This is a genomic window from Methylophaga thalassica, assembly GCF_030159795.1.
Taxonomy (GTDB): Bacteria; Pseudomonadota; Gammaproteobacteria; order Nitrosococcales; family Methylophagaceae; genus Methylophaga; species Methylophaga thalassica.
This window is the reverse complement of record NZ_BSND01000005.1, coordinates 57,672-115,342: the sequence shown is the minus strand read 5'-3', so window position 1 is coordinate 115,342 and position 57,671 is coordinate 57,672. Positions and strand designations below refer to the sequence as shown.

Genomic DNA, 57,671 nt, shown 5'->3' with positions numbered 1-57,671 from the left:
GGTGACTTATCGGGTGTGAGCCAAGCGGGGAAACCACATCCGAAAATCAGCGAACGTGTAGAAATAATGGGGCTGTCAGATTTCGGCTTCACTGGGTTTCCGGTCACTTGCTGGGATGTGTATGGAAAACAGGGGCATCCCCTCAGAGCAACCATTTCAGATATGGGACCACTGCTGTTATCCCGCTTGATGAATTTGAATGATACCCAGCAGGGCATTCTAAATCTGGTATTCCGGGTGGCAGATGATAACGGCTGGTTGGTGCTGGATTTAAAAGATCTGCGAGCCATGCTGCAGTTTATTGCTGAGAATGCGACTGAGTTCAGAACGCTGTACGGTAATATTTCTGCCGCCAGTGTCGGCGCCATTCAACGACGTTTATTAGGACTTGAAGAACAGGGCGCTGCCCAGTTATTTGGTGAGCCGATGTTAAACCTGGATGATCTGTTGCAAACAGATGAACAGGGGCGCGGTGTTATTAATTTGCTGGCGGCTGATAGTCTGATGCAGTCTCCTAATCTTTATAGTGCGTTTTTGTTATGGCTGTTATCGGAGTTATTTGAGCAATTACCGGAAGTGGGCGATCCGGAAAAGCCGAAGTTGGTACTGTTTTTTGATGAAGCCCATCTGTTATTTGATGATGCGCCCAAAGTTCTGCTGAATAAAATTGAGCAAGTGGTTCGACTGATTCGTTCAAAAGGCGTCGGTGTTTATTTCGTGACGCAAAACCCCACTGATATCCCGGATAGTGTGCTTGGACAATTAGGTAACCGGATTCAACACGCCTTGCGTGCCTACACGGTAAAAGATCAAAAAGCCTTAAAGGCAGCAGCAGAGACTTTCCGTGATAATCCGGCGTTTGATACCCGGGAAACACTGACCAGTTTAGGGGTAGGCGAAGCATTGGTGTCTACGCTTGATGAAAAAGGCCGACCGCAGATCGTGCAGCAGACACTGATTAAACCACCACAAAGTCAGATTGGACCTGTTACTGAACAGCAAAGGCAGACCTTGTTAAGGACTTCTTTGGTGGCTGGTGTTTATGACAAGACATTAGATAGAGAGTCGGCGTATGAAGTGCTGGCGGAACGTGCATTAAAAGCTCAGGAGGCTGAACAGAGTCAGCCAGCGGATGTGCCAAAAACAACGGCAAGAAGGCGTGAGACTGTCCTGGAAGCCTTTGCCAAAAGTACGATGCGTGCTATTGGCAGTCAATTAGGTCGGCGAATTGTCAGAGGTATTTTAGGATCCTTGTTAGGCAAAAAATAACAAATTGAGTCTGTTTTTAAATGCCGTAGAATAGTCATTGAGATATAAGGGGAAAAATGATGATTGATACCAAAAAAATTGAAGAAGTTGTACAAAGCATCAGCAAAGCATTACCACCAGGTTTAGTACAAATGCAGGAAGATGCTGAAAAGAATATCCGTGCAGCCCTCACCGCGACATTTACCAAACTGGATTTGGTCACGCGTGAAGAATTTGATGTGCAAGCTCAAGTGTTGTTACGTACCCGTGAAAAGTTGGAGGCACTGGAACATCGTGTCGCCGAGTTAGAAAACCCACCTAAATAAGAGAAAACAATATGTCTGAATTTACTAATGTCACGGTCACACGTGAAGCAAACGTTTATTTCGATGGTAATGTGACCAGCCGTAAAGTGACATTTGCTGATGGCAGCTACAAAACATTAGGCATTATGATGCCGGGTGAATTTACCTTTGGTACAGAAAAAGCAGAATTGATGGAAATTCTGGCCGGTAAATTGACTTATCGTCTGAAAGGCGATGCTCAGTGGATTGATGTAAGCGCTGGCGAATCATTCAATGTGCCAGCTAACTCATCATTTGATATCCAGATCTTAGAGTTAGTTGATTACTGCTGCAGCTATTTAGATTAATACGCTATCAGCGATAATAAAAAAGGCGCCTCAGGGCGCCTTTTTTATTTCAGACTACTTTAATTAGTCCCAGTCATACACCAGATTCATCTGGTAGGTGGTGTCTGTGCTTTCAGCATCTTGTGCTGGCTGACTGTTGTACTTGCTACGTAGGCTAGCACGTACTTTCCAGTCTTCTTTTTCCGTAATCGGCATTTCGCCACCAAAGTTAGTCACGATCAGGTAGTTTTTACCTGGGCTGCTAAATGAGGGGTAATAAGTGAAGTCGTGGAATAGACTCAGTTTGCTATTCATTTTGTATTTCACATCGTACCCTAGCACACCCGTTGGGTCTTTTTCATTGGTGCCGTCTGAGTAGCTCTCAAAACGATAACCGAGACCAGCAAAACCTTTGAATTTCAGATCATCTTCACGAATGAAAAAACGACCTAAACTCGCTGCGGCGATAGCACGTAAATCCAGCTCTTCAAAATCATCAATTTCAAAGTCGGCGGAGCCTCTGGCAAACCACATTTCGCTGATATCACGTTCCAATGAAAGTCCAGCCAGTTTCTGATTGGCTGTCTGCTCGCCATCCTCTTTCTGGAAGTTAACTTCCATGTAGATGTTCATACGCTCTTGATCAGTTTCACGGTTTAATTCACCCCGTCCATGTGCGCCAAAACGGTTGGTGTTACCTGAGGCACCGGTGATACCCATCGCGATGCTGCCGCTCCAGGGATCACGTAAACGATTACGTTCTTCTCTTAAAGCTGTGAGAGCAGTTTCATAGGAGGATTTCAGATCTTCGACTTCTTTTTCTTTGTCCGCTTTCAGTGTTTTTATTTCATCTTGGTATTCTTGCTGTACAGCAAGAATTTGTGGTTTGGTGGCATCGGTCGCCCAGACATTTTTTATATTTTTAGGATCGATATTCACGGAGCCAAAAGCGGTATCGCTCAGTTGCGACTGGCCATTACTATCAACACTGAGTTTACCTACGATACGATCACGACTTTCCAGTTCAACCAAAAACTTTTTGTCAGTAGTGATTTGATTCACCCGAGCATAATCAATGGTTACTTCGTTGGCGAAGGCGGTATCCATGATTAGCTGACCATTTGCGACTTGTTTGACATTCCCTTTCAGCAGACTGCCATCGTCCAGAACAACTTGGTCAGCGATGGCGATATTGGTGAAGGTGCTTGAAATTAATAAAAAAATAGTCCTCAAGCTAGGCTTGTGCATAAAAACTCCGGAGTTTTGTATTGGATGGGTTGTGCGCTACTAAATTAACATAAGCAACCGCTTTCGTAAAAATCTACGCTTTTTTCGTCCGTTATTTATCCGACAAGTTTCACGACAATATAAAAAAAGATAGGCTAATATTATTTTTCAAACACGCTCAACCAAGGATGGAATATGAGTATCGCTAAGGTCTATAGCCGTGCGGTGACAGGTATACATGCCCAGTCAGTCACCATAGAAGTGCATTTATCGAATGGTTTGCCCAGTTTGTCGATTGTGGGGATGCCTGAAACCGCAGTCAAAGAAAGTAAGGACAGGGTGCGTTCTGCTATTTTGAACTCACAGTTTAATTTTCCTCAGCAACGCATCACCATTAATTTAGCACCCGCTGATTTACCTAAAGAAGGCGGGCGATTTGATTTGCCTATTGCGTTAGGAATACTCGCGGCATCAGGGCAAATTCCCTTAAAAGCGATTGCTGACAAAGAGTTTATTGGTGAATTAGGTCTGGCCGGAGAGTGTCGTTCTGTACGTGGTGTTTTGCCAACAGCACTCGCCACTTCTGCTGCTAAACGTATTTTGATTTTACCCTCAGCCAATGCCAGTGAAGCGGCGCTAATTGAGCAATGTCAGTGTTTTGGTGCGGATAGTTTGCTGGCCGTATGCGCTCATTTGCATGGACAACAATTACTGAATCTGGCCGAAATACCGGATGATATATCAACTGAACCTGAGTATCCGGATTTGATTGATATTCGTGGGCAGTCACATGCGCGTCGTGCTTTAGAAATTGCAGCTGCCGGTTCACACAGTCTTCTTTTTTGTGGGCCACCAGGAACCGGTAAAACGATGCTGGCCAGCCGACTGCCCGGAATATTAACTTCCATGTCAGAAGCTGAAGCCATGGAAACAGCCGCAATACATTCTATCGCCTCGAATGGTTTTGATCCGGCTCAATGGCGTCAGCGGCCATTTCGGTCACCGCATCACACTGCATCAGCCGTGGCATTGGTGGGCGGTGGCAGTCAACCCAGACCGGGAGAAATATCGTTAGCGCATAATGGCGTACTTTTTTTAGATGAACTGCCCGAGTTTGACCGCCGCGTATTGGAAGTACTGCGCGAACCGATAGAATCTGGCAAAATCTCGGTTTCAAGAGCGGCACAGCAGGCGGAGTTTCCAGCGCGTTTCCAACTTGTCGCAGCGATGAACCCTTGCCCTTGCGGCTATCTTGGCGAGTCGCGTTGTCGATGTACAGAAGAGCAAGTTCGTCGCTATCGTGCTAAAGTCTCCGGCCCGTTACTGGACCGAATCGACATGCTGGTCGAGGTACCTGCAGTGGATAAACGTTTATTACGAAATCAAGCGGCTGATGCTACTGCAGAGCATTCTGAGCAGGTTCGCCATCGAGTAGAAAAGGCGCGCCACAGACAGCTCGACAGGCAGGGTAAAGCGAATAATTTGCTGGAACAAAAAGAGATAGAGGAAGTTTGTCTGTTGACTGAACAAGATTATCAACTGGTAGAAAAAGCGATTATTCGTCTGGGCTTATCAGCCCGTGCCTATCATCGCATTTTAAAAGTCGCCAGAACGATTGCTGACCTTGCTGGAAGTCGTCAAATACAAACTGAACATCTTAGCGAAGCCATCAGCTATCGCCGGCTTGATGTAGGTTATTAATGTCCATATGTTTCACGTTATCACTGAGTGGCAACACTCGGTTGCTCATGTTGTTTTTCAGAGGCGTTGATGCTGAATGATCTTAATCCGCAGCAGCAGGAAGCTGCGCGTCATATAGATGGACCTCTTCTCGTTTTAGCCGGTGCCGGTAGTGGTAAGACGCGAGTTATTACCCGAAAAATTGCTTATCTGATTGAGCAATGTGGCATTTCTGCAAAAAATATCGCTGCGGTGACTTTCACCAATAAAGCCGCACGTGAAATGAAAACCCGGGTTTCTGAACTCATGGCCAGTCGCCAAAATTCCGCGGCAGCACGTGGTTTGATGGTGTCGACATTTCATACCTTGGGATTAAATATTCTGCGCCGTGAATATAAATCGCTGGGCTATCGCAGTGGATTTTCTATTTTTGATGCGCAAGACAGTCTGGCGGTTTTACGTGATCTTATGGGGCGTGATTTTGCTGCCGATAGTGAACACGCTGAGCAAGTGCAGTGGCAAATTTCAGAGTGGAAAAACCAGCTGATTCTGCCTGAGAAAGCGATGCAAATTGCCGAAGCCGGTACCCAGATGGCTGCGGCGAAAGTGTACCCGCTTTATACCGCTGCTTTGCAGGCATACAACGCGGTTGATTTTGATGATCTGATCCTCAAACCTGTGGTGTTATTCCGTGAACATGATGATGTTTTAAAAAAGTGGCAGGCACGTATTCACTATCTGTTGGTGGATGAGTATCAGGACACCAATGGCTGTCAGTATGAGCTGGTTAAACAACTGGTCGGTATACGGGAAGCACTGACCGTGGTGGGGGATGATGACCAGTCGGTATATTCATGGCGTGGTGCAAGGCCAGAAAATCTGGCGCAGTTACAGACCGATTATCCGCGTTTGAAGTTGATTAAACTGGAACAGAATTATCGTTCCATGAGCCGTATTCTGCGTGTCGCGAATACCTTGATTCGTAATAATCCCCATGTGTTCGAGAAGCAATTATGGAGTGCGTTAGGTGAGGGCGATCCGATTCGGGTTATTGGTTGTCGTGATGATGATCATGAGTCGGAAAAAGTCGTCTCTGAGCTGCTTTATCACAAGCTGAAACATCAGGCGAATTTCAAGGATTACGCGATTCTTTATCGTAGTAATCATCAGTCCAGACCGATTGAACGTGTATTGCGTGAACATAATGTGCCTTATTTTCTAACGGGCGGGACGTCGTTTTTCTCACGGATTGAAGTCAAAGACATCATGGCCTATCTGCGCCTGCTGGCCAATCAGGATGATGACAATGCCTTTCTTCGGGTCATTAACACCCCGCGTCGTGGTATAGGTTCAAGTACATTACAAGCTCTGGGCAATTATGCTTCTGAACGTAAGACCAGCTTGTTCGGTGCCTGCTTTGAGATGGGCCTGGCAGAAAAGCTGCCTGAAAAAGCCATTATTAACCTGACGCATTTTGCTAATTGGCTAGTCGATATTGCTGACCGGGCAAAACGTGGTGATTTAATGAGCGCCATTCGCGATATGGTCGAAGAAATCGAATATCGTGGCTGGTTGGAAGAAACCAGTGGTGATCCAAACAAAGCCGAACGCCGCATGGATAATGTGCTCGAGTTACTGAGCTGGATCGAACGTATCATCGAAAACGACACAGAAGAGAAAAGTATTGGTGATATTGCTGCCCGTTTGACGCTGATGGATATTCTGGATCGCCAGGAAGACGAAAATCAGGCCGACGCCGTGCATTTGATGACCTTACATGCGGCAAAAGGTCTGGAGTTTCCTCATGTATTTATGATTGGCATGGAAGAAGAAATTCTCCCTCATCGCACCAGCATCGAAGAAGGCACCATTGAAGAAGAACGTCGCCTGACCTATGTCGGCATTACCCGAGCCCAACGTAGCCTGGTCATGACTATGGCCAATACGCGTAAACGCTATGGCGAAAAGATGGAGTGTGAGGAAAGTCGTTTTCTTCGTGAACTACCGTCTGATGATCTGATCTGGATGTCGGAAAAAACACAGGCGGATCCGGAAGAACGCAAAGAGCGCGGTAAAGCCCACTTATCGAATATCCGTCAGATGCTGAAATAAAAAAAGCCCGGTTTCAAACCGGGCTTTTTATTTTATGCCATACGACGCAGGGTATCGTCTTTTCGAATAAAGTGGTGATAAAGGGCGGCACCAATATGACCAACCACCAAAATGGCAAGTACGATAGCTAATATTGAGTGTAACTCGCCGATGTCATGTGCCCACTGTACTTTATCAGCTGGCTTTTCGATGAGTACCTGACCAAATACTTTCACCGGATAACCATGACCATGAATATAGAGTGCGCCGAGCGGTGGCATGGCAATCAGGCAGAAGTACATGATGCCATGAACCGTTTTTACCAGTTTACTGTTGGCACCTTCAATAATCGGCCGTTGGTTTTTTTGTTTCATGCTCCATAACAAACGCAATATGGCGAGAATCATAATGATTGCACCTATCGAGACATGATAGGGACCGAATGTATCCCCCAGCCAATGTTTACCATCGTTAATCCGGTCAGCAAATTTGAAGAATTGCTGGAAAACCAGAACAGCCACTAACCAGTGGAAAAAACGGGTGATACTTCCGTAACGGTCTATTGAATCATTTATCATTTCTCTCTCCTTTGTGAAAACCATCGCTAGGACAGAATTATCAATAGGGATGTTCCGATTATTCGGTTTTTTTGTTAAAGAGACGATTGAATAATTTTGTCTAGCTGGTTGGCAAATTGCATTCTGTCACGATGATTAAATGCGTTTTGACCGCCAGTATCCACACCACTTGAACGCATGGTATCCATAAAATTACGCATGGTGAGACGGGCGGCAATATTACTTTTATCCATTAACTCACCACGGGGGCTGAGACAGATGCCACCGCGGTCGATGACATCATTGGCAAGTGGAATATCAGCCGTAATGACTAAGTCTTTCGCCTGAACACGGCTGGCAATTTCATTGTCGGCCATATCAAAACCGGAGGCGACCTGAATAAACTGGATCTGGTTATCTGCCGGTACCTTAATAGCGTGGTTAGCAATAAAGGTAAGTGGTAGCGAGGTGCGTCTTGATGCCCGAATCAGGATTTCTTTGATAACAGCCGGACAGGCGTCTGCATCGACCCAGATATGCATTACTGCTCCTGATCAGATTTATTGAGTGTACGTTTTTCTTGTCTGACTTTGATATGAAGTGCTGCCTTTGCCATCAAATGTGCACTGACCGGGGCTGTGATAAATAAGAATAAGGTGACAAGGATTTCATGCAGGCTGATATCACCTGTTTTCACACTGAAATGAATAGCCGAAGCGACCAGCACTGCACCAACGCCGAGTGTGCTGGCTTTGGTGGGCCCATGTAAACGCATATAAAAATCAGGTAGCTTAAACAAACCTAATGAGCCAACCAGTGTGAAAAAACCACCCAGAATAATCAGAATAGATAATAAAATTTCTAACATGGTTTATTCCATAATGTCGCCGCGAAGCAGATATTTACTGAGAGCGAGTGTGCCCATAAAGCCCATTAGGGCAATCAGCAAGGCGGCTTCATAATAAAGATTACTTCGCAGAAAAATGCCCAGCAGGATAAGCAGCGCAATAGAATTGATATAAAGCGTATCCAGAGCCAGGATTCTATCTGGCACGCTAGGACCGATAAGAAGACGATACAGGCTCAATAAAAGAGCTGTACAGACCATAACACAGGCAGTAATGATGGCGATATTCAGCATTAGTTGAAAATCTCCTTTAACGGTTTTTCAAAGAGCTGTTTGATTTCATCAATGGTGCTTTGGGCATCATCAATATGTAAGGCATGAATCAACAGGCTTTTCTGATCTTGAGACAAGTCACAGGTGACCGTGCCAGGTGTCAGAGAAATAGTATTGGCAAGAATACTGATAGCTAGCGGTGAGGTTAAATCCAGGGGGATTTCAACAAAGCCTGGTCTCAGTCTGTCTGAAGACATCAGAATTAAGCGCGCGACATGAATATTGGCAATAATGATTTGCCAGAGCACGGAGGCAAAAAACTTCACCATTAGCCATGGTCGACGGACACTAATGCGTTCTTCCCAAAATCCGGCACTAAACCAGGGAATAAAGATCGCGAGAAGTCCTCCCAAAATCATCTGACCAGCAGAAAGGGTATTGTTCAGTAATAACCAGATGACCCATAACGCTAGGGTCAGAAAAGGATGAGGAAAGCATTTACGCCACATCTTATTTTCCTCCCTGATAGGCTGGCTGGCTCATCACCGCATTGATATAACTTTGATGATTGCTGAGTTGTGAAGCCACGCTTTGGGTAAATTCAGAGATGGGCCCGGCAGCGATGACTAACACAGGACTGGCGAACACTAAAATTAATGCCATAGCCGTGGCACGAAGATTTAACTTCTCACCATCGTCATCCAGAGAGCTGTCTACCTGATAAAACAGGATCGAGCCGGATCGCGCCATTGCCATAATCATCAATAAACTACCCACCAGAATAACGGCATAAATCCAAGTACTGAAAGCACTGCTCATCGCGGCTTCCAAAATCATGACTTTGCCAATAAAACCCGATAACGGTGGCATGCCGACAATGGCAATCGTGGTAATGAAAAAGATAGAACCCAGGAAAATAGCCTGTTTGATTGGGGCGCCCGCCCGCAATCTATCTGAATACGAGCCTCTTGCTCTGGCTATGATGTCTGCCAATAGGAATAAGCCAGCACCAATCAGCGTGGAATGAATCAGGTAATACAAAGTGGCAGCCATAGCATCCGTGGTGTTAATACCGATACCGATTAATAAAGTGGCTACCGAGGCGAGAATCAGAAAAGCGGTTTGTTCTTTTAACGAACGTGCAGCATATACACCCAAAACAGCCATAGCCAATGTCACCAGCCCAAGCGTTAATACCACATCGGCATGCAGCCCAGCTAAAGCGCCTGCTTGCTCTGAAAATAAGGTGCCGTGAACCCGAATAATGGCGTATAGACCCACTTTGGTCATAATGGCAAATAAAGCGGCTACCGCAGCTGACGTATTTGCGTAGGCTCCGGGCAGCCATAAATAGAGTGGAAATATGGCCGCCTTGATGCCAAATACCACCAGAAGTAGTAGGCCAGCTGCTGCGACAATACCCTGATCCATCGAATCTAATTGAGCGATATGTGTCGACATATCGGCAATATTGAGTGTACCCAAAATGCCGTATAACGTACCAACCGCAAACAAAAACAAGCTGGAACCGACCAGGTTAATCACCACATAGTGCAGTCCACCTTTGGTACGCAGGCGACCGCCGCCGTGCAGCAATAAACCATAAGAAGCTAATAACAATACTTCAAAGAAGACAAACAGATTAAATAAATCACCTGTCAGAAAAGCACCGTTTAATCCAAACAGTTGTATTTGATATAAGACATGAAAGTGTTGCCCATTCTTGTCGGTATCCTGGCTGATGGCATAAGCGAGGGCCACAACGGCCAGAATAGACGTCAGCAATACCATTAGAGCTGATAGTTTATCCAGTACCAGCACAATGCCAAACGGTGCTGTCCAGTTACCCAGTAAATAAACAGAATAGTCACTATTATTTGCAATGGAGACCGTATAAATACTGAGTAACAGCAGGGCAGCAGTAAAAAACAAACTGAGTAGGCGTTGTAAGGCTATTCCTTTAGGGCGGGCAAATAAGGTCAATATGCCGCCTAATAAAGGTAATAGAATGAGCAGGATAGGAAGCTGAGACATCATCATTTTGATTGGCCTCCAGCTGTTTTCTTCTCTTGTTCCTCAGCCACATAACTCATGCCATCGACATGGTCATTACCCAATTCGCTACGTGCTTTTAAAGCCAGAACAATAAGAAACGCCGTCATACCAAAGGCAATCACAATCGCGGTTAATACCAGTGCCTGAGGAAGTGGATCGGTATATTTTGTTGTTTCAGCAGAAATAATGGCAGCTTCACCAATCTGTAAGCGGCCCATGACAAATAAAAATACATTCACGGCATAGGAAATCAGTGTTAACCCGAGTACCAGTGGAAAGGTACGGGCGCGAAGCACAAGGTAGACACCACATGATGTCATGACACCTATCGCGATGGCGACTAACCACTCCATCTATTTTTTCTCCTGTTGAGCTAAACTGTGTGATGCATGACTGAGCTTACCCAGTTCGACCAGAATGAGGACAGTGGCGCCGACCACAACGAGGAATACCCCCAAATCAAAGATCATGGCGCTGGCGATTTCAAATTTACCGACAATCGGCCACGTCAAATATGTGAAGGTGGTGGTCAGGAATGGGTAAGACAAGAACATAGCGGCCAAACCCGTGACAAATGCAGCGGTTAATCCGACAGCAATCACCTTATGCATATCCACTTTAATTCTGGCATTGGTCCAGGCAATACCGTTAGCAAGGTATTGTGAAATCAAAGCCACAGCAGCGATTAAGCCTGCGATAAAGCCACCTCCTGGCAGGTTATGACCACGCAGGAAAATAAACACCGCCACCATTAACATTAATGGGAACAGCAATCGGGTCAGTGTTTGCATGATGGGAGGATGGGGATCATGGCTCCATTCACGACCGTCTATATCACGTAGTGGTGCTGGGAGTTTCAGGTTTTCCAGTAAAGCAAAAATACCCAGGCCAGCAAGCGCCAGTACCACGATTTCACCTAATGTATCAAAGCCACGGAAATCGACCAGAATGACATTGACAACATTCGTACCACCGCCTCCCGGTTTACTGTTCTCAAGGAAGAAGCCTGAAATGGTGCTGTAGTCACGCGTCATTACCGCCATGGCCAATAACATCACCGTGACACCGGCAGAAACAGACAAAACCAAATCACGGGTCAGGCGTTTATGACTTCTTTCCTGAGGACTATGCTGGGGCAGGAAAAACAGAGCCAATAAAAGAAGCACAATGGTGACAACTTCGACTGATAACTGAGTTAAGGCTAAATCAGGTGCTGAGAATTTCACAAAACCCAAAGATACGATCAAACCAATAACACCGATAATAATGAGTGCTACCAGTCGGTTATGGTGCATCACAGCCGTTAGAATGCTCGCCACAACCAGAATGCCAACTTGGATCATGGTGAGCAGGTTAGCATCCAGTAAGTTTCTGTCACCAAACAGTGGACTATCAAATTGTAAAAAGCCATATAAGGTCGCAGCGACACCGGATAACAATACCCAGCTGATGGCATTTTGTAAGGAACCACGATCAAACAGACGACTTATTTTGCCGCTCGATACTAATAAACCATGTGTGACCCGGTTGAATAGTGTTTTCGCATCCAGACAAGGTAGGTTTGTATCATGCCAACGGAATAATTTTTCACGGTAGAAATAAACAATCGCGCCGAAAACCAAAGCAATAAAACTCATCAATAGCGGAATATTAAAGCCATGCCAGATGGCCAGACTGTAGTCCGGCGGTACCCCTTGCAGACTAGCTGCCACCGCCACAGTCAAAATAGGGGCGACGATTAATACGGGCATCATTCCTACCCCAAGACAAAGCAGTACCAGAATATCGACAGGTATTCTCATAAAGCGAGGGGGCTCATGCGGTGTTTTAGTTAATCCCTGAGGTTCACCATTAAAGAAGACGTCGTGAATAAAACGCAGTGAGTAAGCGACTGAGAACACAGCACCAAAGGTTACAATAATGGGGATGGCCCAGCTTAATGTATGGTGGTCCGTAGCCGTTAATGCCTGTTGAAAAAACATTTCTTTACTGAGAAAGCCGTTCAACAGTGGAACACCTGCCATGGCAGAGGCTGCAATCATCGCCAGTATGGCAGTGTGCGGCATATATTTTAATAAGCCGTTAACTCTACGCATATCACGCGTGCCACACTCATGATCAATAATACCTGCCACCATGAATAATGACGCTTTAAAGGTAGCGTGATTGATAATATGGAAAATCGCGGCGACAGCCGCCAGTTTGGTACTAAAGCCAAATAACAGGGTAATCAAGCCCAGATGACTTATGGTTGAATAAGCTAAAAGGCCTTTTAGATCATGTTTGAAAAGGGCCGTGTAAGCACCTAGTACCATGGTGATCATACCGACACCACCTACCAGCCAACCCCACGCTTCAGTGCCTGACAGTACTGGAAACAGTCTTGCCAGAATAAAAATACCGGCTTTGACCATGGTGGCTGAGTGTAAATAGGCTGATACAGGTGTGGGGGCCGCCATAGCATGTGGCAACCAGAAATGAAATGGGAACTGTGCTGATTTGGTAAAGACCCCTAACAGAATTAAAACCAAGGCTGTCAGGTAATGTTCATTTTGACGAATCAAGTCGCCTGAGGCTAAGACATCGGTCAGATTAAAACTACCAACCATATTGCCAATCATTAACACACCAGCCAGCATAGCCAAGCCACCGGCACCGGTGATCGTCAGCGCCATTCGGGCGCCATCACGTGCATCCTGGCTGTATTGCCAGTAGCTAATCAATAAAAACGAAGTAAGCGAGGTTAATTCCCAGAAAATGACCAGCTGAATTAAATTTTCTGACAGCACAATGCCTAACATTGAGCCCATAAACATTAGTAAATAGGCAAAAAAACGGCCCATGGAGTCCTGAGCCGATAAATAATAGCGTGCATACAAGATGACTAGCAGGCCAATCAGTAAGATCAAAAAGCTAAACAGTAAAGAGAGGCCATCAAGACGGAATGCAAAATCTAATCCGAGCGTAGGTAGCCATGACCAGCTTTGAATTAAGGTTTCATTATTAAAAGGAATATTCACAGCTGGCATTAATGTCAGCAGAGACAAAAAGGTAACAGCACCCGCGACCCAAGCTGAGGCGACACGACTGAACCTAGCAGCCCATGCGGCAATCGGTGCGCCTAGAAAAGGTATCAGAGCAACTAAAGGTAAGTTGAACGTCAATAAATTCATTGATTTTCCTGTTATCTAACGGATGCTCGTTTACTGTATTTATACATGAAAAAGCACTGTCGAGCAGTGCTCGACAGTGCTTTTTTATTCATTAATGGCCAAACGTTATTTTGATTGTGACACCATATAATCAACAGCTGCCATGACAGCCTCGTCACTCAGGTCAGCACGACCGCCTTTTGCCGGCATCATATTGAAACCTTCAATAGCATGTTTGTGCAAAGTATCCATACCTTTTTCAATACGTGGTGCCCAGTCTGCAGCATTCCCGATTTTTGGCGAGCCCATTAATCCAGCACCGTGACATGCAGCACAAACCTGTGTCACGATTTGTTGACCGGGTCCACCGGCAGTGTCAGATTCTTCTTCAGCAGCTGGGGCTTGTACTGCAGGCGGTTCACCGATGTTAACTTCAGCAACAGGTTTGATGCGTTCAGCAACAGCATCTTCTTCCATACTGGCAGGGGCTGTAGCGTCTTTTCCTAATTCGAGGGAGTTATTCAGGATGATTAACACTAAACCGTAAAGTGCCAATATGGTGACGATACTACCGATAAAAAATTGACCAGATTTCTTATTCATTACTAACCTCTGCTGATTTTAAATAATGGCGATGATTATACGGTTAACGAACACGCTGCGCTACGAAAAGCGGCAGAAAGGATTAGTCCTCTATAGCAGAAAGGCTTATTTTCCCTATCGTTCTAGCCGTCAATAATAACTGATGAGCCCGCTCAATACTGCTGGTAGAAATCGGCCCCAATGTTTGTTTGTGAGTACATTTGAGTATTTTATTATCAAGCATTTCTGAGACTTTATTGAGGAGACGGTGTTGCTCGATCATATCGGCTGTGTGGTACATCGGTCTGGCAAACATAAACTCCCATACGATGCCTGCACTTTTATTTTTTAATTTATCAATATTGTGAGGCTGCTGGCTGGTGACAACAAAACAAATCAGACCTTGAGGTGCTATTAGGTCAGTTAACTCCTCGTAATAGGGATCGGTGTCAGCCAGACATAAAATATAATCAGGAGCCGGAATATTTAATGTTGAATAATGTTCGCTTAATTGCTGGTGATTAATCACATGATCTGCGCCCAGTTCATAACACCAGTCGATGGATTCCTGACGTGAAGCTGTAGCAACCACATTCAGCTGGCCTAGCTGTTTAGCAAGTTGAATAGCAATTGAGCCCACGCCACCGGCACCGCCAACAATCAGGATTGTTTTGCCTTTATCCAAGTCGGCTCGAATTCGCATTCTTGAGAATAATGCCTCCCACGCGGTAATACTGGTGAGTGGCATTGCTGCTGCTTGCTCTGCACTTAAGTTCTTGGGCGCTTTACCAACAATGCGTTCATCCACTAACTGGTGAGAAGCATAACAGCCGTCACGGGTCACATCACCTGAGTAGAAGACTTTATCACCGGTTTTGAACAAGTCGCATTCACTGCCTGTATCGATAACGGTGCCACACGCATCCCAGCCAATGATTCTGGCTTGCTCAACCCCATCACCCAGACTGGCTTTTATTTTTGTATCAACCGGGTTGACAGCAATCGCATCAATTTTAATCAACAGATCGCGGCCTTTTGCTGTTGGTGTTTCGCGTTCGATGAGTTGTGCTTGTCTGTTGGCTTGGAAAAATCCGTAGGCTTTCATATCGCTATTCTCCGTGTTGCATTAAGACATTAATGAGCTGATAGAGTGAATTAAGTTGATCTGAAGTTATGACAGTAATTGTTTAAGCGCGTTTAGATAGGTTTCTTCTGATGGTGGAATACCATCTTGTTGTGCTTGCCATATGGATTCAGCCAGGCAGTCCATCATCAGATGGTCACAGTGGTGTTGATCCTGTTTGATAGCCAGTAATTGCCGATAAATTTCACGAATACCAGAGGGTCTGTCCGTTTGGATTTGTTCATGCAATGCCAGATGTAATCCCATATGCAAAAATGGATTGGTATCACCTGCTTCTACAAAGTAGTCCTGATGGATGTTTTCTGGCTGGTTAAATAAGAGGTGATATTCTGGGTGAAGTTCTATGATATGAGCGATGTGTTTCTCAAGCTCAGATAAAGGCTGGCCTGAGTGACTTTTTGCCCAGACATCAAAATAGACTTGTCTGATTTCTTGTCTGTTTTGTCCAAACATCATGACACTGAGCGTGACTGACGACGTTGCTGATCGCGATAGTAGTCACAGTATTGAGTAACGCAACATGTGTCACATTTTGGTTTACGTGCCAGGCAAACATAGCGACCATGCAGAATCAGCCAGTGATGCGCATCTAACAGATATTCTTTGGGGACGACTTTCATCAGCTTATCTTCAACGGCTTTAATGGTTTTACCTTTAGCCAGACCTGTTCTGTTGGAGAGTCGGAAGATATGTGTATCAACGGCAATAACCGGGTGTTTAAAAACGGTATTCAGAATGACGTTTGCTGTTTTACGGCCAACCCCTGGTAACGCTTCAAGTGCTTCTCTGTTTTCCGGTACCTGGCTGTTATGCTGCTCAATCAGTATTTTGCAGGTTTTAATGACATTTTCGGCTTTGCTATTGAATAAACCAATGGTTTTTATGTACTGCTTTAAACCGTCTAAGCCGAGGGCCAGAATTTTTTCGGGGGTATTGGCGACGGGGTAGAGTTTGTCGGTCGCCTTATTGACACCCACATCGGTGGCCTGAGCAGACAAAATAACCGCAATCAATAACTCAAAAGGCGAAGAATAATTGAGTTCAGTGGTGGGCGCCGGATTGTGTGCTTTTAGCGTGGCAAAAAAATCACGCCGTTGAGCCTGATTCATTTTAGCTACTCGTTGCCACTTCAGCCGAAGCTTCTACTTGGACTGTTTGTCGTTTACTGAGTCTGGCATCAATCACGTTTTTTAATGCGACGATTAATCCCAGACCAATAAATGCACCGGGTGGTAATAAGGCTAGTAAAAAACCGCGGTAATCATCAATCACCGTAATACTGAAATTTTTCGCTACATCACCAAACATCAACTCTGCCTGAGAGAAAAGTGTGCCCTGGCCGATAAGTTCACGCATGCCACCTAATACAACTAATACTGCAGTGAATCCTAAGCCCATCATTAATCCATCAAGCAGGGCGGGACCCACAGAGTTTCTGGCAGCGAAGGCTTCAGCCCGACCAATAATCGAACAATTCGTCACGATTAACGGAATAAAAATGCCCAGGATTAGGTACAGATCATGAAACCAAGCATTCATTGATAATTCGATAATGGTCACAATCGAGGCAATGATCATCACAAACACGGGGAGTCGCGCTTCATCAGGAATCTGATTTCTCAATAAAGAGATAAAACCGTTGGAGGCAACCAAGGTTAATATCGTCGCTAAGCCTAATCCTAAACCGTTGATGACAGTATTGGTGACGGCAAGAAGGGGACATAAGCCCAGCAACTGTACCAGCGCTGGATTATTCTTCCACAAGCCTTCTTTAACTATTTGGTAATAAGGATTCATGATTTTTCCTCATTTTGGGCAAATAATGCTTCACGATGATTTTTAAAATATTCTAGTGAGGCTTTAACAGCTTTGACTACGGCCCTTGGTGTAATGGTGGCCCCGGTGAATTGATCAAAAGCCCCGCCATCTTTTTTGACTTTCCATTTCGCTGATGAAGGGTTTTCTAATGACAAACCTTCAAACTGCTTAATCCAGTTTGAACGACTGGCATCAATTTTATCACCCAGTCCCGGTGTTTCTTTGTGATTAATAACACGGACACCAGCCAGAGTACCATCGTTATAAATCCCCACTAACATTTTAATTCGACCTGAGTAACCATTAGGTGCAACCACGGTCAGCACAACCGCCACCGGTTGGCTCTGTTTACGGGCACGATACACTTGCGTGGTTTCTTCCGTACCAAGCTCTTCGGTTTTAGGCAGTGCTAGAGTGTCTTGCAAAATAGCATTATCGTATTGCTCATGCGGTATTAAGGTGTTTATCGCATCCAATAATGCCTGGCGTTCATTTTCTTTGATTTGCTGGCGAGTATTTTGCTCTGTAAAAGCCACCATTGTGGTCGCTACGATAGCAAAAAGACCAAGAACGGCGCCTACTCTTAATACATGTTTTTTAAAATCAGCCATTATTTCGTGGCCCCGTAGACTTTGGGTTGTGTGTAATAATCGATCAAGGGTGCCAGCATATTCATTAATAAAACAGCAAAAGCAACACCATCAGGATAACCACCCCAGACACGAATAATGTAGGTCAACGCGCCAACTCCAGCGCCGAATACTAATCGACCTTTCACTGTGGTGGAACCGGAGACAGGATCAGTGGCAATAAAGAAAGCGCCAATCATGGTGCCACCGCTCATCAAATGAAATAGGGGTGACCCCGTTATTTCTGGGGCGAATAAATAGGTAACGCCGCTCAACACAAACATCGTACCAATCATGGCAACAGGCACATGCCAGCTGATAACGCGACGATATAGAAGATAGAGCCCACCAACGGCAAACCAGATATTGATCCATTCCCAGCCAAGTCCACCTAAGCTGCCAAACAGGTTCTGATTCACAATATAAGCGGGTGCAATCGATTGGCCTATCTGGGTTTTCATGGTATCTAGTGGCGTGGCACCGGATACGGTATCAGCAACCCAACCGGCATTGGTCTGACCATAAAAAATCAATTGAAAGGCGGAATGTAAGTCAAGGGGGTTATCTGTCAGTGATTTAACAGGTAACCAGGTTGTCATTTCAAGGGGGAAGGAAACCAGTAACAATACATAACCTATCATCGCCGGATTAAACGGGTTATATCCCAGGCCACCATATAGGTGTTTGGCAAACACGATCGCAAATAAAACGCCAGTGACGGTTAGCCACCATGGCGACAGTGGCGGAATAGCCACGGCCAGTAGTATAGCGGTAACGGCAGCACTACCATCTGTAATAAACGGTTTAACAGGACGTTTGCGAAGCTTTAATAAAATCGCTTCCGCTAATAAAGCGACCGTCAGCGCCAGACTGATATTGATTAAAACCGCTGGGCCAAAGAAATAGACCATAGCGGCTATCGCTGGAATCATCGCAAAGATGACTTGCAGCATTTGCATGGTGACGCGGTTAGTGCCTGCCAAAAATGGCGGGCTCATTCGGAATATCGCCATTTTTACTCTGTCTCCTTATTATCCGCGTCAGCTGTTTCTGCAGTCTTTTCTTGTTGTTCTTTTTTGGCTTTTGAGGCTGCTAGAGCGGCTTTACGCTGACGTTGACGTTCTTCTTTCTCGCGTTGTTCACGTTCTAACCGTGCCTGACGAGTTTCAAAACGATCTCGGGCAAGATCTGATTTTTTACGCTCACGCTCCTGATTCATAATCTCAGTTTTGGCAAAGCGGAAATAAGAAACAAGCGGAATTTTACTTGGGCAGACATAATCACAGCAGCCACACTCAATACAATCGAATAAATTGTAATCGCGGGTCTGGTCAAAATCTTTTGCGCGTGAATGCCAATAGAGTTGCTGAGGCAGTAAGCTGGCAGGACAAGCACTTGCACAATCTCCACAACGAATGCATGGCAAGGGTTCTTGTGCCGGAGCAGCATCATCTACACCAGCAAGAATACAGTTTGCTGTTTTTGTCACTGGCAGGTTATCACCTGACAAGCTAAAGCCCATCATCGGACCACCAAGAATAAAGGCTTCATCCGGTTCCCGTTTCGTTTCGGCGTAAGCTAAAACTTCTGAGATAGGGGTACCGAATAGGGTTTCAAAGTTACCTGCATGAGTCACATCTTTACCGGTGACCGTCACGATTCTTGAAATTAAAGGTTCACCGTGGTGAATAGCACGACCCACCGCATAAGCCGTCCCCATATTGTGGCTAACAATACCTAAATCGATAGGCAAACCATTGCTGGGGACTTCTTTACCCGTTACCACTTGAATAAGCTGCTTTTCACCGCCGGTTGGATAACGTGTTGGAACGACAACGAGCCGGGTATTTTGCAAATGTGGTCGAGATGCTAAAGCCAGCTCCATCGCTGAAATGGCTTGCGGTTTATTATCTTCTATCGCCAGGATGACTTCGCGAGCCCGAAGGGCATATTGCATGATTTCGACGCCATCTATAATGCCGTCAGCCCGTTCACGCATCAGCATGTCATCGCAGCTGATATAAGGCTCACATTCTGCCCCATTCAGTAGAAGTGTTTCGACGGTATGGTGCACGCCGGGGTTGAGCTTGATAAAGCTAGGGAAGCCCGCGCCGCCAAGTCCCACAATGCCAGCATCGCGTACAATTTGACGAATCTCATGGGCAGAAAGTGAGCGGTAGTCTTTTACCGGATGACGTTCTACCCAGCAATCTTCCCCATCTGTTTCGATGGTGATGCAGGGTGCTGTCAGACCTGATGGATGCGGAATAGGCTGATCTTCAATAGCGATAATGGTGCCGGAACTTGGCGCATGTAAACAGACCGAAACATGACCATCGGCGCGAGCAATTTGCTGACCTTTAAGCACCTTGTCACCCACTTCGACAATAGGAATGGCGGCACTACCAATATGCTGTTGCAGCGGTAAGGTCAGCCTTTTAGCTAAAGGCGTTTTACGGATAGGTGTTTGCGTTGAACGCTTTTTGTGACCGGGTAATTTCAAGCCACCTGGAAAAGAACCTAAAGTTTTTGTCATATTCTTTCTCCACGCTCCAGTTGGACGTGAGAAGGATCTGGCCAGCGCCAGGTATTGGGATTAGGTGTCATTTCAACCATGTCAATACAATCCACCGGACAAGGCTCTAAGCATAGTTCACAACCCGTACACTCATCGGCGATAACCGTGTGCATATGTTTTGCTGCACCCAAAATCGCATCGACAGGGCAGGCTTGAATACATAAAGTACAGCCAATACAACGTTGTTCATCAATCACCGCAAGCATTTTGGGTTTTTCGACGCCACATTCTTCATCAAGTGGTTTTGGTTCAACATCCAATAGATCGGCAAGCGCTTGAATGGTGGATTCGCCACCAGGCGGGCAACGGTTAATATCCACTTCACCGGCAGCAATGGCTTCAGCATAAGGCCGGCAACCAGCAAAACTACATTGACCGCATTGAGTTTGAGGAAGAATTTTATCGATCTGGTCGACAATTGGATCGCCTTCAACTTTGAATTTGACCGATGCAAAGCCTAATAGCAAACCGAGAATCAACGCCAGAAGCGTTAAAGCAATTACTGCAGTCAACATGGGCTTATCCTTTCACCAGTCCGGTAAAACCCATAAAGGCCATAGACATCAGGCCTGCGGTAATAAGCCCGATAGCAGCACCTTGGAAAGGAACAGGAACATCGGCTGCAGCAAGACGTTCACGCATACCTGCGAAAATTATCAACACCATTGAAAAACCTAAAGCTGCACCAAAGCCATACAGCGCTGATTCAATAAATCCATGTTTTTCCTGAACATTCAGCAAAGCAACACCGAGTACGGCACAGTTAGTTGTAATCAATGGTAAGAAAATACCTAATACCTGATAAAGCAGAGGACTAGTTTTGTGAACGACCATTTCAGTGAACTGAACAACCACAGCAATAACGAAAATAAAACTGATGGTACGCAGGAATTCAATACCGAATGGAGCAAGTAGATATTCATTAATCAGATAGCTACTGATCGATGACAGGGTCAACACAAATGTTGTGGCGAGCGCCATTCCCATCGCTGTTTCAAGCTTACGCGACACACCCATGAAAGGGCATAGTCCCAGGAATTTGACGAGGACAATATTATTGACCAGTATCGTACTTATGAGTATGAGGGCATAATCTGCCATTTAATAACCTACTGATTTTCTCAGGAATTAGTTGTCATTTCAGCACGCTGTTAGTTCGGCTGTAAATGGTAATCGATAATTATAGCTTAAAAAGCACGAATATCGAAGTTATGGCTATGATATTAATGCTTTATCTGTGAGCAACTTAACAGGTCAAGAAACAGCGATGTCGTTGGCTCAAAATTATGACTTTTCACGACGTTGCTGGACAGCTGTTGCTAATTCTCTGAGTAAGTCTTCTGTATTATCCCAAGCCATACACGCATCAGTAATACTCTGCCCATAGACCAATTCTTTACCAGATTCTGCATTTTGTCGGCCAGCGACTAGGTTGCTTTCCAGCATGAGTCCGACAATACGTTTCTCACCATTAGCGATTTGGGCAGCAACTTCTCGGCATACCGTTTCTTGTTGAATATGATTTTTGCCACTATTGGCGTGACTACAATCGATCATGATTCTGACATCTTGACCCGAACGGGTGATGACATCTGCTGCTGCATTGATGCTGTCGCTATCAAAGTTAGGTTCACGACCACCACGTAAAATAATATGGCAGTCAGGATTGCCTGTAGTCGAGAAAATGGCAGAACGTCCTGCTTTGGTAAGTGACATAAAATGATGTGGTTTTGACGCTGATAAACAGGCATCTACAGCAATTTGCACACCACCGTCTGTTGCATTTTTAAAGCCAACTGGGCAGGAAAGACCGGATGCTAGCTCTCGATGAGCCTGGCTTTCAGTGGTTCTGGCACCTATTGCCCCCCATGAAACTAGGTCAGCAATATACTGTGGACTGATTAAGTCCAGATATTCAGTGGCAGAGGGCACACCCATCTCAGCAAGATCCAAGAGTAACTTGCGGGCGATATGAAGACCGTCATTGATTTTAAAACTACCGTCGAGATAAGGATCGTTGATTAATCCTTTCCAGCCAACGACTGAGCGCGGTTTTTCAAAGTAAACTCGCATGATGATTTGCAAGTCATCTTTAAGTTCTTCAATCAAAGGTTGTAGTCTTGTGGCATACTCACGTGCAGCAAGAGGATCATGAATAGAGCATGGGCCGACGATGATAGTGAGTCGATCATCACGTTTATGCAAAATATCCTGAGTGGCTTTACGAGCATGAAAAACCGTTTCCGATGCTTGATCGGTAATTGGCAGCTCCTCATGAAGCTGTGCCGGTGGGATCACTTCCTGAATGCCAGTGATTCGCAGATCGTCTGTGCTATAGAGCATAGTGTGTATTACGTCGATGATTTAAACAGAGAATTGTAACCGCTGAAGGGTTTTTGCGCTATCTCACAACGTCATAATCGTGCTGAGATTTTGCAAAGTGGTATATTCAGCCCGTCTGGCACACTATATGCTGATAAAACTTATGACTACGGAATAAGTCAAAAACACGGCGTTAAGATTTGGAAGAAAGGATCAACTATGCGGCTGGTAGAGTCATTTAAGCAGGGCCAAGAAAAGCTTGAGTCAATCAATTCAGAAATAAAGAATCGAGTAGAAACAACACTAAAAAGCTGGCCGGAAACCATTAATAAAAAAGTCTCCGATATCCGAAACTTCTCCCTGCCATGGACACAATACTTCCATTTCTTTCATGATAGTGAAGAGCCTGTTATCAATGATATCGAAACGGCTCCTAAGTTAAGTGAGAAGTTTACCGATTTACACAGACGCATTGAGTCGAATCTGGGTATTGAAAATTACATCGGAGAGTGGTTTCTGGTTGATCAACCTTGTATCGACCAGTTTGCACAGGCCACCGGCGATCATCAATGGATTCACACCGATCCACAAAAAGCGAAAAATGAATCACCGTTTAAATCAACTATTGCCCATGGCTTTTTGACACTATCCTTGATTCCGAAATTGACCGATACCGTTAACCCTGAAAAAAATGACTACCCTGAAGCCAGAATGCTGGTCAATTATGGGATGAATAAAGTAGTTTTCCCTTCACCAGTCAGAGCTGGCAAGCGCATACGGGCTCGAACTCGTATTATTGCTGTAACACCGCTTAGGCGTGGTTTGGAATTAGTGCGTGAAGTCACAATTGAAGTGGAAAATAGTAAGCGACCAGCCTGTATAGCAGAAATGTTATTACGCTTATATGAATAACAAAAAAGGCGGTTTTCAATCACCGCCTTTTTATTTTACTGATCTGTAATTTCGATCAGAACATTGCACTATTCAGCCAGAGATGAACATAAATACTAGCGGCATAACCCAGAGCAATAGCCCATATCCACTTGATATGGGAGAAGAATGTGTAAATACCTCTGGCTTGACCCATCACAGCGACACCTGCTGCAGAGCCAATCGATAACAGAGAGCCACCGACGCCAGCCGTCAGTGTTACTAACAGCCATTGTCCCTGACTCATATCAGGATTCATTGACAGTACGGCGAACATCACCGGAATGTTATCAACAATCGCTGAGACAATACCGACTAAAATATTCGCGGTAGTTGGACCTAAATCCCCATACATCAGCTGTGAACCAAGGTTTAGGTAACCAATTGTTCCTAAGCCACCGACACATAGAATGATGCCGTAAAAAAACATCAACGTGTCCCATTCTGCTCGTTCAACCTGTTGGAAAATATTAAATGGTTTGCGTCGATCTAAACCTTCCACTTTGACACCTGCTGAGCCTTCTGCATCTGATGTCGTATTGATAAAAGTGCGTCTGTCACGCATTTTTAGAGTGTAACCATAGAGTTTCAATAAACCTAGGCCTGTCATCATGCCAATAACTGGCGGTAAATGAAGGAAATTATGTGCACAGACGGCCATTGTGATGGTGACTAAAAACAAGCCAATAACAACAAAAGCACCTTCCTTGAGTTCTGCCGCATCTGAATTAGCTTGGGGTTGTCCGTTTTTTATCGCCAAAGACATTAAAAATGCTGGTATAAACCAATTCACTACAGAGGGAATAAATAATTTAAAGAACTCCTGAAATTCGACCACACCTTTTTGCCAGACCATTAAAGTAGTGATATCGCCAAACGGACTAAAAGCACCGCCTGCATTGGCTGCAACAACAATATTGATACAGGCGACAGACACAAATTTGATATTGGTACCACCGACCGCCATAACAACCGTCGCCATTAATAAGGCGGTGGTCAGGTTATCTGCAACTGGCGATATAAAGAAGGCAAATAGTCCGGTGATCCAGAAGATACTTCGTAAAGAAAAACCTTTATTGATTAACCAAGCGCGGAGACTGTTAAATACGCCGCGTTCTCCCATGGTGTTGATATAGGTCATCGCTGCCAACAAGAACAATAATAACTCGCCATATTCTTCCAGGTTATGACGAATCATTAAGCCTGCTGTGTGGTGATATTCTGAGTCGGGTTGTTGAGCGTAAATAAGTGCAATCAATCCCCATATGACACCCGCTGCCACCATCACAGGCTTGGATTTTCGCATATGAATTTCTTCTTCAACGATGACCAAAGCATACGCAACTACAAATAAGAAGATAGACACATAACCCACCCAATGAGAGGTCAGATCCAGCAGCTTGGCATTTTCTGCAGCAAAAGCAGAGTGGGGTAATATTAAAAAAGTGGCAAAACTAAGCAGGAGCCATGAGCGTCCTTGAAGAAATGATTTCACGACTAAAATCCTTATGAATGACGAGACTCGGCAATAATACGCCCGAAAACAACGTGAACAAATGTTTATTAGTTAACGACGCTATCGTGAAATCCTTTAGAGGCATCTGCCACCAGATCAAAAACATGATTAAAGCCATTTTGACCACCGTAGTATGGATCGGGCACATCAGATTCTTCACGTTGCGGCGCATAGTCTAAAAACATTTTGACTTTGTGTTTGTAAGCATCAGGACAGGCATTTATCAAAATCTGATAATTACTACTATCCATAGCTAAGATGTAATCAAACTCTTCAAAATCTGCCTGATTAAATTTTCGGGCACGGATGTATGACAGATCGATTCCACGTTGTTTTGCTGTTTGTTGAGCCCGGCTGTCAGGTTCTTCACCGACGTGATAAGCATGGGTACCCGCCGAGTCAATCAGAAAACGATCGCGCGTGCCCAAATCTTCCGTTAATTTTGTGAATACCCCTTCAGCGGTTGGTGAACGACAAATATTACCCATGCAGACAAAAAGTACTTTTATTTGATTCATTGTTTATTTCTTTTGCTTAACTAGTGAAAAAATTCAGATTTAGGATTAATGAAATCAATCAATTATCGATTTAAATTTCAGAAAGAAGCTGGTCTATCATTGACTCAGCCTGACCCATATAACCACCGCCAAATAAATTGAGATGATTCAGAATATGGTAGAGGTTATACAAGGTTTTACGTGTTGCATAGCCTGAGTCGACAGGATAGATAGCATTGTATGCAGCAAAAAAATCTCGGCCAAAGCCACCAAATAATTCTGTCATCGCCAAGTCAGTTTCACGGTCGCCATAATAGCAGGCCGGGTCGAAAATAACGGGTTGTCCAAGATCATCAGCTGCCGCATTTCCACCCCATAAATCACCATGCAACAGTGATGGTTGCGGGTGATGGTTCTCAAGCAGTTTGTCCATGTTATCAAGGAGTTTTTCACCACGAGATTGTAGACGACCTGTGTAACCATTTTGAGCTGCAAACTTCAGCTGTTGCCCTAAACGATGTTCGCGCCAGAACTCTAACCAATGGTGATTTTGATCATTGATTTGTGGTGTGCTGCCAATCGTATTATCCATTTGCCAGCCAAAAAAGGGCTGTTTTACTTTGTGCATGTGGGCCAGCTGTTCACCCAGTGTGATATTGCCATCGCCGCGTAAACTTCTGAGTGGAATGTATTCCAAGACCAAATAACTGTGTTGATGATTTGTTCCTTGGCAGATGACCTCTGGAACCCGAATGCTTTTAGTCGCTGACATCTCTTGCAAGCCAAGTGCTTCGGCTTCAAACATTAGCGATAAAGAAGGCTGATTCACCTTTATAAAATAAGCTTGCTGTTCTGTTTTTAGTTGAAAGGCGCTATTAATACAACCACCACCGATACTGTTCAGTTGATATGGCTGAAGACTCTGATTGGTGGTCGATTCAATATGTTCAACAATGGAGTCGAGCTGTGCCATTATTTTTCCTTACCAGATTTGAAAAAAGAGTTAGCTGCTATAGCTAAGGATATGAGCTAAGCACTGAGGCATCAAGTTTTACATGGTTGAGCACGCGTTATTAAATTGTGACTACTGCATGCAGAAAACGATGAAAGAACCATCAACCATATGGATTGTCCGTTTTTTTATCTGTCATTGCTATGTAAGCTGAACAGTATTTACGGATGGCATAAGGAGTTTGTCTATGGCTATGAATCCAAAACAACGAGTAGCACTGCATGCAGCCAATTTAGTTGAGCAGAATATGATAGTGGGATTGGGCACTGGTTCTACCGCCAATTTCTTTATTGAAGCACTGGCAAAACGCTGTAAGACTGAAAAACTAACTATTCATACCGTGAGTAGTTCTGCGATTAGTGAGATTAAAGCGCGTGAAGCGGGATTGCCCGTGCTGTCTATTGCAGAACTTGATGCGCTGGATATGTATGTGGATGGTGCCGATGAGGTCACACCGGATCTTACTTTATTGAAAGGTCGCGGTCAGGATCTAGTCAATGAAAAATTGTTAGCTTCAGCAGCGGATCAATTTTTTGTTTTAGTTGATGAGTCAAAACTGGTCGAGCATATCGGACAAAACTTTCCGATTCCGGTGGAAGTCATGCCTCAGGCATGGCGTTTGGTTTTGACCCAGCTTAAACAACAAGGTGGTCAAGGCCAGCTTCGACTAAATGCCTCGGGGGATAATGTTGCTGTTACAGCAAGTGGTAGTCTGGTGCTTGATATGCAATTTAAACAAATGGATAGCTTAGAGCTAACCATGATTCTGGATACCATTCCCGGCATAGTCGAGCATGGGATTTTCAGTGACACCGCATCAGCCATTTTTATTGGCGGTGAATCTGAGGTGGAAGAACACTGGCGATAACGTTAGCCATCAGTGAATGAGAAAGGGGAGTGAAACTCCCCCAACTCAAACATTTGTGATGTTGCTTAGGATTTTTTTAGTTCATCCAAAATGGTTTCTGCTTTAGATTTACCAAACTCGCCTGAGCCTTCAACGCCGATATAAGTCACCACACCATCTTTCAGGATGCAGGCAAAGCGATAACAACGTACACCCATTCCTCCGGCAGTTAAGTCTCTATCTAAGCCCATGGCTTTGGTCAGCTCGGCACTACCATCAGCCATCATTCTGACCTTGCCTTCATTATTTACTTGTCGGCCCCAGGCGCCCATGACAAAAGCATCGTTAACAGCCATGCACCAGATTTCATCGGCGCCAGCCGCTTTGATCTCATCTGCTAATCGGATAAAGCCAGGTAAGTGTTCTTCAGAGCAGAGCGGGGTGAATGCACCCGGAACACCGAAAAGAACAATGGTTTTTCCTTCAGTCAATGATTGAACATTCTGTGGTTGAGGGTTGACAGGGCAGCCACTGCTCGCTGAAAAATCAACACACTCAGAAAGTGTCGCTGCGGGAATTTTCTGTCCAACTTCGATTGTCATAATTGCTCCTTAATCCGTTATTTTTATTTACAGGGTGTCTAGCATAAGGCAATCGCTAACAGATAAAAACACTATGAAACATGCGGTTTTATGAGTTTGGAATTGTGCTGTTGAGTCGATATCATGGTAAACACTAAATTGAATTAAAGGGATATAAACACATGGCTGAAAAACAATTACGCTGGGGAATTTTAGGTGCTGCTCGTGTTAACGAAAAACTACTGCCCGCTATTGTTGAAGCAGCTAATGCGGAGCTGATAGCTATTGCCAGTCGTCGTCCTGGGGCGGCGGCAGAAGTTTTGCAAAAACTGGCACCACAACAAACGGCGGTAGAAACGCTGGATGATCCGGAAGCATTACTTTCTCATCCAAATATTGATGCCATCTATCTACCGATGTCGAATGAAGAACATGCCGAGTGGGCACTCAAAGCCATCAATCATGGTAAACATGTACTGATCGAAAAACCTATGGCGCTGACAGTAGCCGATATTGACGCCATTGAAGCCGCTGCAAAAGCAAATAATGTAACAGTCATGGAAGGCTTTATGTATATCTTCCATCCTCAGCATGAGCATGTAAGACAGTTAATTAATGACGGCAAGGTCGGTGACGTGCGTACGGTAAAAACGGCGTTTGCATTCCCTATGAAACCGGCGCGAATGTATCGTATTGACCGTGACATCAATGATGGTGGCGGCGCTATGTGGGATATTGGTCCTTACGCCATTCATACGGCAAGATTGTGGTTTGATAATGAGCCTGTCGCTGCTATGGCAATGGCTAAGCTTAATGACAGTGGTGCTGATGTCAGCTTAAGTGGCGTGTTTGATTTTGCGGATGGTAAGTTTGCTCACTTTGAAATGAGCTTTGAACATGCCAGACGTAGCGAATATGAGATTATTGGTACCAAAGGTGGCATTAAATGCCACACGGTTTGGCAACCTGAAACGGAAGAAGCAACCATAAGCTGGTGGAATGAGAATGAAGAACAAACCGTATCAATTCCAAAAGCCAATCACTTTAATCTGGAAATAGAGTATTTCTCTGATTGCATCTTAGAGGGGAAAGCCCCCAAACTGACATTAGCTGATGCCAGAAATAATTGTGCTGCGATTTGTGCCGCGCTTGCTTCGGTGAGGGAAGGGAAAAAAATTCACTTATCTGGTTAGCGTTTGACCGTTATTAATAAAAAAGCCGTGGGAGAACACCACGGCTTTTTTATTGTTCAAGTTTATTTTACTCTGCGGCGAAGGCCCATAAAACCTAAGAGAGCTGGTGCAAACATAAATGCTGCAGCTGGAACCGGTACTTCTGATGGAACATTAACTTCTTCAATCCCCGCGTATAAAACACTTTGTTGACTGTAGTTGTAAAAACCAAAAGAACCATTACTGAACGTGCCTGCAATGCTTAATTCTTTAATACCGTTTACGAACACTTCGACTAAAGAGGATGTAAATATAATGTCAAAGTCGTATGTGGTGTTATCTAACCAACCTGTATTACCTAGATTGGTTGCACGGGCTAACTCGGTGACATTATTCGTTGGATTGTGAGCCCAAGCCCCTGAGTTATCTCCTAACTGTCCACTTACACTGGATATTGCAAGGCCTTTTTTTGCTGTACCAAAATAAGACTGATCAGCTTGTTTCCAGTCTATAAGCAGATAATCAGCCGATGAATTTGTTAGATCGTTATTGTTATAGCCTAATACAAATCCAATAAAATCATCGTCAGAAGTTGTTTGAACAGTAATTTGTCCTGATAATGCTGTACCTTGGCTATTTTTATTATTGTGGAATACAGTAGGGGCGTTATTAAGCGTTTGCTTTACCGCATTATTGCCCGTCTGTAATACCCAGTTTCCATTTCCATTGGCTTGCCAGGATGATAAGTCGACAGGTTGGGGGGCTGCCAGTAACTGTGTTGAGATTGAACATAAAGCTAGGGTTGTCAGAATGATTGTTTTCGCATATCTACGCATGACATTTTCCTTTAATAATTAAGTGAAAATGCAACTCAGCCATCTCAACTAAGTACATCAGCCGAGATCTGTAGCTTTCCGTACTTGGCTCGCACCAAGGTTGGCTCCGATAATTACGTGGCTGATGATAAAATCAGCACACATAATCATAGTCCTAAGAAGATTTTTAAGGAATAGCGAATGTCAATAATTTTTACAAATATTAACAAAAGTAATATTCCAAAGGTGCAAAAAAGACTTAGTGGGGGAATTGTTTGTTTTTTTATTGAGTTTTATATATCTAGATCGGGTTGAGAATCACGCTATGTTTCATTCTTACATAAGATAATTCATAACCAGTTCACATATTTATTGTGATACCTATCACGTGATCACATTAATGCTGTGAGTGATATCTCAAATTTGACTACTTGATGTGGTTAGCATGTCTCTTGATTTGTAATATCAAGTCGTCTGAATGGTTCAGACAAACGCATTATTAAATGTCTTAATAATGTAATTTTTTTATAAAGCCAAACTCGTCGTGAGGCGGGGTCGGAAAGCCACGGGTCTCTGGTTTGATTGGAGATGGCTGGGTTGCATTGCTTCATATATTAAATAGGAATTTATTATGAAAAAAGCGATGCTATTTGTTGTAGCTCTTTTGTTTTCGGTCGGTGTTAATGCCGCTACGTTATCTATGTCTGGTGCTGGTTCTTCTTTTGACCAGGATGTTGATGTATCAAACGGTAGTGTAGTTTTAGGTGGTGGCACTGTAAGTGAAGGACCTGGTACATGGTTCTCATACTTTGATGTTAGTACAGACTCAGATACGGCTGTTAAAATTGAGTGGTCGTTTAATCCTACTAGTTCATTAGCAGGTGCGACATTACGATTTTATAACGGTGTTGAAGAAAAGCTGTTTAACATTACCGGTGACTTTAGTTTTACAGCAATGATTTACCAAGGGTACACAGCATGGGTTGACATCAAGGATGCAACTAGAAATGTATTTAAATATGATGTTTCTGTGTCAGCTGTGCCAGTACCTGCTGCGTTGTTTTTATTCGCACCAGCCCTATTAGGTTTCTTGGGTCTGCGTAGAAAAACAGCAGTAGCTGCATAAAACTTGAAGTAAAAAATCAAGTTAACAATTGTTAGTTAGATTGAAAGGGGAACTTCGGTTCCCCTTTTTTATGGCTAATAAATATTTTCTTTTTAAAACAAGCTCATTTGCTTTGTTGGTTTATGAAATAAGTCGGTTCTCAGAACCGCTGGAGACTTGTTTAATGAGTATTTCTTGACCGCAACTTCGAATCGTTTTTTGATCATTTCTGCATAGAGCCCCTGACCTTCAAGTCTGTAACCAAACCTGGGATCATTTGTTTTGCCATTTCTGGAGTCTTTAATACGATTCATGACATGCTCTGCCTTGTCAGGATAATGAGTATGTAGCCAATCATTAAAGAGGGGGCTGACCTCTCTTGGTAATCTAACGAAAATATAGTCTATATTTTCAGCCCCTGCTTGTGCCGAAGCATCAATAATATTTTCTAGTTCTGTATCCGTCAGAACAGGAATGACTGGAGCAATAAGAACAGATACAGGTATTCCATTTGCCTTCAATGTCTCTATTGTTTGCAGTCGACGTTGTGGGCTGCTGGCGCGAGGTTCGAGTTTCCTGGCAAGTGTTTTATCCAGTGTTGTAATGGATAGATGAACATTTACCAATTGCTTCTCAGCGAGCTGTTTGAGTAAATCAATATCACGTTCTATCAATGAAGATTTAGTCACAATATTAACTGGATGACTGAACTCAATCATCACCTCAAGTACTTCCCGAGTAAGGTTGTAGTGGCGTTCGATGGGTTGATAGGGATCGGTGTTGGCGCCTAATGATAATGTTGAACAGCGATAGTTTGTTGCCATCAACTCATCTCGTAGTAATTTTGCGGCATTGGGTTTGATGGTTAACTTGGTTTCAAAATCGATCCCTGGAGACAGTCCCAGATAAGCATGTGAAGGACGGGCGTAGCAGTAGATACAGCCATGCTCGCAGCCACGATATGGATTAATTGATTGCTGAAAGGGAAGGTCAGGTGATTGGTTTCTACTAATAATACTACGAGGGGATTCTACACTCACTTCTGTTAAGTTGTTGGCTGGTTCATCATGAAACCAGCCATCATCAATTTCAGTGCGTTGAAACTCATTGAAACGGCCATCGATATTATTAAGCGTTCCCCGGCCTTTTTGTATTTTTGCGTTTTCTGACATTAGTCAGACAAGTAATACTCTATCGTTGACACAACACGAACGTTTTTGATCTGTGGATTATTATTATCGCGAGCACTAATGCTGAACTGGCCTTGGCTGGCTTTACGGATCTTGCCAAGGGTACTATCTGAATCCTGCGCAAATTTTTCAGCAACTTCACGTGCTTTTCTGGTTGCTTCTTCAATCATTTGCGGTTTGACTTCATTAAGACGAGTAAACAGATACTCGGGCTGTGCGGCGTAGTTGTTGCCTGTTAAAACGATACCTTGCTTACCCAGTTCAGAAAGTTGCCCCATCACTTGTCGGACGGTATCAATGGCATCCGAATAAACCGTGACGGTTTGAACCGCCGTATAACGAAATTCAGCACGCTCATTACCCCCATATTGCTGGGCAGATTTATCTGTAATGGCAGGTGCACTGATAGTGACATCAGCACGTTTGATTCCAAGTTTAGTCAGGAAGGAGATGATGGTATTGGTATTGGCATCAACATCATTGTATAAGACTTGCAAATTATTACTTGCGAGCGTGAATTGGATAGGCCATATCACCACATCTGCAGTGAACTCTCTTTCAGCCAGGCCTTTCACTGTCACGGTTCGCTCATATTCTTTGTATTTGATGGCGGCATTTGAGAGAAACCAGCCTAAACTGCTCAAACCAAGAACTAAAGCAATTCCAAGAATCAGACTGCTGGTTTTATTTACCGATGACATAAGAAGCCCCTCAAAAAAGGAAATGTTTACCAGCAGTGTAAATCAAAAGTCGCTTATGATCGACGAGAAAAATGCTCTTTTGAAAATGCGATTCGCTGTTCAATAGTCATTTTCTTTGTATTGGTCAATGCTTCAACTTTTTTCAGCCTGGGTAATAAACCTGAACCATTTGCGACTTGAATACTCAGTCCTGGACGGGCATTGAGCTCAAGCAGCATGGGGCCTTTTGTCCTATCCAGGACAATATCTGTACCTAAATAGCCTAAGCCTGACATTTCATAACAGGAAGCAGACAAATGCAGTAACTGATCCCAATGCGGTACTTGAAGATCGAGCAGGTTTCTTCCTGTATCAGGATGTAACATAACCGGGCGATCAAACTGTACAGCGCGTACCGCACTACCATTGCCAATATCCAGTCCCACCCCAACAGCACCCTGGTGAAGATTGGCTTTACCGTTAGAGTCAGCGGTTGATAAGCGCATCATCGCCATCACAGGAAATCCCTTGAAAACGATAACGCGTGTATCAGGCACACCTTCAAACGTATAACCATTGAAACAATCATCAAATTGGATTAATGCTTCAACAATGGCAACATCAGTTCGACCGCCCAATGAAAATAAGCCGGCCAGAATGTTAGAGACATGACGCTGTAGATCGGCCAGTTTTAAAATTTGTCCATTCGCTTTGTGATAACCAAAATCATCAGAACCTGTGACAACTAAAATTCCTTTGCCACCAGAACCATGAGCGGGTTTGATGCAAAAACCCGCTGTATTTTTGATAATCTCGAGCAGATCATCTACCTGGTGTTGTTCAGTAATGGTACCAATAAGATCGGGCGCATTAACGCCAGCTTCCAGCACAATTTCTTTTGTCTGTAACTTATCATCAACCAGAGGATAGAGTCGTCTTGGATTATAGCGGCTGATATAAGCAATATTCCGTTCGTTCATTCCAAGCACACCAATCTTGGCAAGCTTGTTTGGGTGAACGTACCGAGATTTGACGTCTTTCAGCCAATTCAGCACATTCAGACTCATAGGTGATCCTCAGTTAAGGGTTTAAAGCGTTTTAATTCCAGCAAGCGATAACCGGTGTAATTACCTGCCATTAACACTAGTCCCATCAAAATAAGCTGGATGCCGAGGAAGTTGAATGTTAAATGACGAATTAACTCGTTATTCATGGCTAGGTAAGCCAGCACAGCCACTAACAGCGAACCACCACCTTGAATCACTACTTGATGTGGACCTTCTTCTTCCCATAAAACCGACATTCGTTCAATGGTCCATGCCAGAATAATCATCGGGAAGAAGGTAATTTTCATACCCTCAGTTAAACCAAGCTTGTAGGCAAGAATAGAGAATATCGCGATGATGCCTATAACCATAATGATGACCGCGGATATTCGGGCAACAAGGAGTAGATTGAGATAGGACAGGTATGAGCGAATTAATAAACCAGTACCAACAATCAGTAAGAAACCAACAAGGCCGGTCACGAGGCTGGTCTGAATAAAGGCCAGGGCAATCAATACTGGCATAAAGGTACCAGATGTTTTCAGACCGACCAAAATACGCATCAATACAACGACGAGCACACCGACCGGTATCAACAAAATACCTTTAAACAAGGCTTGTTCTTCGAGTGGTAAGGTATAAAGCGAGAAGTTTATTAAGGTCTCATCAGCAAATTTTTGGTTTAGAGCCACACCAAAAGGCAGCTCTTGCTGAATCATGGAGAAAGTCACATGTGAGTTAGTACCACCAATCAGTTCAAGAACCGGACCTGAATGGTATTCCCACAGTAATAAATTATCTGGCCGGCCTTGTTCACCCGTTTCAGGATTAAATAATTGATAGTCGTTACCATCAAATACTTGAATATAGGTGACTAATTCCTGTCTTCTACGACCATCTTCAAGGAACAGAGCGTGAACTTGGCGCGCCGGAACACCAGCTTGTTGTAATAACTGAACTATCCACTGAGTTTGTGTTTTCAATTGCGCCAGTAGTTCGGCATTTTGTGATTGGTTTTTGAATTCCTGAATTAACTCTCTTGCCAGCGTGTAAGGTGTGGAAGAGCGTTCCTGAGCGCGATCAAGCAGCTGGTTGGCAGACGTTGCATAAGGTTCTTTTTCAATGCTGACTTTTAAAGCGGGTGGCTGACTGGGTTCAGGTGGCACAGCATAAGGATCTAACAGCATATCAACCTTGTAATACAAGGCTTGTTCACCATTGGCATGACGGATTGACCATTCAGCACGATGGCCACCATTATCTCGTTTCGTATAAGCAAGACCATAACCGGGACTGGCGGTTTGCTGACTCAGCTGGGTGAAACCAGGTTGTGTGCCGGGGATGGCAAGTGATGCCAGCACTTCTTTATCTTGCGCATCAAACTCGACTTTGGCCTCAATCGACCAGGTTTGGCGCTGCTCCCCTGGAAGCCAGGGGATGTCAAAAGTGTAGTGTCTATGTAAGGTTAATCCCAGGCCTGAGACAATCAGCAAGCCCACTAACAAATAAAATGCTTTACGAGATGTCACGGCCTGGAATCCTTATTTTTTCTTCGTTTTGCTGACTGATGGCGCTTGAGGTTGGTTTTGAACAATCTCAGGTTTTGGCTGAACATTGTCTTTCGCTACATCAACTACAGCTACATCTCTTAAGAACTCACGACCTAAAAGAATCGGATAGGTCATTTGGGTACGATCATTTAATGTGAACTCTGCTACTTCCGTCATTTTGCCCAGACGCACAGTCAGCGAAGCAACTGGTCTTTTGTCCAATGTATCGGCTGAAGCCTGGCGAATTTTCACGTAACGAACTAAAGGTGCTTCTACGATAAAGCTGTCATCACCATCATCTGGTGCTAAGCGGAAACGCACCCAGTTTTTGCCATCTTTTTCAAAGGGGGTGATATCTAAAGCGCTGATAGAAGAGGTGGTGGCGCCGGTATCAACACGGGCTTCATAAACGCGGTTAACGGCTTCAATCCATAACCATTCTGTTTTACCGACAACCAGTTTATTACCAATATTGTTAGTACTGACAGCTGCTGCAGGCTTAGGACACAGCGGGGGAGCCGCATCACCTTTGTGTTGTTTGACGATAACCGTGTCAATCTTACCTTCAATGACATCCATACGGCCTTCAAACTGACGTTGTGTCTTACTGATTTTCTGTAGCTCATCAGCTTGTGCTTTTTCCTGTTTGCTCAAGCCGTCGCATTGCTGCTGTATCTGTTGAATCAGGCGCGATTCAGTTTGATGTAGCGATTCCGTTAATTCGGTAGCAGAAACAGGTGGGGTTTGCGGGCCTTGTTGAATACAAGCGCTTAAAAAAACAGTTGAAGTTGCAATCAGAACGAATAGTCTAGACATAATAACCTTGTAAGGATAATTGATTAGATTCACTAAAAAATAGCGGCTATTGTAGCAGACACAGTGGCTTTGATAAGCAGACTATTAATAAATCTTAAGATTATATTTGGCGTTTTAACAGCAAATGGATGTAACGTCCCATATCCCGATAGACCGGCATACGACAATACTTATGCTCAAGTTCGAATAACACAGCCTGGTCACTATTGTCTCTAGCTTGTTGGCTCATATAGTCGTTGAAAATGCGCACGCCTGTGTGCGTCTCCACAGTAAATCCAGCATGATGAATAACATCAATAATCTCATGCGGGAATTGTGGATTCGGCGGTGTTAACTTATTTCCTTTGCCAATATAACTATCATTAAGAATAGGTGGCAGGCGCCAGCCGCCCTTTAGTACATTGCTGTAAACCATAGCATTTCTGTTGTAGAACAGTAATGACAAATAGCCGTTGGTCTTAACCTTATCCATAATCATCTGCAAAGACGATATCGGTTCACTTAACCACTCGAGAACAGCATGACAGATCACCAAATCAAATTGAGGAAGCTCTGTGGCGAGTGACTGTGCAGATTGTTGATAAAAGTTGGCCGTAATATTGGCCTGTTCAAAATTGACTTTAGCGGTATTAAGCATTTTTTCAGACAGATCACACAGCGTCAGCTGATGACCTTGTTCTGCCAGCCAGAGACTGATTTGCCCCTGACCACAGCCTGCATCCCACACATCAAGCGGGGATGTGCTAACAAACTGTGCCAGATCTTCTTTTAATAATCGTAGTCGCCACTCACCTTTGACCGTGTCGTAGATTTTGCTATCGAACCTGTCGAATAAATCATCAAAATTACGATCGTGTTTGATGGTCATGCGCTTTTGTTCAGTAAGGCATCTAACAAGTTATCAAGTGCCACGATGCGATCCTCTGCTTCAGGCATGTCTTCAACGAAGCGTAATTTGTCCTGACCATCCAATTTGAACTTCTTCGGTTGTTTTTGAATGAGATTAATAATGGTCATCGGATCAACATTGGGCGATTCTTCAAATAACAAACGACCACCTTGATCGTAGACATCGATCTTACGAATACCGATTTGTTTGGCCTTAAAGCGAAGTTCGTGAATAGCAAACAAGGTTTTAACCTGATCGGGTAATAAACCAAACCGGTCGATCATTTCCACTTGTAATTCATGTAAGGCTTCATTGTCAGCCGCCGCAGAGATACGTTTATACAAAACCAAACGTGTATGCACATCAGGTAAGTAGTCTGATGGAATCAGGGCGGGGACGTGCAAATCAATTTCGACAAAGTGACGGTCAGATTGATTCAGGCTTGGTTCTTTACCTGATTTCAATGCTCTGACGGCGCGTTCCAGTAATTCGTTATACAGATTAAAACCAATCTCCTGCATCTGGCCACTTTGTTCGTCACCTAATAACTCGCCAGCGCCACGAATTTCCATATCGTGTGTGGCTAAGGTAAAGCCTGCGCCTAAGTCTTCGATAGACTCAATGGCTTCCAGACGTTTCACCGCGTCTTTGGTCATGGCTTTTTGCGGTGGCGTGATGAGGTAAGCATAGGCCCGATGATGAGAACGACCCACGCGACCACGGATTTGATACAACTGAGCAAGCCCCAATTTATCCGCGCGGTCAATAAAGATAGTATTGGCAGTGGGAACATCAATACCGGTTTCAATAATGGTGGTACAAACCAACACATTGAAACGCTGGTGATAGAAGTCGAGCATGACTTGTTCCAATTCCCGCTCACGCATTTGTCCATGCGCCACTGCGACCTTGGCTTCTGGGAGAATCGCTTCTATTTCCCTAGCAACCCGATCAATATCTTCTACTTTGTTATGTAGGAAATAAACCTGGCCGCCACGCTTGATTTCACGCAGCATACCCTCACGGATTTTTTCAGCATCCCATTGTAAAACAAAGGTTTTAATGGCTAGTCGACGTGCTGGAGCGGTGGCGATAATCGACAAATCCCGAATACCGGAAATCGACATATTCAATGTTCGCGGAATAGGTGTCGCTGTCAGCGTCAACACATCTATATGAGCGCGGTATTTTTTTATCTGCTCTTTCTGAGTGACACCAAACCGATGTTCCTCATCCAGAATAAACAGGCCAAGACGTTTGGGATCGATATCTTGCTGCAATAATTTGTGTGTACCGATAATGATGTCAGCGTTGCCTTCACTAATCCCTGTTTTCACTTTATCCAGCGCTTTTTTAGATTGAAAGCGAGATAACACTTCGACTTTTACCGGCCAGTCAGCAAAACGATCTTTGAAGTTCTCATAATGTTGTTGGGCAAGTAAGGTGGTCGGCACCAACACCATGACCTGTTTACCAGAATGCACCGCCATAAACGCCGCACGCATAGCCACTTCGGTTTTACCAAAACCTACATCACCACACACTAATCTATCCATCGGCTGTTCTGACAACATGTCTTTAATAACAGCATCAATCGCATCTTGCTGATCGGGTGTCGGTTCAAATGGGAAGGCTGCTGCGAAAGCTGCATAGTCTTCATCGGGCATGCCCATCGGTTGTTTTTTATTGGCTGCCCGACGAGCGTAGATATCTAATAATTCTGCCGCCACATCACGTGCTTTTTCAGCCGCGCGTTTACGGGCTTTTTCCCATTGACCTGTGCCCAGTTTATGTAATGGAGCCAATTCAGGCGCTGCGCCAGAGTAACGACTGATTAAATCCAGAGAAGCGACAGGCACATAGAGCTTATCGCCCTTGGCATATTCCAGCGTGACATATTCCGCAGTAACATCACCGATATCCAGTGTTTGTAGACCAAGATAACGTCCGACACCATGGTCCTCATGAACAACAGCATCACCGACGGAAAGTTCAGCAAGATTACGGATAATGGCATCGGTATCACGCTTTTTACGACTGCGACGTCGGCGTTGCATGACCTGTTGGCCAAACAACTGCGTTTCAGCAATAACCGCCAGATTTTCATTACCTAGCAATAAACCTTGTTCAAGTGGCGCAACCGTAATCGTTAAAGCGTCATTACTTTGAATAAAAGCATCCCAGTTACTGACCGGCTGACATTTGATATCGTGCTGACGCAGCATGTCCAGTAATGTTTCCCGGCGTCCGGCACTCTCTGCTGCAAATAAGATTCGTCCTTTAAACTGATCGATAAATTGCTGTAAGGCTTCGCAGGGTTTATCCTTACGCGCATTCATCGTCAATTGTGGTGGCATGCCAGAGCCATAGTTGATATGACCGGCTTTATCCTGATGTTCAAAGCTCTGCAGTTGCAGGCGTTGATAGGATTTGAAACGACTAAATAACTCCTCAACAGGAATGAAAACATGCTGAGGTTCAAGCAAAGGCCGTTCTGGATTCACACGATGATTACGATAGCGGTCACTGATTTCCTGCCAGTAGCGTTCAGCACCAACATGTGGATCAGCCACACTGACAATCAAAGTGTTATCCGGCAGATAGTCGAGCAGACTATTGGTTTCTTCAAAGAATAAGGGCAGATAAAACTCAATGCCGCCTGGCACATTACCGTCACTCACTTCACGGTAAATAAAGCTACGCTGCGGGTCACCCTCAAAATGGCGACGGAATTGTTGCCGGAATAACTGAATGCCGTCTTCGGTCATCGGAAATTCGCGCGCAGGCAATAGCTGAATGCTATCAATGGTATCTATTGAACGCTGAGTTTCCGGGTCAAATGTTCTGAGGGTGTCGATTTCATCATCAAACAGATCAATACGATAGGGGAGTTTGCTACCCATTGGGTACAAATCAATAATCGCCCCACGAACAGTAAACTCACCATGTTCCATCACTTGTGAAACGTTACGATAGCCGGCTTTTTCCAGCTTCATTCGCCAGCTTTCAATATCAAACTGATCACCCGTCTTCAGAATCAGCGTGTTGCCTTCAAGGAAAGCACGAGGCGCAATACGCTGCATTAATGTCGCGATGGGCACCATCAACAGACCTTGCTTGAAGTCAGGTAATTGATGCAGTGTTTCTAAGCGTTCTGAAACGATATCCTGGTGAGGAGAAAAGGTATCGTAAGGCAGCGTTTCCCAATCGGGGAAATGTAAAACCGGCCGCTTATCTTCACCAAGGAAAAATTTAGCTTCTAATTCCAGCCGATGTGCACTATTCATATCATCGGTGATGACCAATAGCGGGCCGTCGTGCTGCTGCGCCGCTTTTGCTAATAACAGGCCTTGTGCGCTGCCATAAAGTTGGCCAGCAAACAGGACTTCTTTATTGGATGACGGTAACTTGGGATTGAGCAGATTAGGCTGAGTATGATTCACTAGACTGGATTCGTTACAAAAACGTCTATTTTCACATAAAACGAAGAAGTCTTGTCACAAAGACCTGAATAAGGCACATTATCCCTTATAATTTATAAGTGATTATATGCTTGAATAAACTAGCAAAGGTGCGGGAGAATAATAATGAAGCGAATTGAAAATGTCGTGTTGTTAAAAACAATAGGAAGTGCCGAGTTGTTGGCAGCCTTGGCGATGTTTTACTTTTTTTATACTGATGTGCCAGCCTTGATTGGTGGTTTTATTTTGCTGGGCCTGTCAGCAAATAGCTTTTATCAAGCGCATAAATGTTATCAACGTCAGTACGCACCCAGACAAAACGACCAAACTTGAAATGAAACATGGCTGAAGCAGTTAAGCAAACAAAAACGAGCGAATTTGATTCAGCCTCATTCCTGAAAAATCTGACCAGCCGTCCCGGCGTCTATCGCATGATTGATGATACCGGGACGGTGATTTATGTCGGTAAAGCCAAAAACCTTAAAAAACGGGTTTCCAGTTACTTTCGTAAAACAGGTTTAACATCCAAAACCCGTGTCATGGTCGCTCAAATAGCGTCCATCGAAACCACCGTTACCCACACCGAAAACGAAGCCTTAATCCTTGAAAATAATCTTATTAAGGAATTAATGCCGCGTTACAACATCTTACTTCGCGATGATAAGAGCTACCCTTATTTATTAATCTCAGGTGATAAATTTCCCCGATTAAGTTATCACCGTGGCGCAAAACGCAAAGCTGGCCGTTATTTCGGGCCATACCCCAGTGCCGGAGCTGTTCGCGATAGTCTCAACTTATTACAAAAGCTTTTCCCTGTCAGACAGTGTGAAGACAGTTATTATCAAAACCGCTCCCGTCCTTGCCTGCAATATCAGATAAAACGCTGTACCGCGCCCTGTGTTGGCCTGATAAGTGAAGAAGAATATAAGAAAGATGTCGAGCACACGATCATGTTTCTGGAAGGCAAAAACAAACAGGTGATGGATGATCTGAGTGCCGAAATGGACGCTGCCTCCCAACGACTCGATTTTGAACAAGCCGCCGTTATTCGGGATAAAGTCATTGCCTTACGTCGGGTGCAAGAGCGTCAATATGTCAGTTCAGATCAAGGCGAGTTTGATGTACTGGCCGCCATTGTCAGAGATGGCATGGCTGTAGTTGAAGTGTGTTTTATCCGCGGCGGTCGCAACCTTGGCAGTAAAAGTTATTTCCCTAAAGGGTCGGGGGATAGTAGCCCAGAGGAATTATTGTCTGCCTTTGTGCCGCAATATTATCTCGGCAAAAATATTCCTACAGAAATTTTGCTCAGCCATGAACCAGAAGACCAAAACCTGCTTCAGGAAGTACTGCAAACTGAGTCCGGACATAAAGTCAGTTTGAGAAAGCCGCAACGCGGTCAAGGCGTTCGCTGGATGCAAATGGCCTCAACCAATGCAGAGATTAGCCTGACGCAGCGCTTAAGTAGCCGCTCCAATTTATTGCAACGTTTTGAAATGCTGCAAGATGCGCTAAGCCTTGATGAGTTACCCAAACGAATCGAATGTTTTGATATCAGTCATACCCGTGGTGAACGCACGGTCGCATCGTGCGTCGTATTTGGGCTTGAAGGCGCTATCAAAGCTGACTATCGTAAATTTAATATTGAAGGTATTACGGGCGGTGATGATTACGCGGCCATGAATCAGGCCTTGACCCGTCGTTTCACGCGTTTGCAAAAAGGCGAAGGCAAAAGACCTGATCTCTTGTTAATAGATGGTGGTAAAGGTCAGATTAAAGAAGCACAGGAAGTGCTGGAAGAACTCAATTTATCTGACCTACCTATATTAGGTATCGCAAAAGGGCCTGAGCGCCGACCAGGTGAAGAAACATTATTTCTTGTCGGTAGAGAAGGGGAAGTCACTCTGACCGCCGATTCACCTGCCTTACATCTACTTCAGCAAGTCAGGGATGAGGCCCATCGTTTCGCCATTACCGGACATCGTCAGCGGCGTGCTAAAGCGCGTAAGACCTCAACACTAGAGCACATTGAAGGCTTAGGGCCTAAACGCAGACAAAAACTGTTACAACAATTTGGTGGCCTGCAGGAAGTCCAGCGTGCTGGTGTGGAAGATTTAGCCAAGGTAGACGGTATCAGCAAATCCCTCGCTCAAAAAATCTACGATGTTTTTCATGGCGATCATTAGGTCTGCATAGTGATACCATAACCATGATTTTAATTTTAAGTGACACAAGATGTTGAATTTGCCAAATATTTTAAGCTGTTTACGGATTCTCTTAGTTCCCGTTTTGATCCTGTTTTATTTTTTACCCATGCCATCAGCATCATGCTGGGCAGCGTTGATATTTGTCATTGCCGCATTTACCGACTGGCTTGATGGTTATTTAGCCAGGAAGTGGCAACAAACCTCAGCATTCGGTGCATTTCTTGATCCGGTAGCCGACAAGCTTATCGTCGTGATGGCACTTATCATGGTGCTGTTTAAAAGTCCGGATTGGTACATCCTGATACCTGTCACTTTAATCATCGCACGTGAATTAATTGTTTCCGCATTACGCGAATGGATGGCCGAATTAGGGCAGAGAAATGCCGTTAAGGTATCTCAGATGGGAAAATGGAAAACCACCTTCCAAATGCTGGCGATTGCCTGCTTGATTTACTATAAGCCCTTATTTGGATTACCAGTTTTTGAAATTGGTGTAGCTCTCTTGTACGCGGCAGCCTGGTTAACGATACAGTCAATGTACTACTATCTTTTAGCTGCTTGGCCAATGATGCGAAATAAGGGTTGACATAAAAAATGAAGTGCCTATAATGCACGACTTCCTCAGCGGGAATAGCTCAGCTGGTAGAGCACAACCTTGCCAAGGTTGGGGTCGCGAGTTCGAATCTCGTTTCCCGCTCCAAGAATATAAAAAGCCGCGGTCAGTCAAGTCACTATCGCGGCTTTTTAGTCTTAGACTTAATGAAAAATGGCTGGGTGGCAGAGTGGTCATGCAGCGGACTGCAACTCCGTGTACGCCGGTTCGATTCCGACCCCAGCCTCCATTTTTCAACCCCAGATAAACAAATTAACATCAGGCGCTTTTAAGCGCTTTTTTTATGCCTGTTATTTGATCATTTATTTTGCTTTAGTCGTTATCAGACGATTGATGCATAGTATTTCGATAGACTTAAAAGCTAACGTTTTGTTGAGTTCATCAATCAATCCAGCATAGAGGATGTTCGTTTGTTAAGATATTTTTTAATAGGCGACTAAATAGTCTTTTGCTAAACATATCAGGGATGCACTAATGCATAGACAGACATTTGTCTTTTTGGATGGGATAAGAGGTATAGCCGCTCTCTTGGTGGTTATGACTCATGCACCTGATTTTTTCATGATCTGGAAAAATCATACATATCTAGCAGTCGATGTTTTTTTCATATTGAGTGGTTTTGTAATAGCGCTTGCATATGAAAACAAACTGGTATCAAAAGAACTTTCTTTTTTTGACTTTGTGAAGAAACGTTTTGTAAGACTTTATCCTATTTATTTTGTCTCTCTATGTATTGCATTTATTCTGATCATAGTTGGTGGTTATTTATCAGGGAAGAATCTTCTGCTGTGGGCTGGTTATAGCGCTGCACTAACAGCATTTTTCATACCTCGTCATGGTGGGGCAATGATGTTTACTTTAAACACCCCGTATTGGTCGTTGTTTTACGAGTTTCTTGTTAATTTCCTATATGCAGCGATAGCGCCATTTCTATCAACCAGAATATTGATTTTGATAGTTCTTTCTGCTGGTCTTTCTTTAGCATACATCAGTGTAGTTAACGGTCATTTGAATGCAGGATGGGGGAATACAGAAACTCACTATGCTGCTGGTTTATCTCGGTCCATATTTGGTATTTTAATGGGAGTACTTATATATAGGTTTAGAAACAAATTAATTGAGAAAATATCTTTTATTTCCCCATGGTTTGCAGTATTGGTAATTGTTGTAGTTTTGTTATTTCCATCCATACCAAAATATAACTATATATATGACATCTTCATCGTGACTATAATTTTTCCGCTCACAGTGCTTATTGCATCACAACTAAAAGAATCAAAGCTTGATCCTGTTTTACTAATGTTAGGTGCAGCAAGCTATCCCTTATATGTTCTTCATTATCCATTTATACGATTTACAGAAACAGTATCAAATGCTTATGGTTATGAATATATAGTCTCAGACTATGCACCTTATACAGGTATATTTTTGCTCTCATTTTTAGTGATACTTGCACTCTTTATGGCTAAATTTGTCGAAATGCCTTTAAGGCTCTGGCTTTCGAGTTATTTAGAACAGAAAAAAATGAAAAGAAAGTCTGCCACAAGCTCAGCGAGTTAGTCTTGTTTATGGCTAAAAAAGACGGGCAGTCTAAAAAAATTATGCGATTTGAGTAAAACTGTTTGATTGATATTGGGTAGGCATAAATAAAGTTTTAGTCTGCAAATTAGTTGAAACGAGAATTAAATATTGCGATTAAAGAATTAGCTATTTTTAATCTGACTTTGAGGCATCAACTCTGCCAAGGTTGTGGGCGCGAGTTCGAATCTCGTTTCCCGCTCCAAGAATATAAAAAGCCGCGGTCAGTCAAGTCACTATCGCGGCTTTTTAGTCTTAGACTTAATGAAAAATGGCTGGGTGGCAGAGTGGTCATGCAGCGGACTGCAACTCCGTTAACGCCGGTTCGATTCCGACCCCAGCCTCCATTTTCAACCCCATATAAACAAATCAGCATCAGGCGCTCTTAAGCGCTTTTTTTGTGCCTGTTATTTCTGTTGAACCATCACTAATTATGATTACCTGCATATAATCTCTGAGAGACGCTTTCGTTTGTTGAGGTACATACCTTCAAGCTTTAACTACCTAAAGTATGACTGACAGCGTGAGAAGAGCTGCCAATACAGGTTTTGCATTAGCTTTAGGCAATGATAAGTTCAGATAATAGATCGAAATGTTGATAGGGATAAAAGTGACCGTACTAAAACCTATCCTCAGAATCGAAAAATAAGTTATTTTTACTCTGACCCTCAATATCAAAGAAGGAGTGAAAGTGGACACATTTATTGGCGGCAATCCTTTAAACCGAAGTTCTGATAATACACCGATTTATACACAACCTCGCTTTATACCTCCTTCATCTCCTTTTGAGATGTTCCCAAGAATCAAAGAGACAGATGTCTCCGCTTTTATTGAACATTTATATTTTCTAACAATGGAGAAAAATGGTTTTTCTTACTTTTATCCGAATCTTAGTACTGGTACCAATCTATGCAGATTCGAGTGGCATTATGAGTATCGTAACAATCCTTACGAGCTAAGAATCGGATTATCCTTTATAGTTTCGAATAGTTGTATTTCGGATGCTCGTTATTTCATTATTCCTCACGAACATTATAAAAACCGTGATTCTACGGAAGCGTCTTATACCATTGAAAAAGATATAAATAACAGGGAATGTCCGCAAGCGTTAATTTACCTAACATCAGTTACTCCTGAGTCTGATTGCATTTCTTCTGAGGCCATATCCGAGTTCGTATTCATGTAATTCATGACAATTGATTTGAACAAGTCAGGCTTCACTGACGAGTAGTAAGCAACGGGATTTTGCTCACTGGGTTTGGCTAAGGCGTCGTAACTGTCTTGATCCAGCTCACGATGGGCCTGTTTTACTTTATTAATCCACTCATTAAATTGGGATGGTGTTTGGGAGAGGGCTTTAAAGTTCATGTGCGAAAAGCCATCACCACTAAAGTGGGCTGACATACCATCAAAACTACCGATTTCATGGGCGAGCAAATTGACTTCCGTTTGCATACCCGCCATCGCATATATCTGACTACCCAGTTGAGGGATAAAGAACGAATTCATCACCGTATCTGAGGTGACCTTGAAACGAACGGGCACATTTTCAGGGAAGGCAACTTGGTTAACTGTGGCTATATGTTGTTCTGGATAGATAAATAGCCATTTCCAGTCGAGTGCAACGACCTCAATCGTGATTGGCTTCTGACTATCGGCTGTTTCAAGTGGTTTGAATGGATCGAGCGAATGCGTGGTTATCCAGGTCAGCGTGCCTAAAATGAGAATGATGATACAGGGCACCGTCCAGACAATGACTTCGATTTTGGTTGAATGAGCCCAGTTGGGTTTGTATTCGGCTTTTTTGTTGGAAGCACGGTATTTCCATGCAAAAACCAGCGTCATCACAATGACAGGAATGACCACAACCAGCATGAGTAATACGGCAGTAATGATAAGCGTTCGCTCATCATGACCTACCGGTCCTTTTGGATCTAAAACACCTGCTTTACAACCGCTCAGCAGAATTGCTGAAGCCATTGATAACCCTCTGACAAAAGCAGAACATTTAGTTTTTTTCATTCAGAATCCTCGGTTTAAGCGCCTTTTTTAAACAGTTTTCCTGCCACTTCTTCCCTGACTCTGAGCGCAAAAATGTTATACAGATATCGAGTAACGATACGAGATAATGCCTGTGTCAACCTGTATTGTTTGAATGTGACTTGAAGCGATGTCATACGTCTTAAAACATACGTTTCGCCAACCATCTCTTCTGTTAAAGATTATTTGTTTAGTCACTCAGACTATCTCGTCGTGTCATAAATACTGCTGGTAAGCAGTACGGTTACATCTCAAAATTCACCGCTTTAACCTCATGCAAAGAATGCCTTAATTAAAGAGCAGTCCAAGCGAAGGTAACTGCATAGGTATTAAGCTTGAGGACAATGATCTGTATGGAAAGACACGGGACAATCAAGTGTCGATAAATAAAATTTATCTGCTAATCACAGACGAAATTTAAACCGCTTCCAGACCATTGAAATCACAGTTTGGTAGTGTACAACGTTTAATTAACGACGCTTTGGGAGATGCTCACTGAGAGTTTGGGAGTTTTTCCCTAATGTTGAAAATGGCAGATAGCGAAGATGTACTATCTGGAATGTGCTTTTAGCGAACTGAACTGAAACGACATCGCTAAAACATTAACTACTGATTAAGATATTGTATGTTAAGGACTTTTAAAGCCTGTTGTTCTACATCCGCGTAGCCAGGGTTAGCCTGTCTCTGCCATTGGCTTTTGATTCATAGAGTGCTTTATCAGTGACGAAGAATAAGTCTCGGAGATTCGCTACCGGGAAAAGGTCAGTATGGTACAAACCCATGCTAATGGTTACAGTGAATTGTTGACCTTCAAAATTAAACTGGTGAGACCGGGTTTTGTCGATCAATTCCAGCATCATTTCTTCAGTTCTCTCACAGGGAACACGGTTCAGTAATAAGACAAACTCTTCCCCACCAACACGGTACACTTTATCGGTATTACGTCCTTGTGATTGCAATATTTCAGCAAATTCTTTCAGTACATGATCGCCGGCTAAGTGGCCGTATTCATCATTGATTCGTTTGAAAAAATCAATATCAATCAGGGCGATAGCAAATGGACACTGATGAGAGTAGAAGCCTTTGATAAGGGTTTCTATATCGACTTCAAGTGTCAGTCGGTTATTAAGATTAGTGAGAGGATCTTTACTAGCCAGCTCTTGTAGTTTTTTGTTGGCGGCTTCAAGTTTATAGGTACGAAGTTCAACTTGATCTTCAAGGCTATTAAGCAGCCGTTGTTCTGCATCGCGTGATTTGATGACTTCTTTTGCCATGGGGCTGAAGATAAAAATAACTTCCAGCATGAGTGTGAGCAGTGTCACCAACCAAACACCGACTTCGAGTCGTTGAATGATCTCCAGTCGCTCATCGCCTTCACGTTGATATTGATTAACGGCCTTATCTAAATCGATTAATAAGTTTTCAGAGGAGCTATCAATCTCGCTCATCAGTTGTAAAAATGGTTCCTCAGACGTTGTATCTAGGATTTGGGTAGCGATTTTTAAGTAAAAATTGACGCGATCATATAAGTCTATGTCACCAAAATAGATATCTCTGATAGTTGGGGAGAGTTCAAGCTGATGTCCATTATTGAGTTGGCCTGAAGCGAGCTGATGATTGGCGGATTTCATCGTGTCTATGTGCTGAGTCAGCAGATTTTCAGTTTCTGTTTGTTCTGTATTCATCACGAAGCGTTGTTGATACAAACGATGAATATCCAGGGCAATATGTTGACTCAACATGCGTTGACTACCAGAAATATTGACAATATAGGCCGTATTATCAACATCAGAAAGAGCAGACTTTAGCGTATATGCAGCAAAGCTGGATAACAAAGCAATAAGTGTTACAGCCAGCATATAACGCTTGGTAATCAGCGTGTGTAAGGACGATCGTGTCTTATCTGCCATCATATCTATCCTTTAATAATGTCTAACAGCTAAAACTCATCCATCTGACTTTCATTAGTCTTGTGAAGAGTTATTGAGGTTTACCGGGATAATAACTCATAACCATAGATTTTCTAAGGATTTAAAATCCCAATCTGCGGGTTCTTCTGGTCCTTCAATGCTTTCTTTACAGTTTTTTGCAGAAAGATCGATGATTTGTATAGGAATGGGGGCATTTGAGCGTATTGAGAAGAACACTTTGACTTTAGGTTTTAGTAAGGAGTCTATAGCAGGCTCAATCACCACAGCTAAGCGTTGAGATGTTAAGCGAACCAGAGAGCCAATCGGGTAGATACCTACAGATTTAACAAAACTATTAAAAATTTGTTTATCAAAATGTCCATCCCATTTCGACATTTCACGAATGGTATTGGCGGGTTCCCAAGGTTTTTTGTAGGCACGTTCAGAGGTTACTGCATCATAGACATCGCAAATAGCAGCCATACGAGCCAGCTGAGAAATTTTTTCTGCAGGCAGTTGGTTGGGATAACCGGTGCCATTAATCTTCTCGTGATGATTTAATGCAATATCAATCACTTCTGCTTCTGCACCACTGTCCTGCAGAATTGTGGCACCCACGATAGTGTGTTTTTTCATGATCAGATATTCAGCATCTGTGAGCTTGCCGGGTTTGTTTAAGATGTCGAGAGGCATAGCGGCTTTACCCAAGTCATGCATCAGACCGCCGATACCAGCCAGGCGAGTTTGTTCTTTATCTAACCCCATCTGATTGGCAAGTGACAACATAAGCGCACATACAGCAACAGAGTGCATGTATGTGTAATCATCATGCGTTTTTAATCGGGCGACACTGAGTATGGCAGCAGAGTTTCGTTGAACCAGCGAGTCAATTTCACCAACAAGTGGTAGGGTGGTTTTTGGATCGATGGCTTTACCCAGACGAATATCGTTGAACATCGACATGATCTGAGGTTTGGCATCCTGGCATAGTTTTCTGGCTCGTTCGATTTCATTCTCAATCGAACTTGAAGCGTCTGAAGCTTTTATCTCAGAGTGAGTTTTATCTGTGGTCGTTTGTTGTGCGGTGGGCGAATCAGTCTTCTGCGATGAGTCGGAAGATTTGGCTGCTTCGGTTATTTCGCCTTTCTCGTCATCAATCCACAACTCTTTTATACCTGCTTCTTTGATGCGCTTAATGTCATTGGGTTCGGTGAGCAAGAAACTACTGCGGACAAACGGGTGCTGTATCCAGGACCCTCCTAGTTTCTGAATATACATACCGATTTGTAACTCACTTGTAGCAATGCGTTTTATCGCCATTCTCTCTCTCTATCAATTGAAGATATTTTTTATTATTTATAACAAACATATCGTGCTTACACGGTGCCATCAATAGCTATTTCAATTATTCGTCTAAGCCTTATATTATTATTTGTATAGCCTTGAAATTATTGTGAAAATTCAGAACTGAATTAACTGAAAATAGAGATATATTGTATCGATACAAAGAATACGAAAAAGGGCTGTTTTTCAGCAGAGGATGGCGGTGTGTGGTCACGCATTCTTGTGTTATGCTCAGTGGCAAAATCCCTCCCTGACTATCATTTAGGAATCAAGTGTGACAAAAACACCCATACTGAAAGAAGGTAACAATTGCTGGCAAAAAACACATGCAGATCAAGTTGCTTTACTTATCGATGGGGAAAATTACTTTGGTGCTTTGCATGCTGCTATCCAGCGGGCGAAACACTCGGTATATATTCTTTCCTGGGATATTGATAGCCGAATGCAACTTGTTCGCAACAGTGATCAAGTTGAAGACCTACCTATAGAGTTGGGTGCTTTTATCAGTGAAGTGCTTAACCGAAACCCTGATTTACATGTTTATATTCTGAACTGGGACTGGGCAATGGTTTATACGATGGAGCGTGAGTGGTTGCCCATGTATAAACCAGCGTGGAAATCTCAAAACAGATTGCATTTTAAACTCGATGGTGAGTGTCCAATGGGAGCATCTCAGCACCAGAAAGTGGTGGTCATAGACGATGAGATTGCCTTCTCCGGTGGTTTTGATATTGGCAAAAGTCGTTGGGATAGCTCGGAACATAAAGCGAAAGAATCAAGACGTATTGATCCTGATGGTCATCATTACCCGCCATTTCATGATGTACAAATGATGGTGCAAGGTGAAGCGGCAGCCGCCTTAGGTGACCTGGCACGAGAACGCTGGTTAAAAGCGACCGGCGAAAAACTCAATAAACCGTCACAAAAATCAGGATCGGCATGGCCTGAATATATCGAGCCCTGGTTTAAAGACATCGAGATAGGCATCAGCAGGACAATGCCTCAGTACCGTGATCAGAAAGAAATTCGTGAAGTTGAACAACTCTATATTGATAGCCTGAAAGCGGCTGAAAATCTTATATATATGGAGAATCAATATTTTACCTCCTGGAAAGTAGCTGATTTATTAGCCGAACGCTTGCAGGAACGAGACGGGCCCGATGTTGTTTTAGTCTTGCCATTAATGACTGGTGGCTGGCTAGAACAGGCCACCATGGATGTTTTGCGTTATCGTGTGGCCTGTAAATTGAAAGAGGCTGACAAACATAATCGGTTACGTCTTTGTTATCCGCATCGTGATGAGCTTGGTGATTCTTATATCAGCGTGCATGCAAAAATCACGGTCATTGATGATTGTTTAATGCGAGTCGGTTCAGCAAATTTAAGCAACCGTTCCATGGGCTTCGATAGTGAATGTGATCTGGTGATTGAAGCGGAGACAGATGAACACAAAGCTACTGTCAGTCGGTTTCGCGAGCGTTTACTGACAGAACATTTTGGTATGACAGCAGATGAACTTCGCCAGAATTTATCTCAGGAAGGTTCTCTTATTCGCTTGATAGATGCTCGACAGGAAAACAGTCATACATTGCGTGAACTTGATTGTTCGGTCTCTGACTATGCGAATCAGATGTTACCGGACTCTGCTATTGTCGATCCTGAAAGGCCGATTGAAACGGAAAAACTTACTAAGATGTTTATTCCGGTTGATGAACCAAAATCAGCCCAAAAACAGTGGTGGAAAATTGTTGCTGTTTTGGTTGTGGTACTAGCGTTAACAGCTATTTGGCGATGGACACCATTAAGTGAATGGTTAAATCCGGAAACATTACAACATGCCGCTGAAGGTATTAAGTCACATCCATTAACACCATTAATTGTGATCGGTATTTTTGCCATTGCCGGATTGATTGCCTTTCCGGTGACCCTGCTGATTATCACAACGGCACTGACATTTGGCCCTTTATGGGGAACTGTTTATTCCATTATTGGCTCGCTGGTGAGTGGCTTGATGGGGTATGCCGTTGGACACTATATGGGGCGAAATACCATTCAGAAATTAGCCGGTTCCAGTATTAATAAATTAAGCAGGCGTCTGGCTAAACATGGTGTTTTGGCGATTATCACCGTACGCATTATTCCTGTAGCACCGTTTACAGTGATTAATCTTGTCGCCGGTGGCTCACATATTAATACGCGTGATTTTACCATTGGTACGCTGATCGGTATGTTACCGGGGATATTGGGTATTACAGTGTTTGCTGATTCATTAATGCGAACGGTGCAAAATCCAGACCCTGAACAAATCGCGATATTTGTGGGAGTTGTCATCGTCATTGTTGGCATTATGGTTGGGTTGAAGCGACTGATTAATCGTAAAGAAGACGAATAAGAGATTGAATGGAGCTTAAGTTAGCCAGTTATAACATTCATGCCTGTATCGGCACTGATGGACATTTTGATCCGTTTAGAATAGTGGATGTCATCCGTGAGATAGATGCTGACATCATTGCGCTACAAGAGGTCGAGCATCACATGGTCAATGATATCGACCTGCTGGATTTTATTGCCCAACAAACGGGGATGATCGGCATTGCCGGACCGACAATGTTTCGTGAAAGTCGTCATTATGGCAATGCGGTTTTAAGTAAATATCCATTAAGCTCTCATGAACTGATTGATTTGAGTCTGGCACCTCATGAGCCCAGAGGTGCCATTCAACTCAGGCTGGAAATAGAGCAGCATCAACTGGTGATAATGACCACTCATTTTGGTTTAAAACCTACGGAACGCCAGTATCAGGTAGAAAAACTCTTGAGCCGTCTTGGCGAGCATGAAGTTGATACGGCGGTGTTGATGGGGGATTTGAATGAATGGTTTTTGTGGGGACGAACATTACGCCGCTTAAAAGCCTATTTTGATACCACACCATCAAGAAAGAGTTTCCCCAGTTTTTTTCCTGTATTTGCCTTGGATCGTATTTGGGTTCACCCTCGTCAGCATCTACTGTCTTTGGATATACACAAATCACCTCTGGCAAAAAAAGCCTCAGATCATCTCCCCATAGTGGCCCGAATTCTGTTCTGATGATTTGAAGTCATGGCTTCAAATTGTTAGGGTAAACAATACGTGTTCTTAACACACCTCTTCGTTTTTCACCTAGTGAATAACGTTTTCCAAAAAGTTCATCAGTAATCTAAACGGATAATTACATGATAAGACGAAGAGCTATCTTGTCCACAAGAAGCTTGTTTTTAAGCCAATCAATTATTGCTCTATTAGCGATGGGCCCATCATCAACTGCAGTTGCTGATGCTGAACAAGAAACGGTTGAACAATTACAGACCCGTGTTAAAGCTCTACAACTGGAGCTGGAAAAAACACGTGCTGCGCTTGCTAAAGCAGAACAGGAAAAACAGCAATCAACGGCAAAACTTGAAGCATTAGCAGAATCCCAAGTCGATACTGAAGCTAAACCTGACGATAAAATCCGGTTTGGTCACCTCAAAGTAGGGGGAGCGATTAGGGCGAATTACGCGATTGGCGATTATCCTGAGACAGGTGGTGCCTCACGGTCATTTGATGATGATGGTAACTTTGCCCTGGATACGTTTCGCCTGAATCTGGACTATGAAAATGGCCCTTATCTGGGGAAATTAGAATACCGCTGGTATAACGGTTATAACTTTCTGCACACGGGCTGGTTAGGTTATCAATTTGACGAGCAGCGTCAGATACAAGTCGGTGTAAACAGAGTGCCTTTTGGTCCCGGACCTTATGGTGTCTCGCAGAGCTGGTTTTTTGATCAGCATTATTATCTCGGTCTATCTGATGATATGGATCTGGGGGTTAAATATCATCAGTCCACAGACCAATGGGATTGGGACATTGCCTATTATGTCTCTGATGAAGGCTCATATACGGGGTCATCACATCAAAGTGCTCGCTATTCCTACGATGTGGTCAATGAATCTGGTGATGGTTATGAAGAACGTAACCAGTTTAATTTACGGGGTATTACTCACCTTGGTTCCGGTGAAATCAAAACCGATCTTGGTTTCTCCTTACAGTATTCGCAATTAAAAAGCCGTGGTTCACAAGATGATGGGCACCATTATGCTGTCTCTGGTCATATGCTGAACAAATGGCGAGCATTTACACTGGCAACACAATTAACGTACTACCGTTTTGACGTAGACAAAGATCAGCCTCTGGGAACAAGAAAGCTGGTGCAAATGGGGGCCTATGATTTTCCCAATACAGTCGCTGCAGAAGCCTGGTTACCGGCTGTTTCTCTCAGTTATCGCTATGACACAAATCAGTTGCCGTGGCTGGATTACGTTATGCCCTATGTCGAATACAGTGTTTTATTGAAAGAAGAGCGTGACTTTAACGATAGTGCACTGGCTACTTTGGGTGCGGCTTGGGCTAGTGGCAACTGGTATATCTACACCGATTTAAGCGCCTCAAATGGCAATGAATTCATTGGTGGCGATGATCCTTTTGGCGATCGCTTAGGCGCCAACCAGAATGATGATTGGCAGACGCGTTTTAATATCAATTTTGGCTATTACTTCTAAGTATTACCCGCATTAAACAAAATAATAATCAGAGAGTTCATATATATATGACGAGTCCGACGATAGAAAATAAAACAACACGTAAAGCAGAAATCAATCCACCCGTATTTTTTGGTTCAGCTATTTTAATTATCGCTTTTGTTATTTTTGCAGCGTTTTTTTCTGATACCGCCTCTTCAGTTTTTACCGCGACTCAATCCTGGATAGTGAATACTTTTGGCTGGTTTTATTTACTGGCCGTCGGATTTTTCCTTATCTTCAGTATTGGCCTGGCAATGAGTTCCTATGGTGCTATTAAACTTGGCCCTGATCATTCTGAGCCTGACTATGGTTATTTATCGTGGTTTGCCATGTTGTTTAGTGCTGGCATGGGTATAGGTTTATTATTTTTCGGCGTTGCTGAGCCGATTATGCACTTTTCTTCACCACCTGTAGGACAAGGTGGTGATATTGAAGCTGCCAGGGAAGCGATGTCGATCACGTTTTTCCATTGGGGCTTACACGCCTGGGCAATTTATGCCGTGGTGGGTTTATCGCTCGCCTATTTTGGTTTCAGACATAATTTGCCATTAAGCATTCGCTCGTCACTTTATCCCTTAATTGGTGAAAGAATATATGGCCCCATCGGCCATACAGTAGATATTTTCGCTGTGCTAGGCACCATGTTTGGTGTGGCGACTTCACTGGGTCTTGGGGTTTTACAGGTGAATGCCGGGCTTACATATATGTTTGGCTTACCAGCAGAATCAGTGGGTCTTCAAATCGGCTTGATTGCTGGGATTACACTGCTAGCAACTATTTCTGTTGTCGCGGGGCTGGATTCAGGCATCAAACGTCTGTCTGAAATTAATCTGGGGCTGGCTATTCTTTTATTGTTGTTTGTTTTATTTGCTGGTCCGACGCTGTTCTTATTGCAAACATTGGTACAAAACACCGGTAATTATTTAAGCGAAGTGGTTAATAAAACATTCAATTTATATGCTTATGATCCTAATGGCTGGATAGGTGGCTGGACATTATTCTATTGGGGCTGGTGGATTGCCTGGTCGCCCTTTGTCGGGATGTTTATTGCCCGAGTTTCAAGAGGTCGAACTATCCGTCAGTTTATTCTAGGTGTGTTATTTGTGCCTGTTGGTTTTACCTTTATGTGGATGACGTTTTTTGGCGGAACAGCTATTCATATGGAGCTGGGTAATCTTGCCGGGGTTATCTCTGGAGCCGTCAGTGAAAATAGTGCCATTGCCGTTTTCTCGATGTTTGAGCATATGCCGCTGAGTATGATTTCTTCTGGCTTAGCCACCATACTGGTCATCACATTTTTTGTAACATCATCAGATTCAGGTTCCTTGGTCATTGATATGATTACCTCCAATGGCCATCCTAAACCGCCGGTTTGGCAGCGCATTTTTTGGGCATTAACGGAAGGTTGTGTTGCTGCTGCGTTATTGCTGGCGGGTGGTTTAAAAGCCTTACAAACGGCTTCTATTGCTGGTGCTCTGCCATTTGTTGTCATCATGTTACTGATGTGTTTTGGCTTGATGAAAGGCTTAAGAATGGAAGGCATAAAACGCCTGATCATTGGTGTGCCACAGACTCCTGTGAGTACAGGCAGACAAGTTGGCTGGAAGCAACGCCTGAAAAATTTGAGTGAATATCCTGATAAAGCGACAATGCAAACATTTTTGAACGATGTGGTGAAACCCGCGTTGAAAAAAGTGGCGGCGGAATTACGTAATACTGGTGTTGAATCTGAGATTGTTAGCAAAAAAGATTCGATTGAATTAAACGTCAGCTATGGTGGTGAGAAAGACTTTGTTTACGGGGTTCACAGCGTCAGGCACGTAATGCCAAGTTTTGCCCTCGATGCATTAGACGATGATGATGAGACAAAGCGTTATTATCGGGGTGAAGTGTATCTTGCTGAAGGTAGTCAACATTACGATATGTACGGATATAATCAAGAGCAAGTCATTGATGACATTCTGATTCAATACGAAAAACATATGCACTTCCTGCATATTGTTGGCGACGGTTAAATTTGATAACAAAATCTGGCAAGATTATTCAACACAGTTCATGATATTGTCCTGAAAAAATGAACGGAGAGAGATATGCGTTTTTTTTACTTGGCTTCGATAGCCTTAGGTTTGAGTTTTACTGCTTTAGCTCATGCGGGAAGTAGTCAGTATTTAGATCATTATTCCTGTGGCAAAAGTGCCATAGAGGTAGGTATGGATGTTGACCAAATCATGCATGTTTGTGGCGAGAACTGGCAGCCCAGCAACGTGGTGAAGTCTGTCAGACCGGCTTTGAAAGTGGGTAAAGATGGTGAGCGCCTTCAGGATAATTTTGAAAAATGGATGTTTAAAACAATGAGTAAAGGCAGCACGCATGTTTTACTTAAAAACGGTAAAGTTATCCGAATTTTTACCACTCAATAAAACATCGTTATTAAGTTTGG

At 43.7% G+C, this 57,671-nt stretch carries 53 protein-coding genes, 3 tRNA genes and 2 riboswitches (1 of these 58 only partly in view); of the genes, 21 read left to right on the top strand and 35 right to left on the bottom strand.

Annotated features, from left to right (window positions below; all coding sequences use genetic code 11):
* The 3 genes in view from QQL60_RS07770 to ppnP are tightly spaced (at most 59 nt apart) and all read left to right on the top strand, a layout consistent with a single transcriptional unit that may run on beyond the window.
* Window positions 1–1,269: the 3' portion of a helicase HerA-like C-terminal domain-containing protein gene (locus QQL60_RS07770; protein WP_284722957.1), read on the top strand. It extends 177 nt beyond the left edge of the window; only the last 1,269 of its 1,446 coding nucleotides appear in the window; its start codon lies off the left edge, out of view; the stop codon is at window positions 1,267–1,269.
* Window positions 1,270–1,328: 59 nt separating this feature from the next.
* Complete coding sequence (gene ubiK, locus QQL60_RS07765; protein WP_007146397.1) at window positions 1,329–1,574, top strand: ubiquinone biosynthesis accessory factor UbiK; 246 nt, start codon at window positions 1,329–1,331, stop codon at window positions 1,572–1,574.
* 11 nt (window positions 1,575–1,585) lie between these two features.
* Window positions 1,586–1,900: a pyrimidine/purine nucleoside phosphorylase gene (gene ppnP / locus QQL60_RS07760; RefSeq protein WP_007146396.1), complete on the top strand. Its 315-nt coding sequence runs from the start codon at window positions 1,586–1,588 to the stop codon at window positions 1,898–1,900.
* 63 nt (window positions 1,901–1,963) lie between these two features.
* Here the strand turns inward: ppnP and QQL60_RS07755 are convergent, their stop codons facing one another.
* Window positions 1,964–3,127 carry a DUF481 domain-containing protein gene (locus QQL60_RS07755; RefSeq protein ID WP_284722956.1) on the bottom strand — a complete coding sequence of 388 codons (1,164 nt, stop codon included), beginning with the start codon at window positions 3,125–3,127 and terminating at the stop codon, window positions 1,964–1,966.
* Between the two features lie 174 nt (window positions 3,128–3,301).
* Here QQL60_RS07755 and QQL60_RS07750 point away from each other — a divergent pair, with 174 nt between their 5' ends.
* Both QQL60_RS07750 and rep read left to right on the top strand, forming a co-directional pair.
* Window positions 3,302–4,807, top strand: coding sequence for a YifB family Mg chelatase-like AAA ATPase (locus QQL60_RS07750; protein WP_284722955.1), 1,506 nt, complete (start codon window positions 3,302–3,304; stop codon window positions 4,805–4,807).
* Window positions 4,808–4,876: 69 nt separating this feature from the next.
* Window positions 4,877–6,898: a DNA helicase Rep gene (gene rep, locus QQL60_RS07745; RefSeq protein ID WP_007146393.1), complete on the top strand. Its 2,022-nt coding sequence runs from the start codon at window positions 4,877–4,879 to the stop codon at window positions 6,896–6,898.
* A gap of 32 nt (window positions 6,899–6,930) precedes the next feature.
* On the opposite strand, the gene QQL60_RS07740 is transcribed toward rep, so the two are convergent.
* From QQL60_RS07740 to QQL60_RS07650, 19 genes are all read right to left on the bottom strand, one after another.
* Complete coding sequence (locus tag QQL60_RS07740) at window positions 6,931–7,455, bottom strand: cytochrome b (RefSeq protein WP_007146392.1); 525 nt, start codon at window positions 7,453–7,455, stop codon at window positions 6,931–6,933.
* A gap of 74 nt (window positions 7,456–7,529) precedes the next feature.
* Window positions 7,530–7,976: a YaiI/YqxD family protein gene (locus tag QQL60_RS07735; RefSeq protein WP_284450756.1), complete on the bottom strand. Its 447-nt coding sequence runs from the start codon at window positions 7,974–7,976 to the stop codon at window positions 7,530–7,532.
* Window positions 7,976–8,302, bottom strand: a complete 327-nt coding sequence (locus QQL60_RS07730; RefSeq protein ID WP_007146390.1) for a Na+/H+ antiporter subunit G — start codon at window positions 8,300–8,302, stop codon at window positions 7,976–7,978. Before QQL60_RS07730 ends, QQL60_RS07735 begins: the two co-directional genes overlap by 1 nt.
* Window positions 8,303–8,305: 3 nt before the next feature.
* Entirely contained in the window at window positions 8,306–8,575 is a 270-nt protein-coding gene (locus tag QQL60_RS07725; RefSeq protein WP_007146389.1) for a K+/H+ antiporter subunit F, read from the bottom strand.
* On the bottom strand, window positions 8,575–9,063 hold the full coding sequence (locus tag QQL60_RS07720; protein WP_273181233.1) for a Na+/H+ antiporter subunit E: 489 nt from the start codon (window positions 9,061–9,063) through the stop codon (window positions 8,575–8,577). The genes QQL60_RS07725 and QQL60_RS07720 overlap by 1 nt, the downstream gene beginning before the upstream one ends.
* A gap of 1 nt (window position 9,064) precedes the next feature.
* Complete coding sequence (locus tag QQL60_RS07715; RefSeq protein ID WP_284723321.1) at window positions 9,065–10,588, bottom strand: monovalent cation/H+ antiporter subunit D; 1,524 nt, start codon at window positions 10,586–10,588, stop codon at window positions 9,065–9,067.
* Between the two features lie 2 nt (window positions 10,589–10,590).
* Entirely contained in the window at window positions 10,591–10,962 is a 372-nt protein-coding gene (locus tag QQL60_RS07710) for a Na+/H+ antiporter subunit C (protein WP_007146386.1), read from the bottom strand.
* Window positions 10,963–13,782 (bottom strand): monovalent cation/H+ antiporter subunit A, encoded by a 2,820-nt coding sequence (locus tag QQL60_RS07705; RefSeq protein ID WP_284722954.1) that lies wholly within the window; start codon window positions 13,780–13,782, stop codon window positions 10,963–10,965.
* Between the two features lie 105 nt (window positions 13,783–13,887).
* Window positions 13,888–14,364, bottom strand: a complete 477-nt coding sequence (locus QQL60_RS07700; protein ID WP_284450762.1) for a c-type cytochrome — start codon at window positions 14,362–14,364, stop codon at window positions 13,888–13,890.
* Window positions 14,365–14,446: 82 nt separating this feature from the next.
* The gene (locus QQL60_RS07695; RefSeq protein ID WP_284722953.1) at window positions 14,447–15,448 is read right to left on the bottom strand and encodes a zinc-binding alcohol dehydrogenase family protein; all 1,002 of its coding nucleotides are present in this window, start codon (window positions 15,446–15,448) and stop codon (window positions 14,447–14,449) included.
* 66 nt (window positions 15,449–15,514) lie between these two features.
* Window positions 15,515–15,943 (bottom strand): DUF1841 family protein, encoded by a 429-nt coding sequence (locus tag QQL60_RS07690; RefSeq protein WP_284722952.1) that lies wholly within the window; start codon window positions 15,941–15,943, stop codon window positions 15,515–15,517.
* The gene (gene nth, locus QQL60_RS07685; protein WP_284722951.1) at window positions 15,940–16,596 is read right to left on the bottom strand and encodes an endonuclease III; all 657 of its coding nucleotides are present in this window, start codon (window positions 16,594–16,596) and stop codon (window positions 15,940–15,942) included. Before nth ends, QQL60_RS07690 begins: the two co-directional genes overlap by 4 nt.
* 1 nt (window position 16,597) lies before the next feature.
* Window positions 16,598–17,284 (bottom strand): electron transport complex subunit E, encoded by a 687-nt coding sequence (locus QQL60_RS07680; RefSeq protein WP_284722950.1) that lies wholly within the window; start codon window positions 17,282–17,284, stop codon window positions 16,598–16,600.
* Window positions 17,281–17,916: an electron transport complex subunit RsxG gene (gene rsxG / locus QQL60_RS07675; RefSeq protein ID WP_284722949.1), complete on the bottom strand. Its 636-nt coding sequence runs from the start codon at window positions 17,914–17,916 to the stop codon at window positions 17,281–17,283. The genes QQL60_RS07680 and rsxG overlap by 4 nt, the downstream gene beginning before the upstream one ends.
* On the bottom strand, window positions 17,916–18,947 hold the full coding sequence (gene rsxD, locus QQL60_RS07670; RefSeq protein WP_284722948.1) for an electron transport complex subunit RsxD: 1,032 nt from the start codon (window positions 18,945–18,947) through the stop codon (window positions 17,916–17,918). The genes rsxG and rsxD overlap by 1 nt, the downstream gene beginning before the upstream one ends.
* Before the next feature lie 2 nt (window positions 18,948–18,949).
* On the bottom strand, window positions 18,950–20,470 hold the full coding sequence (gene rsxC / locus QQL60_RS07665) for an electron transport complex subunit RsxC (protein WP_273181218.1): 1,521 nt from the start codon (window positions 20,468–20,470) through the stop codon (window positions 18,950–18,952).
* Window positions 20,467–21,027, bottom strand: coding sequence for an electron transport complex subunit RsxB (gene rsxB / locus QQL60_RS07660; protein WP_007146376.1), 561 nt, complete (start codon window positions 21,025–21,027; stop codon window positions 20,467–20,469). Before rsxB ends, rsxC begins: the two co-directional genes overlap by 4 nt.
* Before the next feature lie 4 nt (window positions 21,028–21,031).
* Window positions 21,032–21,613, bottom strand: a complete 582-nt coding sequence (gene rsxA, locus QQL60_RS07655; protein WP_040576593.1) for an electron transport complex subunit RsxA — start codon at window positions 21,611–21,613, stop codon at window positions 21,032–21,034.
* Window positions 21,614–21,796: 183 nt separating this feature from the next.
* The gene (locus tag QQL60_RS07650) at window positions 21,797–22,855 is read right to left on the bottom strand and encodes a 3-deoxy-7-phosphoheptulonate synthase (RefSeq protein WP_284722947.1); all 1,059 of its coding nucleotides are present in this window, start codon (window positions 22,853–22,855) and stop codon (window positions 21,797–21,799) included.
* Window positions 22,856–23,053: 198 nt separating this feature from the next.
* Here QQL60_RS07650 and QQL60_RS07645 point away from each other — a divergent pair, with 198 nt between their 5' ends.
* Window positions 23,054–23,746 (top strand): MaoC family dehydratase, encoded by a 693-nt coding sequence (locus tag QQL60_RS07645; protein WP_284722946.1) that lies wholly within the window; start codon window positions 23,054–23,056, stop codon window positions 23,744–23,746.
* Between the two features lie 55 nt (window positions 23,747–23,801).
* Here the strand turns inward: QQL60_RS07645 and nhaD are convergent, their stop codons facing one another.
* From nhaD to QQL60_RS07630, 3 genes are all read right to left on the bottom strand, one after another.
* Window positions 23,802–25,259, bottom strand: a complete 1,458-nt coding sequence (gene nhaD / locus QQL60_RS07640; protein ID WP_284722945.1) for a sodium:proton antiporter NhaD — start codon at window positions 25,257–25,259, stop codon at window positions 23,802–23,804.
* Window positions 25,260–25,327: 68 nt separating this feature from the next.
* The gene (locus tag QQL60_RS07635; protein ID WP_007146371.1) at window positions 25,328–25,798 is read right to left on the bottom strand and encodes a low molecular weight protein-tyrosine-phosphatase; all 471 of its coding nucleotides are present in this window, start codon (window positions 25,796–25,798) and stop codon (window positions 25,328–25,330) included.
* Between the two features lie 70 nt (window positions 25,799–25,868).
* A complete protein-coding gene (locus tag QQL60_RS07630) occupies window positions 25,869–26,750 on the bottom strand; it encodes a fructosamine kinase family protein (protein ID WP_007146370.1) in 882 nt (293 codons plus the stop codon).
* Window positions 26,751–26,976: 226 nt separating this feature from the next.
* Between QQL60_RS07630 and rpiA the strand changes: the two genes are divergently transcribed.
* Window positions 26,977–27,657, top strand: a complete 681-nt coding sequence (gene rpiA, locus QQL60_RS07625; protein WP_007146369.1) for a ribose-5-phosphate isomerase RpiA — start codon at window positions 26,977–26,979, stop codon at window positions 27,655–27,657.
* A 65-nt stretch (window positions 27,658–27,722) separates the two neighbouring features.
* Here rpiA and QQL60_RS07620 read toward each other — a convergent pair whose 3' ends face one another.
* Entirely contained in the window at window positions 27,723–28,238 is a 516-nt protein-coding gene (locus QQL60_RS07620) for a peroxiredoxin (RefSeq protein ID WP_007146368.1), read from the bottom strand.
* A 161-nt stretch (window positions 28,239–28,399) separates the two neighbouring features.
* Here QQL60_RS07620 and QQL60_RS07615 point away from each other — a divergent pair, with 161 nt between their 5' ends.
* Window positions 28,400–29,410 carry a Gfo/Idh/MocA family protein gene (locus tag QQL60_RS07615; RefSeq protein WP_284722944.1) on the top strand — a complete coding sequence of 337 codons (1,011 nt, stop codon included), beginning with the start codon at window positions 28,400–28,402 and terminating at the stop codon, window positions 29,408–29,410.
* A gap of 62 nt (window positions 29,411–29,472) precedes the next feature.
* Here QQL60_RS07615 and QQL60_RS07610 read toward each other — a convergent pair whose 3' ends face one another.
* On the bottom strand, window positions 29,473–30,225 hold the full coding sequence (locus QQL60_RS07610) for a PEP-CTERM sorting domain-containing protein (protein WP_284722943.1): 753 nt from the start codon (window positions 30,223–30,225) through the stop codon (window positions 29,473–29,475).
* 26 nt (window positions 30,226–30,251) lie between these two features.
* Window positions 30,252–30,340: riboswitch (cyclic di-GMP riboswitch) on the bottom strand.
* A gap of 386 nt (window positions 30,341–30,726) precedes the next feature.
* Window positions 30,727–30,809, top strand: a riboswitch (cyclic di-GMP riboswitch).
* Between the two features lie 26 nt (window positions 30,810–30,835).
* Here QQL60_RS07610 and QQL60_RS07605 point away from each other — a divergent pair.
* Window positions 30,836–31,330 (top strand): hypothetical protein, encoded by a 495-nt coding sequence (locus QQL60_RS07605; RefSeq protein ID WP_273181206.1) that lies wholly within the window; start codon window positions 30,836–30,838, stop codon window positions 31,328–31,330.
* A gap of 92 nt (window positions 31,331–31,422) precedes the next feature.
* Here the strand turns inward: QQL60_RS07605 and QQL60_RS07600 are convergent, their stop codons facing one another.
* From QQL60_RS07600 to mfd, 7 genes are all read right to left on the bottom strand, one after another.
* Entirely contained in the window at window positions 31,423–32,481 is a 1,059-nt protein-coding gene (locus QQL60_RS07600; protein ID WP_284722942.1) for a PA0069 family radical SAM protein, read from the bottom strand.
* Complete coding sequence (locus QQL60_RS07595; RefSeq protein ID WP_284722941.1) at window positions 32,481–33,200, bottom strand: SIMPL domain-containing protein; 720 nt, start codon at window positions 33,198–33,200, stop codon at window positions 32,481–32,483. The genes QQL60_RS07600 and QQL60_RS07595 overlap by 1 nt, the downstream gene beginning before the upstream one ends.
* A gap of 53 nt (window positions 33,201–33,253) precedes the next feature.
* Window positions 33,254–34,246, bottom strand: a complete 993-nt coding sequence (locus QQL60_RS07590; protein ID WP_284450776.1) for an alpha-L-glutamate ligase-like protein — start codon at window positions 34,244–34,246, stop codon at window positions 33,254–33,256.
* Window positions 34,243–35,754, bottom strand: coding sequence for an inactive transglutaminase family protein (locus tag QQL60_RS07585; protein ID WP_273181199.1), 1,512 nt, complete (start codon window positions 35,752–35,754; stop codon window positions 34,243–34,245). Before QQL60_RS07585 ends, QQL60_RS07590 begins: the two co-directional genes overlap by 4 nt.
* Window positions 35,755–35,766: 12 nt before the next feature.
* On the bottom strand, window positions 35,767–36,591 hold the full coding sequence (locus tag QQL60_RS07580) for an ATP-dependent zinc protease family protein (RefSeq protein ID WP_284722940.1): 825 nt from the start codon (window positions 36,589–36,591) through the stop codon (window positions 35,767–35,769).
* 100 nt (window positions 36,592–36,691) lie between these two features.
* Entirely contained in the window at window positions 36,692–37,459 is a 768-nt protein-coding gene (locus QQL60_RS07575; protein ID WP_284722939.1) for a methyltransferase domain-containing protein, read from the bottom strand.
* Window positions 37,456–40,923, bottom strand: coding sequence for a transcription-repair coupling factor (gene mfd, locus QQL60_RS07570; protein ID WP_284722938.1), 3,468 nt, complete (start codon window positions 40,921–40,923; stop codon window positions 37,456–37,458). Before mfd ends, QQL60_RS07575 begins: the two co-directional genes overlap by 4 nt.
* 144 nt (window positions 40,924–41,067) lie before the next feature.
* On the opposite strand from mfd, the gene QQL60_RS07565 reads away from it, so the two are divergent.
* From QQL60_RS07565 to QQL60_RS07535, 7 genes are all read left to right on the top strand, one after another.
* Window positions 41,068–41,274, top strand: coding sequence for a hypothetical protein (locus tag QQL60_RS07565; protein WP_007146357.1), 207 nt, complete (start codon window positions 41,068–41,070; stop codon window positions 41,272–41,274).
* 8 nt (window positions 41,275–41,282) lie between these two features.
* Window positions 41,283–43,124, top strand: a complete 1,842-nt coding sequence (gene uvrC, locus QQL60_RS07560) for an excinuclease ABC subunit UvrC (RefSeq protein ID WP_284722937.1) — start codon at window positions 41,283–41,285, stop codon at window positions 43,122–43,124.
* A 49-nt stretch (window positions 43,125–43,173) separates the two neighbouring features.
* The gene (gene pgsA, locus QQL60_RS07555; protein ID WP_284722936.1) at window positions 43,174–43,731 is read left to right on the top strand and encodes a CDP-diacylglycerol--glycerol-3-phosphate 3-phosphatidyltransferase; all 558 of its coding nucleotides are present in this window, start codon (window positions 43,174–43,176) and stop codon (window positions 43,729–43,731) included.
* 38 nt (window positions 43,732–43,769) lie between these two features.
* Window positions 43,770–43,845 (top strand) — tRNA-Gly (locus QQL60_RS07550).
* 68 nt (window positions 43,846–43,913) lie between these two features.
* Window positions 43,914–43,987: transfer RNA gene (locus tag QQL60_RS07545), tRNA-Cys, on the top strand.
* 245 nt (window positions 43,988–44,232) lie between these two features.
* Window positions 44,233–45,318, top strand: a complete 1,086-nt coding sequence (locus tag QQL60_RS07540; protein WP_284722935.1) for an acyltransferase family protein — start codon at window positions 44,233–44,235, stop codon at window positions 45,316–45,318.
* Window positions 45,319–45,609: 291 nt separating this feature from the next.
* Window positions 45,610–45,683 (top strand) — tRNA-Cys (locus QQL60_RS07535).
* A gap of 766 nt (window positions 45,684–46,449) precedes the next feature.
* Here QQL60_RS07535 and cyoA read toward each other — a convergent pair.
* The 3 genes from cyoA to QQL60_RS07520 all read right to left on the bottom strand — a co-directional run bounded on the left by cyoA (window position 46,450) and on the right by QQL60_RS07520 (window position 50,606).
* Window positions 46,450–47,358 (bottom strand): ubiquinol oxidase subunit II, encoded by a 909-nt coding sequence (gene cyoA, locus QQL60_RS07530; protein ID WP_284722934.1) that lies wholly within the window; start codon window positions 47,356–47,358, stop codon window positions 46,450–46,452.
* Between the two features lie 671 nt (window positions 47,359–48,029).
* A complete protein-coding gene (locus QQL60_RS07525; protein WP_284722933.1) occupies window positions 48,030–49,289 on the bottom strand; it encodes a diguanylate cyclase in 1,260 nt (419 codons plus the stop codon).
* A 93-nt stretch (window positions 49,290–49,382) separates the two neighbouring features.
* Complete coding sequence (locus QQL60_RS07520) at window positions 49,383–50,606, bottom strand: cyclic di-GMP phosphodiesterase (protein WP_007146312.1); 1,224 nt, start codon at window positions 50,604–50,606, stop codon at window positions 49,383–49,385.
* A gap of 298 nt (window positions 50,607–50,904) precedes the next feature.
* Here QQL60_RS07520 and QQL60_RS07515 point away from each other — a divergent pair, with 298 nt between their 5' ends.
* From QQL60_RS07515 to QQL60_RS07495, 5 genes are all read left to right on the top strand, one after another.
* Entirely contained in the window at window positions 50,905–53,022 is a 2,118-nt protein-coding gene (locus QQL60_RS07515; protein WP_284722932.1) for a VTT domain-containing protein, read from the top strand.
* Window positions 53,023–53,030: 8 nt separating this feature from the next.
* Window positions 53,031–53,717 (top strand): endonuclease/exonuclease/phosphatase family protein, encoded by a 687-nt coding sequence (locus tag QQL60_RS07510; RefSeq protein WP_284722931.1) that lies wholly within the window; start codon window positions 53,031–53,033, stop codon window positions 53,715–53,717.
* A gap of 125 nt (window positions 53,718–53,842) precedes the next feature.
* Window positions 53,843–55,210: a coiled-coil domain-containing protein gene (locus tag QQL60_RS07505; protein ID WP_284722930.1), complete on the top strand. Its 1,368-nt coding sequence runs from the start codon at window positions 53,843–53,845 to the stop codon at window positions 55,208–55,210.
* Window positions 55,211–55,257: 47 nt separating this feature from the next.
* Window positions 55,258–57,246: a BCCT family transporter gene (locus QQL60_RS07500; RefSeq protein ID WP_284450623.1), complete on the top strand. Its 1,989-nt coding sequence runs from the start codon at window positions 55,258–55,260 to the stop codon at window positions 57,244–57,246.
* 75 nt (window positions 57,247–57,321) lie between these two features.
* Window positions 57,322–57,651 carry a DUF2845 domain-containing protein gene (locus tag QQL60_RS07495; RefSeq protein WP_273181151.1) on the top strand — a complete coding sequence of 110 codons (330 nt, stop codon included), beginning with the start codon at window positions 57,322–57,324 and terminating at the stop codon, window positions 57,649–57,651.
* The last annotated feature ends 20 nt before the right edge of the window (window positions 57,652–57,671 follow it).

Coding starts and splice junctions, on each gene's coding strand:
- QQL60_RS07590 (WP_284450776.1), bottom strand. CDS start 34,246: ATGAGTCTGAATGTGCTGAATTGGCTGAAAGACGTCAAATCTCGGTAC.
- cyoA (WP_284722934.1), bottom strand. CDS start 47,358: ATGAAAAAAACTAAATGTTCTGCTTTTGTCAGAGGGTTATCAATGGCT.
- rpiA (WP_007146369.1), top strand. CDS start 26,977: ATGGCTATGAATCCAAAACAACGAGTAGCACTGCATGCAGCCAATTTA.
- QQL60_RS07710 (WP_007146386.1), bottom strand. CDS start 10,962: ATGGAGTGGTTAGTCGCCATCGCGATAGGTGTCATGACATCATGTGGT.
- nth (WP_284722951.1), bottom strand. CDS start 16,596: ATGAATCAGGCTCAACGGCGTGATTTTTTTGCCACGCTAAAAGCACAC.
- QQL60_RS07620 (WP_007146368.1), bottom strand. CDS start 28,238: ATGACAATCGAAGTTGGACAGAAAATTCCCGCAGCGACACTTTCTGAG.
- QQL60_RS07565 (WP_007146357.1), top strand. CDS start 41,068: ATGAAGCGAATTGAAAATGTCGTGTTGTTAAAAACAATAGGAAGTGCC.
- QQL60_RS07715 (WP_284723321.1), bottom strand. CDS start 10,588: ATGTCTCAGCTTCCTATCCTGCTCATTCTATTACCTTTATTAGGCGGC.
- QQL60_RS07680 (WP_284722950.1), bottom strand. CDS start 17,284: ATGAATCCTTATTACCAAATAGTTAAAGAAGGCTTGTGGAAGAATAAT.
- rsxA (WP_040576593.1), bottom strand. CDS start 21,613: ATGGCAGATTATGCCCTCATACTCATAAGTACGATACTGGTCAATAAT.
- uvrC (WP_284722937.1), top strand. CDS start 41,283: ATGGCTGAAGCAGTTAAGCAAACAAAAACGAGCGAATTTGATTCAGCC.
- QQL60_RS07635 (WP_007146371.1), bottom strand. CDS start 25,798: ATGAATCAAATAAAAGTACTTTTTGTCTGCATGGGTAATATTTGTCGT.
- rsxD (WP_284722948.1), bottom strand. CDS start 18,947: ATGGCGATATTCCGAATGAGCCCGCCATTTTTGGCAGGCACTAACCGC.
- QQL60_RS07755 (WP_284722956.1), bottom strand. CDS start 3,127: ATGCACAAGCCTAGCTTGAGGACTATTTTTTTATTAATTTCAAGCACC.
- QQL60_RS07575 (WP_284722939.1), bottom strand. CDS start 37,459: ATGACCATCAAACACGATCGTAATTTTGATGATTTATTCGACAGGTTC.
- QQL60_RS07510 (WP_284722931.1), top strand. CDS start 53,031: ATGGAGCTTAAGTTAGCCAGTTATAACATTCATGCCTGTATCGGCACT.
- QQL60_RS07540 (WP_284722935.1), top strand. CDS start 44,233: ATGCATAGACAGACATTTGTCTTTTTGGATGGGATAAGAGGTATAGCC.
- pgsA (WP_284722936.1), top strand. CDS start 43,174: ATGTTGAATTTGCCAAATATTTTAAGCTGTTTACGGATTCTCTTAGTT.
- QQL60_RS07740 (WP_007146392.1), bottom strand. CDS start 7,455: ATGATAAATGATTCAATAGACCGTTACGGAAGTATCACCCGTTTTTTC.
- QQL60_RS07600 (WP_284722942.1), bottom strand. CDS start 32,481: ATGTCAGAAAACGCAAAAATACAAAAAGGCCGGGGAACGCTTAATAAT.
- QQL60_RS07630 (WP_007146370.1), bottom strand. CDS start 26,750: ATGGCACAGCTCGACTCCATTGTTGAACATATTGAATCGACCACCAAT.
- QQL60_RS07730 (WP_007146390.1), bottom strand. CDS start 8,302: ATGTTAGAAATTTTATTATCTATTCTGATTATTCTGGGTGGTTTTTTC.
- QQL60_RS07645 (WP_284722946.1), top strand. CDS start 23,054: ATGCGGCTGGTAGAGTCATTTAAGCAGGGCCAAGAAAAGCTTGAGTCA.
- rep (WP_007146393.1), top strand. CDS start 4,877: ATGCTGAATGATCTTAATCCGCAGCAGCAGGAAGCTGCGCGTCATATA.
- QQL60_RS07595 (WP_284722941.1), bottom strand. CDS start 33,200: ATGTCATCGGTAAATAAAACCAGCAGTCTGATTCTTGGAATTGCTTTA.
- QQL60_RS07615 (WP_284722944.1), top strand. CDS start 28,400: ATGGCTGAAAAACAATTACGCTGGGGAATTTTAGGTGCTGCTCGTGTT.
- QQL60_RS07495 (WP_273181151.1), top strand. CDS start 57,322: ATGCGTTTTTTTTACTTGGCTTCGATAGCCTTAGGTTTGAGTTTTACT.
- QQL60_RS07705 (WP_284722954.1), bottom strand. CDS start 13,782: ATGAATTTATTGACGTTCAACTTACCTTTAGTTGCTCTGATACCTTTT.
- QQL60_RS07605 (WP_273181206.1), top strand. CDS start 30,836: ATGAAAAAAGCGATGCTATTTGTTGTAGCTCTTTTGTTTTCGGTCGGT.
- rsxC (WP_273181218.1), bottom strand. CDS start 20,470: ATGACAAAAACTTTAGGTTCTTTTCCAGGTGGCTTGAAATTACCCGGT.
- QQL60_RS07500 (WP_284450623.1), top strand. CDS start 55,258: ATGACGAGTCCGACGATAGAAAATAAAACAACACGTAAAGCAGAAATC.
- ubiK (WP_007146397.1), top strand. CDS start 1,329: ATGATTGATACCAAAAAAATTGAAGAAGTTGTACAAAGCATCAGCAAA.
- QQL60_RS07520 (WP_007146312.1), bottom strand. CDS start 50,606: ATGGCGATAAAACGCATTGCTACAAGTGAGTTACAAATCGGTATGTAT.
- QQL60_RS07720 (WP_273181233.1), bottom strand. CDS start 9,063: ATGTGGCGTAAATGCTTTCCTCATCCTTTTCTGACCCTAGCGTTATGG.
- rsxB (WP_007146376.1), bottom strand. CDS start 21,027: ATGTTGACTGCAGTAATTGCTTTAACGCTTCTGGCGTTGATTCTCGGT.
- QQL60_RS07700 (WP_284450762.1), bottom strand. CDS start 14,364: ATGAATAAGAAATCTGGTCAATTTTTTATCGGTAGTATCGTCACCATA.
- QQL60_RS07690 (WP_284722952.1), bottom strand. CDS start 15,943: ATGATGTTTGGACAAAACAGACAAGAAATCAGACAAGTCTATTTTGAT.
- QQL60_RS07650 (WP_284722947.1), bottom strand. CDS start 22,855: ATGCTCTATAGCACAGACGATCTGCGAATCACTGGCATTCAGGAAGTG.
- QQL60_RS07610 (WP_284722943.1), bottom strand. CDS start 30,225: ATGCGTAGATATGCGAAAACAATCATTCTGACAACCCTAGCTTTATGT.
- QQL60_RS07525 (WP_284722933.1), bottom strand. CDS start 49,289: ATGATGGCAGATAAGACACGATCGTCCTTACACACGCTGATTACCAAG.
- QQL60_RS07505 (WP_284722930.1), top strand. CDS start 53,843: ATGATAAGACGAAGAGCTATCTTGTCCACAAGAAGCTTGTTTTTAAGC.
- QQL60_RS07580 (WP_284722940.1), bottom strand. CDS start 36,591: ATGTCTAGACTATTCGTTCTGATTGCAACTTCAACTGTTTTTTTAAGC.
- QQL60_RS07695 (WP_284722953.1), bottom strand. CDS start 15,448: ATGAAAGCCTACGGATTTTTCCAAGCCAACAGACAAGCACAACTCATC.
- ppnP (WP_007146396.1), top strand. CDS start 1,586: ATGTCTGAATTTACTAATGTCACGGTCACACGTGAAGCAAACGTTTAT.
- rsxG (WP_284722949.1), bottom strand. CDS start 17,916: ATGGCTGATTTTAAAAAACATGTATTAAGAGTAGGCGCCGTTCTTGGT.
- QQL60_RS07735 (WP_284450756.1), bottom strand. CDS start 7,976: ATGCATATCTGGGTCGATGCAGACGCCTGTCCGGCTGTTATCAAAGAA.
- QQL60_RS07725 (WP_007146389.1), bottom strand. CDS start 8,575: ATGCTGAATATCGCCATCATTACTGCCTGTGTTATGGTCTGTACAGCT.
- QQL60_RS07750 (WP_284722955.1), top strand. CDS start 3,302: ATGAGTATCGCTAAGGTCTATAGCCGTGCGGTGACAGGTATACATGCC.